The 57,671-nt window shown below is 61.2% G+C and carries 42 protein-coding genes (2 of these 42 running past the window's edge); 23 read left to right on the top strand and 19 right to left on the bottom strand.

Going from position 1 to position 57,671, the window contains the following annotated elements:
* Positions 1–518: the 3' portion of an alpha-amylase family glycosyl hydrolase gene (locus MMAR10_RS14120; RefSeq protein ID WP_011644669.1), read on the top strand. Its footprint begins 1,351 nt before the window's first position; only the last 518 of its 1,869 coding nucleotides appear in the window; the start codon falls outside the window, past its left edge; the stop codon is at positions 516–518.
* Between the two features lie 73 nt (positions 519–591).
* Here the strand turns inward: MMAR10_RS14120 and MMAR10_RS14115 are convergent, their stop codons facing one another.
* Entirely contained in the window at positions 592–2,085 is a 1,494-nt protein-coding gene (locus tag MMAR10_RS14115; RefSeq protein WP_150099883.1) for an MFS transporter, read from the bottom strand.
* 310 nt (positions 2,086–2,395) lie between these two features.
* Here MMAR10_RS14115 and MMAR10_RS14110 point away from each other — a divergent pair, with 310 nt between their 5' ends.
* Positions 2,396–3,409 carry a LacI family DNA-binding transcriptional regulator gene (locus MMAR10_RS14110; RefSeq protein ID WP_011644667.1) on the top strand — a complete coding sequence of 338 codons (1,014 nt, stop codon included), beginning with the start codon at positions 2,396–2,398 and terminating at the stop codon, positions 3,407–3,409.
* Between the two features lie 4 nt (positions 3,410–3,413).
* On the opposite strand, the gene MMAR10_RS14105 is transcribed toward MMAR10_RS14110, so the two are convergent.
* Positions 3,414–5,045, bottom strand: coding sequence for an alpha-glucosidase (locus MMAR10_RS14105; RefSeq protein ID WP_011644666.1), 1,632 nt, complete (start codon positions 5,043–5,045; stop codon positions 3,414–3,416).
* 294 nt (positions 5,046–5,339) lie between these two features.
* Between MMAR10_RS14105 and MMAR10_RS14100 the strand changes: the two genes are divergently transcribed.
* On the top strand, positions 5,340–8,105 hold the full coding sequence (locus tag MMAR10_RS14100; RefSeq protein WP_011644665.1) for a TonB-dependent receptor: 2,766 nt from the start codon (positions 5,340–5,342) through the stop codon (positions 8,103–8,105).
* 136 nt (positions 8,106–8,241) lie between these two features.
* The gene (locus tag MMAR10_RS14095; RefSeq protein WP_011644664.1) at positions 8,242–9,756 is read left to right on the top strand and encodes a tryptophan halogenase family protein; all 1,515 of its coding nucleotides are present in this window, start codon (positions 8,242–8,244) and stop codon (positions 9,754–9,756) included.
* Positions 9,757–9,768: 12 nt separating this feature from the next.
* Here the strand turns inward: MMAR10_RS14095 and MMAR10_RS14090 are convergent, their stop codons facing one another.
* Positions 9,769–11,286 carry a tryptophan halogenase family protein gene (locus tag MMAR10_RS14090; RefSeq protein WP_011644663.1) on the bottom strand — a complete coding sequence of 506 codons (1,518 nt, stop codon included), beginning with the start codon at positions 11,284–11,286 and terminating at the stop codon, positions 9,769–9,771.
* Positions 11,287–11,505: 219 nt separating this feature from the next.
* Between MMAR10_RS14090 and MMAR10_RS14085 the strand changes: the two genes are divergently transcribed.
* The 6 genes from MMAR10_RS14085 (at position 11,506) to MMAR10_RS14060 (ending at position 20,272) form a co-directional block, all read left to right on the top strand.
* Complete coding sequence (locus MMAR10_RS14085; RefSeq protein WP_011644662.1) at positions 11,506–12,897, top strand: alpha-amylase family glycosyl hydrolase; 1,392 nt, start codon at positions 11,506–11,508, stop codon at positions 12,895–12,897.
* A gap of 344 nt (positions 12,898–13,241) precedes the next feature.
* Positions 13,242–14,888, top strand: a complete 1,647-nt coding sequence (locus MMAR10_RS14080; RefSeq protein ID WP_011644661.1) for a sodium/sugar symporter — start codon at positions 13,242–13,244, stop codon at positions 14,886–14,888.
* A gap of 4 nt (positions 14,889–14,892) precedes the next feature.
* Positions 14,893–15,408: a gluconokinase gene (locus MMAR10_RS14075; RefSeq protein ID WP_011644660.1), complete on the top strand. Its 516-nt coding sequence runs from the start codon at positions 14,893–14,895 to the stop codon at positions 15,406–15,408.
* Positions 15,409–15,624: 216 nt separating this feature from the next.
* Positions 15,625–17,904, top strand: a complete 2,280-nt coding sequence (locus MMAR10_RS14070; RefSeq protein ID WP_011644659.1) for a glycoside hydrolase family 3 N-terminal domain-containing protein — start codon at positions 15,625–15,627, stop codon at positions 17,902–17,904.
* Entirely contained in the window at positions 17,904–18,923 is a 1,020-nt protein-coding gene (locus tag MMAR10_RS14065) for an SMP-30/gluconolactonase/LRE family protein (protein ID WP_011644658.1), read from the top strand. The genes MMAR10_RS14070 and MMAR10_RS14065 overlap by 1 nt, the downstream gene beginning before the upstream one ends.
* Positions 18,914–20,272, top strand: coding sequence for a GntP family permease (locus tag MMAR10_RS14060; protein WP_011644657.1), 1,359 nt, complete (start codon positions 18,914–18,916; stop codon positions 20,270–20,272). The genes MMAR10_RS14065 and MMAR10_RS14060 overlap by 10 nt, the downstream gene beginning before the upstream one ends.
* Positions 20,273–20,316: 44 nt before the next feature.
* Here MMAR10_RS14060 and MMAR10_RS14055 read toward each other — a convergent pair whose 3' ends face one another.
* From MMAR10_RS14055 to MMAR10_RS14030, 6 genes are all read right to left on the bottom strand, one after another.
* Positions 20,317–22,887, bottom strand: a complete 2,571-nt coding sequence (locus MMAR10_RS14055; RefSeq protein ID WP_011644656.1) for a glycoside hydrolase family 3 protein — start codon at positions 22,885–22,887, stop codon at positions 20,317–20,319.
* Between the two features lie 89 nt (positions 22,888–22,976).
* Positions 22,977–24,812, bottom strand: coding sequence for a glycoside hydrolase family 9 protein (locus MMAR10_RS14050; protein ID WP_011644655.1), 1,836 nt, complete (start codon positions 24,810–24,812; stop codon positions 22,977–22,979).
* 9 nt (positions 24,813–24,821) lie between these two features.
* On the bottom strand, positions 24,822–26,354 hold the full coding sequence (locus MMAR10_RS14045) for a tryptophan halogenase family protein (protein ID WP_011644654.1): 1,533 nt from the start codon (positions 26,352–26,354) through the stop codon (positions 24,822–24,824).
* Positions 26,344–27,873, bottom strand: a complete 1,530-nt coding sequence (locus tag MMAR10_RS14040) for a tryptophan halogenase family protein (RefSeq protein ID WP_011644653.1) — start codon at positions 27,871–27,873, stop codon at positions 26,344–26,346. Before MMAR10_RS14040 ends, MMAR10_RS14045 begins: the two co-directional genes overlap by 11 nt.
* A complete protein-coding gene (locus tag MMAR10_RS14035) occupies positions 27,870–29,150 on the bottom strand; it encodes a tryptophan halogenase (RefSeq protein WP_011644652.1) in 1,281 nt (426 codons plus the stop codon). The genes MMAR10_RS14040 and MMAR10_RS14035 overlap by 4 nt, the downstream gene beginning before the upstream one ends.
* On the bottom strand, positions 29,143–30,666 hold the full coding sequence (locus MMAR10_RS14030; RefSeq protein WP_011644651.1) for a tryptophan halogenase family protein: 1,524 nt from the start codon (positions 30,664–30,666) through the stop codon (positions 29,143–29,145). The genes MMAR10_RS14035 and MMAR10_RS14030 overlap by 8 nt, the downstream gene beginning before the upstream one ends.
* Positions 30,667–30,867: 201 nt before the next feature.
* On the opposite strand from MMAR10_RS14030, the gene MMAR10_RS14025 reads away from it, so the two are divergent.
* The 3 genes from MMAR10_RS14025 (at position 30,868) to MMAR10_RS14015 (ending at position 36,398) form a co-directional block, all read left to right on the top strand.
* Entirely contained in the window at positions 30,868–33,867 is a 3,000-nt protein-coding gene (locus tag MMAR10_RS14025) for a TonB-dependent receptor (protein ID WP_190273932.1), read from the top strand.
* 137 nt (positions 33,868–34,004) lie between these two features.
* Positions 34,005–35,336, top strand: coding sequence for an MFS transporter (locus MMAR10_RS14020; protein ID WP_011644649.1), 1,332 nt, complete (start codon positions 34,005–34,007; stop codon positions 35,334–35,336).
* An 18-nt stretch (positions 35,337–35,354) separates the two neighbouring features.
* Complete coding sequence (locus MMAR10_RS14015) at positions 35,355–36,398, top strand: LacI family DNA-binding transcriptional regulator (protein ID WP_011644648.1); 1,044 nt, start codon at positions 35,355–35,357, stop codon at positions 36,396–36,398.
* 74 nt (positions 36,399–36,472) lie between these two features.
* Here MMAR10_RS14015 and MMAR10_RS14010 read toward each other — a convergent pair whose 3' ends face one another.
* The 9 genes from MMAR10_RS14010 to MMAR10_RS13970 all read right to left on the bottom strand — a co-directional run bounded on the left by MMAR10_RS14010 (position 36,473) and on the right by MMAR10_RS13970 (position 42,470).
* A complete protein-coding gene (locus tag MMAR10_RS14010) occupies positions 36,473–37,231 on the bottom strand; it encodes a sulfite exporter TauE/SafE family protein (RefSeq protein ID WP_011644647.1) in 759 nt (252 codons plus the stop codon).
* Entirely contained in the window at positions 37,228–38,418 is a 1,191-nt protein-coding gene (glp, locus tag MMAR10_RS14005) for a gephyrin-like molybdotransferase Glp (protein WP_011644646.1), read from the bottom strand. The genes MMAR10_RS14010 and glp overlap by 4 nt, the downstream gene beginning before the upstream one ends.
* Complete coding sequence (gene moaC / locus MMAR10_RS14000) at positions 38,415–38,906, bottom strand: cyclic pyranopterin monophosphate synthase MoaC (RefSeq protein ID WP_011644645.1); 492 nt, start codon at positions 38,904–38,906, stop codon at positions 38,415–38,417. The genes glp and moaC overlap by 4 nt, the downstream gene beginning before the upstream one ends.
* A 1-nt stretch (position 38,907) precedes the next feature.
* On the bottom strand, positions 38,908–39,423 hold the full coding sequence (locus tag MMAR10_RS13995; protein ID WP_011644644.1) for a molybdenum cofactor synthesis domain-containing protein: 516 nt from the start codon (positions 39,421–39,423) through the stop codon (positions 38,908–38,910).
* On the bottom strand, positions 39,420–39,875 hold the full coding sequence (locus MMAR10_RS13990) for a molybdenum cofactor biosynthesis protein MoaE (protein ID WP_011644643.1): 456 nt from the start codon (positions 39,873–39,875) through the stop codon (positions 39,420–39,422). The genes MMAR10_RS13995 and MMAR10_RS13990 overlap by 4 nt, the downstream gene beginning before the upstream one ends.
* 2 nt (positions 39,876–39,877) lie before the next feature.
* Positions 39,878–40,135 carry a MoaD/ThiS family protein gene (locus MMAR10_RS13985; RefSeq protein ID WP_011644642.1) on the bottom strand — a complete coding sequence of 86 codons (258 nt, stop codon included), beginning with the start codon at positions 40,133–40,135 and terminating at the stop codon, positions 39,878–39,880.
* A 5-nt stretch (positions 40,136–40,140) separates the two neighbouring features.
* The gene (gene moaA / locus MMAR10_RS13980; RefSeq protein WP_011644641.1) at positions 40,141–41,160 is read right to left on the bottom strand and encodes a GTP 3',8-cyclase MoaA; all 1,020 of its coding nucleotides are present in this window, start codon (positions 41,158–41,160) and stop codon (positions 40,141–40,143) included.
* A gap of 73 nt (positions 41,161–41,233) precedes the next feature.
* Complete coding sequence (mobA, locus tag MMAR10_RS13975) at positions 41,234–41,788, bottom strand: molybdenum cofactor guanylyltransferase (protein WP_011644640.1); 555 nt, start codon at positions 41,786–41,788, stop codon at positions 41,234–41,236.
* A complete protein-coding gene (locus tag MMAR10_RS13970; protein ID WP_011644639.1) occupies positions 41,772–42,470 on the bottom strand; it encodes a helix-turn-helix domain-containing protein in 699 nt (232 codons plus the stop codon). Before MMAR10_RS13970 ends, mobA begins: the two co-directional genes overlap by 17 nt.
* A 252-nt stretch (positions 42,471–42,722) precedes the next feature.
* On the opposite strand from MMAR10_RS13970, the gene MMAR10_RS13965 reads away from it, so the two are divergent.
* The 10 genes from MMAR10_RS13965 (at position 42,723) to MMAR10_RS13920 (ending at position 56,053) form a co-directional block, all read left to right on the top strand.
* Complete coding sequence (locus MMAR10_RS13965) at positions 42,723–44,048, top strand: MFS transporter (RefSeq protein ID WP_011644638.1); 1,326 nt, start codon at positions 42,723–42,725, stop codon at positions 44,046–44,048.
* Between the two features lie 87 nt (positions 44,049–44,135).
* Positions 44,136–45,743, top strand: coding sequence for an antiporter (locus tag MMAR10_RS13960; protein WP_011644637.1), 1,608 nt, complete (start codon positions 44,136–44,138; stop codon positions 45,741–45,743).
* A 13-nt stretch (positions 45,744–45,756) separates the two neighbouring features.
* Positions 45,757–49,494, top strand: coding sequence for a nitrate reductase subunit alpha (locus tag MMAR10_RS13955; RefSeq protein ID WP_011644636.1), 3,738 nt, complete (start codon positions 45,757–45,759; stop codon positions 49,492–49,494).
* Positions 49,491–51,017: a nitrate reductase subunit beta gene (narH, locus tag MMAR10_RS13950; RefSeq protein WP_011644635.1), complete on the top strand. Its 1,527-nt coding sequence runs from the start codon at positions 49,491–49,493 to the stop codon at positions 51,015–51,017. The genes MMAR10_RS13955 and narH overlap by 4 nt, the downstream gene beginning before the upstream one ends.
* Positions 51,017–51,718 carry a nitrate reductase molybdenum cofactor assembly chaperone gene (narJ, locus tag MMAR10_RS13945; protein WP_011644634.1) on the top strand — a complete coding sequence of 234 codons (702 nt, stop codon included), beginning with the start codon at positions 51,017–51,019 and terminating at the stop codon, positions 51,716–51,718. Before narH ends, narJ begins: the two co-directional genes overlap by 1 nt.
* Positions 51,715–52,419 carry a respiratory nitrate reductase subunit gamma gene (narI, locus tag MMAR10_RS13940; RefSeq protein ID WP_011644633.1) on the top strand — a complete coding sequence of 235 codons (705 nt, stop codon included), beginning with the start codon at positions 51,715–51,717 and terminating at the stop codon, positions 52,417–52,419. The genes narJ and narI overlap by 4 nt, the downstream gene beginning before the upstream one ends.
* Entirely contained in the window at positions 52,416–53,249 is an 834-nt protein-coding gene (locus tag MMAR10_RS13935; RefSeq protein ID WP_011644632.1) for a peptidylprolyl isomerase, read from the top strand. The genes narI and MMAR10_RS13935 overlap by 4 nt, the downstream gene beginning before the upstream one ends.
* Before the next feature lie 12 nt (positions 53,250–53,261).
* Positions 53,262–54,479: a hypothetical protein gene (locus MMAR10_RS13930; protein ID WP_011644631.1), complete on the top strand. Its 1,218-nt coding sequence runs from the start codon at positions 53,262–53,264 to the stop codon at positions 54,477–54,479.
* Between the two features lie 27 nt (positions 54,480–54,506).
* Entirely contained in the window at positions 54,507–55,196 is a 690-nt protein-coding gene (locus MMAR10_RS13925; RefSeq protein ID WP_011644630.1) for a carbonic anhydrase, read from the top strand.
* Positions 55,197–55,402: 206 nt separating this feature from the next.
* The gene (locus MMAR10_RS13920; protein WP_011644629.1) at positions 55,403–56,053 is read left to right on the top strand and encodes a response regulator transcription factor; all 651 of its coding nucleotides are present in this window, start codon (positions 55,403–55,405) and stop codon (positions 56,051–56,053) included.
* Here the strand turns inward: MMAR10_RS13920 and MMAR10_RS13915 are convergent.
* On the bottom strand, positions 56,050–57,671 hold the 3' portion of the coding sequence (locus MMAR10_RS13915) for a hybrid sensor histidine kinase/response regulator (protein ID WP_011644628.1). The gene runs 166 nt beyond the window's last position; only the last 1,622 of its 1,788 coding nucleotides appear in the window; its start codon lies beyond the right edge, outside the window — the gene reads right to left on this strand; the stop codon is at positions 56,050–56,052. The genes MMAR10_RS13920 and MMAR10_RS13915 overlap by 4 nt on opposite strands.

The following is a 57,671-nucleotide window of genomic DNA, read 5'->3' as shown; positions in this document are numbered from 1 at the left end:
CGAACGCCTTGATGTTTTTCTCGCGCGGCACGCCGACCATCTATTATGGCGACGAGCAGGGCTTTGTATCCGATGGCGGCGACCAGCTGGCGCGCGAGGACATGTTCGCCAGCACGACCGACGAGTACAATGACAACAACCTTGTCGGCACCGATGCCTCGACGGCCGATCGCAATTTCGACCGCGAGCACCCGCTTTACCAGGCCATCGCTTCCATGGCGGAGCTGCGCCAGACCCATCGGACCTTGCGCCGCGGCGAGCAGATCGTCCGCCATGCCGATAATGAGGACAGCCTGCTGGTAATGAGCCGTGTCGATTACGAGACGGGTGAGGAATACGTGATTGCCTATAACGGCGAAACCGCGGCCCAAACCATCCGGGTCGAAGTCGATGGCCGTGCCGGTGTGTGGGAAAGCCTCGCCGGCGTCTGCCCGATGGCAGGCAATGCGTCCGGAACGCTGGCTCTGGATATTCCGGCGCTGGATTATGTGGTCTGCAGGACCGGCTTCGCCGACTGATCGATGAGTGCGTGAGTGAAAAAGGCCCCGGCGGAGTGTTCCGCCGGGGCCTTTTGCTGAACCGGTCGTGCGATCAGGCAGTTGGTCCTGCTTCCGTCGTGGACGACACCCGCCGTCCAGGCACGAAAATCACCGCGAGCGCTGCCAGGCCCAGTGAGGCACCGGCGACCAGGAAGGCATGGATCGGCTCGTTCCCCAGCAGAATGCGCAGGGCGATACCCATCAGGCTGCCGACCACGATCTGCGGGATCACGATGAAGAAATTGAAAATCCCCATATAGACCCCCATTTTTTCGGCCGGCAGGGCGTCGGACAGGATGGCATAGGGCATGGTCAGGATCGAAGCCCAGACAATGCCAACCCCGATCATCGAGATCCACAACAGGGTCGGGTCGGTGATGAAGTAGAAGGAGGCCAGTGACACGCCGCCGATCACGAGATTGATCGCGTGCGTCACACGGCGATTGAACCGTTTCGCCATCATCGGCAGGAGCAGGGCATAGACCGCCGCGATCCCGTTATAGGTCGCGAACAGGAGGCCGACCCAGTTAGCCCCTTCCGAATAGGCTTCTGAACTCGTGTCGACAGCGCCGAAATGGAAGCTCGTTACAGCCGGGGTGGAGTAGATCCACATCATGAACAGGGCCGCCCAGGAGAAGAACTGGACCCAGGCGAGACGCTTCATGACGGTCGGCATGGTGTTGAGATCTTCCAGCACATGACTGAAGAAGTTCTCGGTCTGACCAATAGCGCGCAGCACCGTATGCAGGATGAAGCCGGCCCCCAGTGCGGCCACACCCCCCGTGAGCACGTAGAGCTCCTGGGCGCCATTGAAGCGGTAAACCGCCGCGCTGGCGACCAGGCCAGCGATCAGATAGCCAATTCCGGAGCCCAGATAGCGACTGCTCGATTGGGGAGGGCGCTCGGGGTCGCGGGGCAGGCCCATGGAGGTGCGCTCTGCCTCATCATAGGCGGCCAGCTCTTCCGGCGGGTATTCCCGACTGGTCAGAACCGTCCACATCACCGAGGCAAACAGGGCGAAAGCACCAATGTAGAAGGAGTATTTCACATTGTCCGGGATTTGGCCGGCTGCCGCCACGGCGGAGACACCGAAGATGTCAGACAGGATCCAGGTGGCTGCCGATGCGACCGTGGCGCCGGCACCGATAAAGATCGTCTGCATGGCGAAGCCCTGGGTGCGCTGCCGGCTGGGCAACATGTCCCCGACAAAGGCCCGGAATGGCTCCATCGACACGTTGATGGAGGCGTCCAGGAGCCAGAGCATGACCGCGGCCAGCCACAGCATGGGCGAGTTCGGCATGACCAGAAGCGCCAGCGTGGTCAGGATGGCGCCGGCGAGGAAGTATGGCCGCCGGCGACCGAGCTTCGTCCAGGTCCGGTCCGAGAAATAGCCGATGACCGGCTGGACCAGCAGTCCGGTCAGCGGCGCCGCCAGCCAGAGCAGGGGCAAAGTCTCGATCGGCGCGCCCAAAGTCTGAAAAATCCGGCTGACATTCGTGTTTTGCAGCGCGAAGGCAATCTGGATGCCAAAGAACCCGAATGACATGTTCCAAATGTGCCAGAATCCCAGTGTCGGCTTATGCACGACAACCTCCCGTTTTCATAATTTTTCATATCCTGACCGGTCCGGTTACTCTTGTCGATAGCCTCATTCAATAACCTGAAATATAACAACTAAATTCGGTATCATTCGCCGCTGGCAAGGCGATATTCTCTGAGCCGTCTTGTCAGGTTAGCGCAAAAACTTTCAAATACGCGCTCTGATGGTCAGCCTGCTGTCAGTCAGGGTGAACTTGCCAGTTTTGCGCATCACGTGCATTTCTGATGTCAATGATTTTAGAGGTTTGGATCGAGACGTGAGCAAAAAACCGACACGCTTGGAGGATCTGGCGCAACGCGCCGGCGTTTCCGTTTCCACAGCCTCACGGGCGCTGAATGACAGCCCGTCTGTGAACATGCGCACCAAACAGGCGATCTGGAAGCTGGCTCGCGAGCTCGACTACCCGTTTCGACGCCATATGCCGGCCGGACCGATTGGTGCCAAGGCCACGATATCCATCGTTGTGCCCCGCCCCCAGGGACGAGACACCCGATTGTCCGATCCGTTCTTCTTCGAACTCCTGACCGGTGTCGGCGATGCGGCTCGGGAGCGCGAATGCGATGTCCACATCTCCCATGTCGCGCCTGCCAGCTATGACGATCTCCACATGGCAATGACAACTCACCGGGCTGACGGTGTCATTTTCGTGGGTCAATCCAATCTGCATGGCGCCTTCAATCGGCTGGCAGAAACCGAGAAGCGCTTCGTCGTCTGGGGTGCCGAGCTGCCGGAGCAGCGCTATTGCTCAGTTGGCAGCGACAATGTCACCGGCGGCCGTCGCGCCACCCAGCACCTGATCCGCCTGGGCCGCGAGAAAATCGTCTTCCTTGGCCAGTCAGACGCGCCGGAAGTGATGCAGCGTTTTCGCGGATATCGGGACGCGCTGCTGGCGGCCGGACTCCAGGCCGATGACGACCTGGTCATACCGTCTCATTTCGACATCGAGTCGGCAGAGGCTTCGGTGGAAGCGCTGATCAAGAACGGGGTTCCGTTTGACGGCATCATCGCGGCCAGTGACGTCGTTGCGTTTGGCGCCTTGCGCGCCCTTCAACTCGCTGGTGTATCGGTTCCCGGTGACGTGTCCGTAGTCGGGTATGACAATGTGTCCTTCAGCCGCTACTCCCGCCCGGCCCTGACCACGGTGGATCAGGATATGGTCGCGGCGGGCCGCCTGATGTTGTCAAAGCTGCTCGATTTCCGCGGGCCTCAAGCCCGTCGCTCGGAGCGCCTCGCGACAGACCTCATCATTCGCGAAAGCTGCGGCGGCTGATCGCTCAGGTGCGACTGGCGATCAGGCCGGCGAATGCGGGCAGAGCGCCCTCTGAGCGGTCGGAATTGATCTGCTCAATGATGCGCCAGCCGGCTGGCAACGACCAGTCGGCCTCTTCCGGCGTCAGATTGAAGACACACAGGATGGCATCGTCGCCACTTCCCCGTTCAAAGGCCAGGACGCCGCCTCTTGCGGCTGTGGACATGCGCATCGCACCGGTCCGCAGGACCGGGTATTGCGCCCGCAGGCGAACAAAGCGCCGGGCCAGGTTCAGCGTCGATTTGGTGTCAGTCTCCTGAGCGTCCACCGCAAGATCATAGTGGCGGCTGTCCACCGGCAGCCACGGCTCCGCACCCGAGAACCCGCCATGTCTGGCCGATTTCTGCCACGGCATCGGTGTGCGAGCGCCGTCACGGCCGAGCGTCTGCGGCCAATTGGCGATGGCTTCGGGGTCTTGCAGTCTGTCGAACGGGACGATGGCCTGGGGCAGTCCCAATTCTTCGCCTTGATAGATGAAGACATTGCCGCGCATGGCTACCAGTAGCAGGAGCGCCATATTGGCGAAGGCCTCGCGATCGGCTTCGGCCGCCCATCGCGACACTGCGCGCGGCGCATCATGGTTCGAGAAGGTCCAGGAGGGCCAACCCGTGACGCCATCCGATGGCCACAGGTCGATTGCGGAACGGACCAGTTCCGGGTCCAGCGCTTCGGCATACAGGTAGAGAAAGCCATAGGCAGAGTGCAGTCGACCCGGGCGTCGGGTGTAGAGTTCCATCTCCTCCTGGGCGCGCTCGCCACCGACCTCGGCAACCAGAAAGCGCCCGTCATAACTGTCCGCCAGCGCACGCATGCGCTCCAGGAAGGCGGGAATGTCGGGATGGGACTGATTGAAATAATGGTGCTGGAAATCGAAGGAGCGCGTGCGCTTGCTGCCGTCATTCTTGACCGGAGGATTATCGTGCAGCGCCGGGTCGTGCATCATGAAATTGACCGCATCGAGCCGGATCCCGTCGACGCCTCGGTCCAGCCAGAATGCCATCGTATCAAGCAGTTCGGCCTGCACGTCCGGATTATGGACATTGAGGTCCGGCTGTTCCGGCAGGAAATTGTGCATGTAGTACTGGCCGCGTCGGGCATCCCAGGTCCAGGACGGGCCACCAAACACGGATTGCCAGTTATTGGGTGGTGACCCATCCGGCTTTGCGTCGGCCCAGACATACCAGTCGGACTTTTCGGTCGAGCGGCTGGTCCGGCTTTTCTGGAACCAGGCATGATCCTCGGATGTGTGGGAATAGACCTGGTCGATGAGCACCTTGAGGCCCAAGGCATGGGCGCGGGCCAGCAGCGCGTCGAAATCCGCCAGTGTTCCGAAGATCGGGTCGACACCACGATAGTCCGCGACGTCGTAGCCGAAATCCTTCATCGGCGAGGTAAAGAAGGGCGATAGCCAGATGGCATCGACACCCAAGGATGCGACGTGGTCAAGCCGGGCGGTAATGCCGGGAAGGTCCCCAACGCCGTCATCGTTCGAGTCATAGAAGCTTCGCGGGTAGATCTGATAGATCACCGCTCCCTTCCACCAATCAGACGTCGGCTGTTCCTTCGGCCGCTGCTCGGATTGCGCGTCCAGCTCCACTCAGTCCTCCCCACGCCACACGGCGCTGACCTACCACGATGCTTGCAATCGCATCTTTTAGCAATTTTGCAAAAAATTGCATTTTGACCGCAACGTTGTCAATCAGAGTTTCGGCTCCCTTTCTGCACTATAACAACAAATATGCCGTGCACGCGCAGTGTAACATCAACGCATCACCTCGCCCTCGCGTGAACAAAAAGCAATATTGCTTGTTGCTCCCAGTCTCAATTTTCACTAATTTGCATTCGAATGGCGGCGACAGTTCTCGTGTCGACACGCCGGAGGGAGGACTAAATGATCAATCAACGCACCACGCGTCGTGACTGGCTGATGGCCAGTGCGGCATCCACATTGGCCCTGTCCATGACCTTGGCCGCACCGGCTTCGGCACAGGACGATGCTGACGACCAGGCGAGTGATGTCATCACCGTCACGGGCTTCCGCAGCGCCATCGAGAACTCGATCGCGGTCAAGCGGGAATCGACGTCCATCGTCGAGGCCATCTCCGCTGAAGATATCGGGCGCCTGCCCGACAACTCGATCGCCGAGTCATTGGCCCGTCTGCCGGGTCTTGCAGCCCAGCGCCTTCGCGGACGTGCCCAGGTTATTTCGGTTCGCGGTCTTGGCCCGGATTTCACAACCGCTCTTCTCAACGGTCGTGAGCAGGTCACCGCCGGCGACAATCGTGGCGTTGAATTCGACCAGTATCCGTCCGAGCTTCTCAGTTCTGTCGTTGTCTACAAGACGCCGGACGCGCAGCTGGTCGGCCAAGGCCTGGCTGGCACCGCCGACCTGCGCACGGTGCGCCCGCTCGACAGAGACGAGCAGACCATCGCCCTGTCGGCCCGCTATGAGTGGAATAACTACGGCGCCTTGAATGCTGGTTCCGAAGACAGCGGTCACCGCCTGACCGGTTTCTACATCGATCAGTTCGCCGATGACACGATCGGCCTGGCCATTGGCTTTGCCACCCAGTCCTCGCCGACGCAAAGCGAACGCTGGGATGCCTGGGGCTACCCCACCGTCGGCGCTGGCGACCTGCTTCTGGGCGGCGCCAAGCCTTATGTCGAGAGCCGCGAGCTCGAGCGTACCGCCTTCGTCGGCACGCTGGAATTCGAGCCGAATGCGAACTCCCACACCACGATCGACGCCTTCTATTCGCAGTTTGAAGATACCGGTATCCTCCGCGGCATCGAGCTGCCCCTGGCCTGGAGTGGCGCGTCCCTGCAGCCGGGCTACACCACCGAAGATGGCCTGGTTACCGCGGGTACGTTCTCCGGCGTGCAAGGCGTGGTTCGCAATGACACTCGCTTCCGTGAAGCCGATGTCATGTCTTTCGGCATCAATCACGAACAGACGCTCAATGAGCACTGGACCGGGTCGCTCGACCTTTCCTACTCAAGCGTCTCCCGCGACGACACGGATTATGAATCCTATGCCGGTACCGGCTCCGGCTACGGAACCGGCGCATCCGACACGATGGCCTTCGAACTTGGCGGCAGCGGCGGCTTTGTCTTCGGTTCCAGCCTGGATTATGCCGATCCGAGCCTGATGCTGCTGACCGATCCGCAGGGTTGGGGTCAGGTCGGTTTCATCAAGCGTCCGTCGACCGAGGATACGCTGACGGCTCTGCGCGTCGAAGCCGAGCGGGAAATTTCCCAAGGCTTCTTCTCGAGCGTCGAGGTGGGCCTGTACACGACGGACCGCGAGAAAACCAAGCGTTCGGTCGAGGACTTCATCGATCTCGCCAATGGCGGCGCCACCAATACAACGGCAATCCCGTCCAACCTGCTACTTGAGCCGACCAGCCTCGACTTTATCGGCATTGCCGGCATGGTCAGCTATGACCCGATCTCGCTCCTGAACAGCGGCGTCTACTCCTTGCGCCCGAACCTCAATGCCGACGTCCTGACCAAATCCTGGGACGTGGAAGAGCAGCAAGTGATCGGTTACCTCCAGGCCAATGTGGATTCCTTCCTTGGCGACACGCCGGTCCGCGGCAATTTCGGTCTCCAGATCGTGCACACCGAGCAATCCTCCACCGGCCCGCGCGCCGGCCAGGGCGCCCTGCTGAGCTATACGGAATCGGAGAGCTACTCGCACATCCTGCCGAGTGCCAACTTCTCCTTTGAAGTCGCCGAAAACACCTTTGTCCGCGTCGGTGCTGCGCGCACCATGGCCCGCCCGCGTATGGACGAGCTTCGGGCTTCCCAGGAAATCGGCATCAATAATCAGGTCTGCACGACCAATGATGGCACCGGTAATCCGGCCTTCAATGCAGCCAATTACGATATCGCAGGCGGCCAGTCCTGCCTGACGGTTTCGGGTGGCTCACCACGTCTGCGTCCGGTCACCGCCGACGCGATTGACCTGTCGGTCGAACATTATTTCGCGGACGGCGGCGGTTATATCTCGGCCGCCATCTTCAACAAGGATATCGACAATTACGTGTTCGGTTCCTCGGCCCGCCAGATCGACATGACGGATGCCGCCAACGCGATCTTTGACAGCGCCTTCATTGCTGCCAACCCGGACATCACGACCGGCATTCTCTACGAACCGGTCAATACCGATGGTGGCTATATCCGCGGTATCGAAGTGGCCACCAACATCCCGGGCGACGCGGTTGCTCCGTGGCTTGACGGCTTCGGCCTGCTGGCCAGCTACTCCTATACGGAGAGCGAGGTCCAGCCGGACCCGAACCAGGCACCGATCGCAATTCCGGGCCTGTCTGAGAATGTCGGCAACCTGACTGTCTATTACGAGCGCGGCGGATTTGAAGCCCGTGTCTCGAACCGCTGGCGTTCGGAATTCCTTGGTGAAGTCACTGGCTTCGGTGCCAACCGTGAATTCCGTAACATCGAAGCCGAGTCGGTCATTGATGCGCAGATCGGATATGAATTCGGCCCTGGTCAGTTTGAGGGTCTGTCCATCTTCGCGCAGGGTAATAACCTGACCGATGAAGCCTTCGTCAGCTATCTGAACGACGACCCGCGCCAAGTGAAGGACTATCAGCAATATGGCGCGACCTACCTCATCGGCTTCAGCTGGCGCCGATAGTCCGATTCCTTCCCGAAGGGATTGATCCTGCCCCTGCCTGCTTTCGCGGGCAGGGGCTTTTCTTTGTCAGCCAGCAGGTCAAACTGGCTGTCCCGCGACGCCCAGGTCCGGGATCAGTCGATCAAGGTGAGTTTGCATGAAGCCAAACCGCATCAAATCCGTCCTGATTGTTGGCGGAGGAACCGCCGGCTGGATGGCGGCCGCGGCCCTGTCACGCTTCCTCGGTCCGTCGCTGTCCATCACCCTGGTTGAATCAGACCAGATCGCCACGGTCGGCGTCGGCGAAGCGACCATCCCTCAGATCAAGCATCTGAATGCGGCGCTGGGCATTGAAGAACGCGATTTTGTGGCCCGCACAAACGGGTCCTTCAAACTTGGAATCGAATTCATCGACTGGCATCGCAAGGGGGCTGCCTACCTCCACAATTTCGGGTCCATCGGCCTCAACCTGCAGCAGGTCCCCTTCCACCACTACTGGCTGAGGGAGCGGAGCGAGGGGGCGACCACAAGTTTGTGGGACTATTGCCTCAACACCGCGGCAGCCCGGGACATGCGGTTCGCGCCGATGGAAAAAGTCGGAAGTTCGCCGCTGTCGGGTATTGGCTATGCCTATCATTTCGACGCGACTCTCTATGGGCGTTTCCTTCGCGAATACGCTGAACAGCGTGGGGTTTCGCGCATTGAAGGCTTGATCGAGACCTGCCGGCAGGATCCGCAAACCGGTGACGTTTCCAAAGTTTGCCTGCAGGATGGCCGCGAACTGGCCGCCGACCTGTTCATCGATTGCTCCGGATTCCGGGGCCTGCTGATCGAGCAGGCTCTGGAGACCGGCTATGAGGACTGGACCCATTGGCTACCCTGCGACCGAGCCATCCCGGTCCCAAGCTCGAACGAGGCGGCCCCTATCCGTCCCTACACGCAATCGATTGCCCATAAGGCGGGCTGGCAGTGGCGCATCCCGCTGCAGCACCGGACAGGCAATGGCCATGTCTTTTCCAGCGCCCATATGAGCGAAGCAGAGGCGACCGACACCCTGCTGGACAATCTGGAAGGGAAGCCGCTGGCCGAGCCGCGCATGATCCGCTTCGTGACCGGGCGCCGCAAACAATTCTGGAACCGCAATGTTGTCGCACTCGGTCTGGCGTCCGGCTTTCTTGAGCCCCTTGAATCGACATCCATCCACCTGGTCCAGTCCGGCATCAGCCGCCTGATCGCGATGTTCCCCGATGGCGACATCGCAGCAGCCGACCGGACCGAATACAATCGCCAGATGGTGCTCGAATATGAGCGCGTTCGCGACTTCATCATCTTGCACTACCATCTAAACGAGCGGACCGACTCCGACTTCTGGCAGGATTGTGCGGCCATGTCGGTGCCCGACAGTTTGACCGCCAAGATGGACCTGTTCCGCGCCAATGGTCGCCTCTACCATCGCGAAGAAGACCTGTTCACCGACTCAAGCTGGCTCCAGGTCATGCTGGGCCAGGGGTTGATGCCGCGTGGCTATCACCCCATAGCCGATGCCTTGCCATCTGATCAGCTGGCAGGCTTTCTCGGCGATATCCTAAAGATCGTCGGGCAGGCCGCGGCCACTCTGCCGCCGCATGCGGACTATCTGGCCAGGCATTGCCCGGCAGCGGCCGACGCCTAGCTCTGTCCCGGCCTAGACCGCAGCTGTGCAGAAGCGCTCGATATAGTCCCGGTGATCGGGAACCGGCGCCGTGGCCTCCGCCATCACCCTGCGCAATCCGGCGAGTCGTTGCGCACCGTCCACCGGACTGGCGGCCGCCAACGGGTCCAGGCCGGCCGGTTCGATCTCCTGACCGGCATAGACGGCCATCCAGGACGGATTGAGAAACAGTTCGGTCCCGGGCGATACGAGGCGACCATTGGCGCGATAGTGTTCCATGCGCCAGGCGAGGCTGTCGGGGATCGCCATGTTGGCTGTGTGGCGCCAGAGCGGCGCGTCATCCCGGGTCGTGGCATGATAGTGGAGGATCAGGAAGTCGCGGATGCGCTCGTATTCCTCTCCGGTCAGCCGATTGAATTCGGCAGCCTCCTTCTGTGTGTCTCCGGTGCCAGGAAACAAAGCCAACAAGCGATTGATGCCTGTCTGGATTAGATGGAGGCTGGTCGACTCAAGCGGTTCCATGAACCCGGCTGAAAGACCGAGCGCGACGACATTGCGGTTCCAGAATTTTCGCCGCCGGCCAGTGGTGAAGCGCAAGAGCCGCGGATCGGCCAGCGGCTCGCCGTCCAGATTGGCGAGCAGGGTGTCGGTTGCCGCTTCATCGCTGATGAACTGGCTGGCATAGACATGGCCATTGCCCGTCCGGTGCTGAAGCGGGATGCGCCACTGCCAGCCGGCCTCGCGGGCGGTCGACCGGGTATAGGGCGTGAAATCACCGACGCCCTCACAGGGCACTGCGACGGCGCGGTCGCAAGGCAGCCAATGGGTCCAGTCCTCATAGCCGGTCTCCAGGACCTGCTCGATCAAGAGGCCGAAAAACCCGGTGCAATCAATAAAGAAGTCGGCCTCCACGGCGCGCCCGCCTTCGAGCATCACCGCCTCCACGTCGCCCGTCTCGGTCCGGCGCGTATCGACCACACGGCCTTCCTGGCGCACCACGCCACGCGTTTCGGCATAACGCCGCAGGAACTGACCGTACAAGATGGTATCGAAATGATAGGCGTAGTCGAAGGTAGACTGCACCAGGCGAGGGTCCCTGGCGGGGGGTGAGAAGCGGTTTTGCCGGGCTATCTCCCAGGCCATTGAATAGGCGTCGAGCGGGGTGTCATCGCCCCGCTTACGCTCGCGCAACCAGTATTGATAGAGCGGGACGGAGTCGAAATCCCGGCCATGTGTGCCGAACGGATGGAAATAGCGCTGCCCCTTGCGGGACCAGTCGACAAACTCGATGCCCAGCTTGAAAGAACCATTGGTGGCTCGCACGAAGTCATTTTCGTCGATCCCGAGCATCTGGTTAAACAGCTTGATCGGCGGGATAGTCGCTTCCCCCACCCCGACCACACCGATCTGTTCTGACTCAACCAGGGTGAGCGAGGCCGCGCCCTTCGTGGCATTGATGATCGCGGCCGCCGTCATCCATCCTGCCGAGCCTCCGCCGATAATGGCAATGCGGGGCAATCCGGGCGCCGGGCCCTTCGGTGTTGTGCTCATGAATACGGCTCGTGGCTGGTTTGACGGGCGAATGCCACCTTGACCGATCTCGATGCCTCCTGTCGATGCCGCGGCGCGCGCAAAGCGTGAAAATTTCATGCCGCAACGCACAATTATGATTGTCCTATAAGTTAGAAATAATCACAATTTGTCCCGGCCCAGGCATTGCAAATTTATGCAAAGATGGTCAATAATTCCTGTCGATCATGGGAGTGTGACATGTCCGCCATTCGAACAGCACTGGCCGCTATGTTGGCCGTTATCGCACTGGCGCCGCCGGGCATTGCGCAATCTGTTCCGACGGAAACAAGCGGGGCGGACCTGGTCCGGATCGATCACCCTGAATGGAGCCATGACGCGGTGCTCTATCAGATCAATCTGCGCCAGTTTACCGACGAAGGCTCGATCGCGGCTGCACAGGCAGAACTTCCCCGCCTGGCCGAGCTTGGCGTCGACATTCTCTGGCTGATGCCCGTGCAGCCGATCGGTATCGAGGCCCGGAAGGGCGAACTGGGCAGCCCCTACTCCATCCGCGACTACCGGGCCGTCAATCCGGAACTCGGCACGATGGACGACATGCGCGCCTTCATCGCCGAGGCCCATGATCTCGGCTTTCATGTCATTCTCGACTGGGTTGCCAACCACTCGGCCTGGGACAGCCCGCTCGTCGATGCCCATCCCGACTGGTATTCACGTGACTGGCGCGGCGAAATCCAGCCGCCGCCCAGCACCAATTGGAGTGATGTCGCCGATTTTGACTACACCAATGTCGAACTGCGCGACTACATGGCCGAGAGCATGGCCTTCTGGGTCCGTGAGGTCGGCATTGACGGCTTCCGATGCGATGTGGCCGGATTTGTCCCGATCGATTTCTGGGAGCGCGTCCGCGCCGAGCTCGACGCCATCCGGCCGGTCTTCATGCTGGCCGAATGGGAACAGCGCGACCTGCACCGCGAGGCGTTCGATGCCACTTATTCCTGGACATGGAACAACATGATGCACGACGTCGCCATGGGTCACGCCGATGCCGGTGCCTTGCGCGGGCACTATTTCTACGATGAGGCCAACACCTGGCCTCGCGACGCTTATCGCATGCGCTACACGTCGAACCATGACCAGAATTCCTGGGAAGGAACCCAGTTTGAACGTTTCGGGGACGCCCTCGAGGCTGCCATCATCCTGTCCTTCACCGGCTCGGGCATCCCCCTGATCTATAACGGGCAGGAAGCGGGAAATGAGCATCGTCTCGCCTTCTTCGAGCGAGACCCGATTGTCTGGCGAGACCATCCATTGAACACGTTGTTCACCCAGTTGGTTGCCCTGCGGCATGGCAATAGCGCGCTCTGGGCGGGCGCGGCAGGGGCGCCGATGCAAGGCGTACCGAATTCCCGGGAAGAGGCCGTGTTCAGCTTTGTCCGGCGCAACGAGAACAGCGCTGTTCTCAGTATGATCAATTTCACCGACTCTGCGGTTGTCGTTACGCTTGGCGCGGGGCCGCATCAGGGTGCCTACCGGGACTGGCAGAGCGAGGAAATCCAGCACTTCGACGACTCAACCGAGATGGAGCTGGGGCCCTGGCAGGCACGGGTGTTTGTCGCCTCCTTCGACTGACATGGTTCGTCAGATTCAGTCGTTTGGAACGGGACCAGCTACCCTCGTTCCGATGCCTGGTTCGATCCGGCATTTCAAGCCGCCTTCCAAGGCGACCACTCAAGCGGCAGGAGGTTTTTCAGTGGAATCGAGCGGTGCGGTCGTCGAGTGATGTCCGTTGCCGGCTCAACATACGGGCCGACCATTCGTTTCACAGCGGCTCCGCTTCTGATCGAGATTGCCCTCATCGGGCCGTCGCATGCGGATTGACAGGCGCGTTATATTGGCAAACGTTATGACAACGTTATCAGTCGCACTGAAGTGCGCGCAGAGCTATCGCCGAACAACGGCGAAACGGGGGGAATATGAGCCTATCCAGCTTGGACCTGATTATCGTGGCAGCGTACGCTGTTTCGTTGATCGGCATTGCATTTCTGGTGAGCCGCGAGAAGGCGGGTCACAAAAAGGATTCCACAGACTATTTTTTGGCTGGCAAGGCCCTGCCTTGGTGGGCTGTTGGCGCCTCACTGATTGCCGCAAACATCTCAGCCGAACAGATCATTGGCATGTCGGGTCAGGGCTATGTGGTTGGCCTCGCCATTGCGGCCTATGAGTGGCAGGCCGCGATTGTCCTGCTGATTGTCGCGAAGTATTTCCTGCCGGTCTTCCTGGACCGCAATGTCTACACGATGCCGCAATTCCTCGACCAGCGTTTTGGCGGGGGCGTCAAGTCGATCATGGCGGTGTTCTGGATCGCACTCTATACGGCCGTCAATCTGACGAGCGTGCTTTGGCTGGGTGGATTGGCGCTCAATGCGGTAACAGGCATGGCGGTGCTGCCGGCCATGATCGCCCTTGCGGCGTTTGCAGTGGTCTACTCGCTCTATGGCGGCCTGAAAGCGGTGGCCATGACCGATATCGTCCAGGTCGTTGTGCTGATCGTCGGCGGCCTGTTGATCACCTGGATTTCGCTGGGACTGGTCAGCGACGGCGCAGGGGCCTGGATGGGCGCAACCCTGTTGATCAATGAGATCCCCGCTCATTTCGAAATGATCTTCAATTCCGATCATCCCAATTATTCCGACCTCCCCGGGATCTGGACACTGTTGGGCGGATTGTGGGTCCTGCATTTCTCCTATTGGGGTTTCAATCAATACATCATCCAGCGTGCGCTTGGTTCCAAGAGCCTCAGCGAGGCGCGCAAAGGCCTGGCATTCGCGGCCGGATTGAAATTGTTGATCCCGGTCATCGTCGTCGTGCCCGGCATCGCAGCGCTATACCTGGCTCAAAACGGACTGCTGGATCAGGCCGCTCTGGACGACCGGCCTGACAGTACCTACGGCGTCCTGATGACGCTTGTGCCGACCGGTGTTCGTGGCCTCGTCTTCGCGGCACTGATTGCGGCGATCGTATCGTCCCTGGCGTCCATGATGAATTCGATCTCAACGATCTTCACCATGGACATGTATCGGTCCATGCGGCCGGAGAAATCCGAACAGCACTATGTCGGCGTGGGCCGTCTGGCGGCGTTCACGGCCATGCTGATCGCACTGGTCCTGGCACAACCCTTCCTTGGCGGGATGGAAAGTGCGTTCCAGACTATCCAGGAATATACGGGCTTTGTGGCGCCGGGTGTTGTCGCCGTCTTCCTGCTCGGATTCTTCTGGAAGCGGACCAACACGATGGGCGCATTCGCCCTGTTGATCTCGTCGGTCCTGCTGTCCTTCCTGTTCTGGCTGCTGGCGCATCCCGCAGCACTGGGTGGCGTGGGCACCAACATGCTGGCCGTCCTCGGTCTGGCCGAGCTGGACCTGCCTTTCGTGGTGCGGATCTGGATCGTCTTCATGCTCTGTGTCGGGATCGGTGTGCTGGTGTCGCTGCTAACAGGACGTCCGGCTGAAAACCGGCCGGTCGACCTGAGTGGCATCCGCTTCGCTACCGAGCCTGTCTTCAACCTGGCCAGCTTGGTGATAATCGCGATCCTGGTGGCCATCTATATCCGCTTCTGGTGACGGAATGGGCAGGCTGATCGTCTGCATGGGGGTGTGCGGGTGTGGCAAGACCACACTCGCAAATGCTCTCGCGGCTCGGGCAGGGTGGCCGGTGCTGGAAGGCGACGAGTTCCACTCACCGGCCAACATCGCCAGGATGGCAGATGGAATCCCGTTGACGGACCCGGATCGGGAAGCATGGATACGGGCTATCCGCAAGGAAGCCGACAGACGGGCGGAGCCGGACATCCTGTTGGCATGTTCGGCCCTAAGCCCAACCGTCCAAGCCTGGCTGGGCGAGGACAATCCGCGAAAACTGATCTGGCTCTGGCTGGATATCGACCCGGCTGAAGCCGCGCGACGGGTGGCGGCAAGGCCTTCCCACTTCATGCCTGCCGGCCTGGTGAAATCGCAGTTCGATTCCCTGCAGCCACCGCGAGAGGCGATCCAGCTGCCAGCTGATCAGCCTGTACAGGAACTGGTGGCGCGAGCGCTCGCGCGGTTGCAGGACGGAGCGCCAAATCACACAGCTGCGCGATAGCCCGCATTTCCCGCCCGACGCTTGACTATTCGCCACACATCCGCAATTTTGGCGGAATTGACAACGTTGACAATAACGTCAGCGATCGGGGTGTAGTCGCCGCCTTCTGCTTCGGCAACCGCCTGTCAGATCGCCGGATACAATGGGGCGGCTTGGCAACCGGCAAGGCTTTTCAGCGTGATCCGATGCCTGGCGAAGTCTCGACGAGGGGGAAGAATGTTGAAACCTGTAACGGTGATGTGCATGGCCGTGGCTCTGGCGGCATGCGCACCGGCCGAGAGCCGTCTGCCCGACAATAATGCCTTCTCGCCACGCGTAACCGAGCTGCTCGCAAGCATGACACTTGACGAGAAGCTGGGGCAATTGCACCAGGCCGCCGGTGGGCGCAGTCGCAACCTCAACTCTCGACTAACCGATGATGAGTTGGACCGGGTTCGGCGCGGAGAGGTCGGCTCTTATCTGCACGTCGCGGGCGCAGAGCCCCTGGCTGCACTGCAACGGGTCGCCGTCGAGGAAAGCCGGCTTGGAATCCCGTTGCTATTTGCGATGGATGTCGTGCATGGCTATCGCACGATCTTTCCGGTTCCGATCGCCATGGCGTCCACATGGGACGAAGCGGACTGGGAGGCGGCAGCCCGCGTTTCCGCCGAGGAAGCAAGCGCTTCAGGCCTGCACTGGACATTCGCGCCGATGATCGACATCGCCCGCGATCCACGTTGGGGGCGCATTGTCGAAGGTGGTGGTGCTGATCCTTATCTGGGCGCGCGCATGGCGGAAGCCCAAATTGCGGGCTATCAGGGCGGTGACCTTTCCCAAGCCGACACGATCCTCGCGACCGCCAAGCATTTCGGTGCCTATGGCGTCCCGACCGGTGGCCGCGACTACGGGACCGCGGATCTGTCCGAGCGCAGCCTGTACGAAATCTACCTGCCACCGTTTTATGCCGCGAGCCGCGCCGGAAGCGGGTCGATGATGACGGCGTTCAACGACATTGCGGGCGTCCCATCAACCGCCAACGAAACCCTGATCGATGGCACGTTGCGAGGGCGCTGGGATTTCGATGGCCTGATCGTAAGCGATTGGAATGCAATCGCCGAGCTCATCAATCATGGTGTCGCCGAGACTCGCGCCGATGCGGGAGCCTTGGCGCTTCGGGCCGGGGTCGACATGGATATGACAAGTGCCGTGTTCGTGAATGATCTGAGGCAGGCGATAGAGGCCGAACCTGCGCTGCTGGCCGATCTCGACCTTGCCGTTGGTCGTGTTCTTACTGCCAAGGAGCGACTGGGCCTGTTCGACAATCCCATGGCCTATCACCAGACGGCCCGGGAGACGGCGGAATTGCTGTCCCCGGACCATCGGGCACTGGCTCGGGATGTGGCTGGGCGTTCAATGGTACTCCTAAAGAACGACGATAATGCGCTTCCCCTGACTGCGGGTGCGGGGCGGGTCGCGGTTATCGGTGCTTTGGCGACTGACGCCTGGACCCAGCTGGGCTCCTGGCGGGCTCAGGGTCGACCCGACGATGTCGTCACCTTGCTGGACGGGTTGCAGACCCGCGCGCCTGAGGGCGTTGAAATCCTCCACGCGGCGGGCGCCCATCCGGGCAATGATGATCTGACCGGGATCGCAGAGGCTGTCGCGCTCGCCGAGAGTGCTGACCGCGTCGTCCTGGTGGTAGGCGAAGACTATGACCTGTCTGGTGAAGCCCGCAGCCGCTCCGACCTCTTCATGCCTGCCAGTCAGCGGGCATTGGCCGACGCGATTTTCAATACCGGCAAGCCGGTAATCGTCGTCCTTGTGACGGGCAGGCCACTGGCCATTCCGAACCTGGCCGAACGCGCCGACGCCATCTTGAATACGTGGATGCTGGGCGTCGAGGCCGGTCCGGCCCTGGCCGATATTGTGTACGGGGATGTTTCGCCGTCAGGGCGTCTGCCGGTGAGCTTTCCGCGGGCGACCGGCGCGGTTCCCTACACATATTCAGAATTTCCCAGCGGACGGCCAGCTGACCCGGACCTCGGTCGGGATTCCAACCGTTATCACGACCAGCCCATCACGCCGCAATTCCCTTTTGGCCACGGTCTGAGCTATAGCGCGTTCAGCTATGGAGAGCTCTCCGCGACAAGTGACGAGTCCGGATATCATCTCAGCGTTGATGTCACGAATACCGGAGAGTATGAGGCCGACGAGGTCGTACAGCTTTACATGCGTGACCCGGTTTCCTTTGTGGCCCGTCCGCAACTGGAACTTCGCGGATACCGGCGTATTTCGCTCTCGCCTGGTGAGCGGCTAACTGTGCATTTCCATCTGACAGCGGCCCAAAGTGCCGTCTTTGAACGTCCGGGTGCCTGGCGCATCGAGGCCGGAGAGCTGCAGTTCCATGTCGGTGCCAGCTCGGCTGATCTTCGTGCAAGCGCCAGCGTGCATGTTGATGCGAGCGGGACAAGTGACGTGCCGGCATCGGCGATCGAGACCCGGACCGAGGTGGAGTGATGTGGAGCCGCCGCGACTTCCTTGTCACCTCAGGCGCCAGCCTCGGCCTGGCAGCCTGTGCCCGAACCAACCCCACACAGCCAGCTGCGGTGGAAATCCTGGATCCAGCTGCTGAAACGCTGATTGGCCAAGGCGCGCAGCTGGAGACCCTGGCCGAAGGGTTCACCTGGGCCGAGGGGCCGACCTGGGACCGGACGCGGGATTGTCTGTACTTCACCGATGTCCCGGAGAACCAGGCCTTCCGATGGTCTCCAGAGGCCGGCCTCGAGGTCTTCCTGGACCCGTCAGGCGCTGCCCCTGAAAACATTGCAGGTTTGCGCGAGCCCGGTGCCAATGGCCTGTGGTACGGCGCGGATGATCAGCTCTATGTCTGTAATCACGGAACGCGGTCAATCGAGCGTCTGAATCTCGACGACCTGTCGCGGGTGACCCTGATCGACCGGTTCGAAGCGCAGCGTTTCAACAGCCCGAATGACCTCGTTGTCGCACGCGATGGGCGGATCTATTTCACCGACCCGCCCTACGGGCTGGAGGGGCTGGACGCCTCACCGCTCAAGGAGTTGGCGTGGAATGGCGTCTATTGCCTTGAGCCGGATGGCCAATGTTATCGTCTGACCGACGCCATGAGTTTCCCGAACGGCGTCGCCCTGTCTCCGGACGAGACGTGGCTTTATGTTGCGCAGTCTGACCCCGATGCACCAATCCTGCGCCGCTTCGCGCTGCAAGATGGGCGCGTGTCAGGGAGTGGCGACGTCATCTTCGACGGAACGGCCTATCTGGCGGCTGGTGATCCGGGACTTCCCGACGGTATGGCTGTCACACTGAGCGGGCATGTGTTGATGACGGGGCCGGGCGGTGTCTTTCTCCTCGCACCTGATGGGCGGGCGCTGGCCCGCATCCGGACCGGTAGCGCAACGGCCAATTGTGCATTCGGCGGAGATGGTCATGACCTCTACATCACGGCCCAGGACCGCCTTTTGCGGATACGTCTAGCGGTGCGAGGCTTGCAATGGAGCTGATCGAGCTGGCGCAGAGCCTGCGCCCGCTGATCGCGACAGGCCTTGCCATTCCACTCTTGCTCCTTCTCGTCCTTCGCTGGCGGGTGCCGGCATTCGCTGCGCTGATAGCCGTCGCCCTCGCGGCGGCCCTGGCTGCGGGCATGCCGACCGAGGAGGCCTATTCCACCATAACCACCGGCATGGGCGGCACACTCGGATTCATTGCGGTTATCGTCGGTCTGGGAGCCCTGTTCGGCGCGCTTCTTGATGCGGGTGGCGGCCTTCCCAATCTGGCCGCAGCGGTCATAGGGCGCAGTGGTGTCCGGGGCAGTCAGACCGCCCTGGGTGTGGTCGGCCTGATCGTCGCAATTCCGGTGTTTTTCGATGTCGCACTGATCATTCTGGCACCAATGGCCGTCGCGTTGGCGCAACGCGCCGGTAAACCTGTCATGGCTTATGGTCTGCCGCTTCTGGCTGGCTTGGCGATCGCGCACGCATTCATCCCACCCACACCGGGTCCCGTGGCAGTGGCGGAGATCATCGGCGCCGATCTGGCATGGGTCATTCTGGCCGGATTGATAACCGGGATTCCGGCTTTGCTGTTGGCGGGTCCATTCCTCACCAATGCCCTTGAACGGGTGGGCCAGTTACCCGCCGGGATGGGCTTGGCGGGGAACGTTGAGGAAACCCGCGAGGCGGTCATGCCGGCGGGTCAGGTTCTGGCGCTGATCCTGTTACCGCTGATCCTGATTCTGCTGCGCGCGATCACAGGGTTGGGTGATGCCAACGGCTGGTGGGTTGATCTGATAAATCTGGTCGGTCACCCGTTTGGCGCGCTTCTGCTGGCCTGTGCGCTGACGGCATTCTTCGCCGTGCGGTCCGACACCAAGGCGCGTGAGCGGATCAATCTTGCCATTGCCCGGGCACTGGAACCTGCCGGCGCTGTCATCCTCGTCACCGGCGCGGGGGGCGCCTTCAAACAGGTCCTCGTCGATACCGGGGCGGGGGCGCAATTGGCGCATCTGGCCTTGGCCCTGGGGCTGACGCCCTTGTTGGCGGGCTATTGTCTGGCGTTGCTTGTAAGGGTTGCCCAAGGCAGCGCCACGGTCGCCATGATCACCGCCGCCGGCATGACCGCCCCCCTGATGGCGGGTCTCGAGATGTCGCCACTTGACCGGGCCTTTGTGGTGGTCGCAATTGCGGCAGGAGCCAGCGCCCTGTCCCACGTCAATGACAGCGGCTTCTGGCTGGTCAGCCGGATATTCCACCTCAGCGAAGCAGAAACCTTGCGCAGCTGGACTCTCTCGACCCTGGTGTTGAGCCTGACAGGGCTGGTGGTTAGTGCGGTGGCCGTCCTGGCCACCGGCTAACCGCCCCAAACTCTAGCACATTGCCGGGTGGGCTGCGGAGCTGACTATTCGTTGCCGCACGTGCGCGTGGCGTCGATGTCGGACCCCAGTGTGACATCACCAATCCCGATTTCGCCAGTCTCGTCGCGTGCCCGGATGAGGAAAGGCGTGTCGAGGCGGCTCATGTCGACCCCAGCATCGGCAAAACAGCTCAGGCTGATCCGGTATTCCGACCACGGACCCTGGCGGATATCCACTGGCACATAGTGAACGCAGTCCGGCCCGGTGTCGCAGGCCATCCCGATCTCGACCTGGGCGGGTTGGCTGTTGACGCCGCGAGCGCGGAAGGTCAGCTCCATGGAGCCGTTTGTTTCCCGAGAGAGATCAATGGCATCGGTGCCGCGAATACTGACGAGATTGCCGGCGCTGGACCAAATGATTCGCAGGCTGTCTTCCTGGGCGACCCGGTCCATGGCGCCAAGTGTGACGCGGTCAGACGATGCCATGCGGTCCTCGATGGCCTCCCAGTCTTGCCCATTTGCGATCTGCAGGGCCCAAGGGTCTGTTACCTGACCCCGGGCATAGTAACTGCCGCCTTCGGCAAGGTCGTCCGTGGACAGGCCCGACTCCTCGGACAGTGGCGTCCCCGGGTCAGCGTCCGCATAGCTCAGCCCGTAGCCATAGGTGAAGAGTGGGTCGTAATCCGCGTCACCGACATTGAGCGGCTCGCCGCTGGCGAGGCTCGGCCAGGAAAAGGAAAGTCGTCCGGTGAAGTCGTAGTCATCGTCGGTCCGGAAAATCAGATCGGCGACGCCGCCGCCTTCCGTGCCTGGCAGCCAGGCGGCGATGAAAGCATCGGAGTCATTGATTTCCGGATTGGTCCACAGGGGGCGACCTGACAGGAAGACGCTGACAACCGGGATGTCCCTGGCCTGATATTGCTCGAGCAGGCTGGTGTCATAATCCGGCGAGACAAAATCCAGATGGTCCCGGTCGCCCTGGAATTCGGCGTAGGGGTTTTCGCCATAGACGGCGATCACGACGTCGGCATCGATGTCGGATTGCCCGTCCGGGTCGTAGATGACCTGCCCGCCAGCGGTGTCGACAGCAGCCTGGATGCCCGCGAGAATGCTATCTCCGGCCGGAAATTCCTCATTCGGGAATTCGCCGCCCTGCCAGGACAGGGTCCATCCCCCGGCGGCCTTGCCGATATGATCGGCACCGGCACCAACGACGAGAATTGTCAGTGATGGATCGAGCGGCAGTGTCTGATCAACGTTTTTCAGGAGGACGAGCGACTCGCGAACCGCCTGCCGGGCGATGGCGCGATGTTCCGGCGCGGCCAGGACTGTGTCGCTGTTGGCCAGCGGGCGTTCACTGGGCGCGACCTGTTCAAACAGGCCGGCTTCGATCTTGACTCGCAGGATACGGCGAACAGCCTGGTCGAGGCGTTCCATGGAGATCTCGCCAGACCGAACCTGGGCCAGCGTATTGTGATAGAGCTCGCGCCAGCTGTCGGGCGCCATGAACATGTCGACGCCCGCATTGAAACTTTCGGGACAATCAGTCGACACACAGCCCGGGATCAGACCGTGGCCGTTCCAGTCGCCGACCACAAATCCAGTAAAGCCCATCCGGTCACGCAGAACGTCTTCCAGCAGGCTTTCATTGCCGTGCATGCGGGCGTCATTCCAGCTTGAGAATGAAGCCATGACAGTCAGCACACCAGCCGGAATCGCGGTGTAGTAACCGGCTGCGTGAATATCGCGCAGCTCGGCCTCACTGATCTGGGCGTCGCCTTGATCGCGACCATCCAGAGTACCGCCATCGGCCAGGAAATGCTTGGCACTGGAGATGACGCGGCCCTCGCCCATGAACTCATCTGTGCCCGGCCGTCCCTGCAAGCCCCAGACTATGCGCTCACCATAGGCGGCGACGATGGCCGGATCTTCCGAAAACCCCTCATAGGTGCGACCCCATCGGTCGTCCCGGGGCACGGCGAGCGTGGGCGCGAACGTCCAGTCATGGCCTGATACGGACAACTCGCGTGCGGTCACACGGTAGATGTCTTCGATCAGATCGGGATTATTCATCGCGCCGAGGCCGATATTGTGCGGAAAGACCACGGCGCCGCGCAAATTGGCGTGACCATGGACCGCATCAATTCCCCATATGATGGGAATCGCGATCTCGACGCCGTCAGGGTCGATCGAGGCGTTGAAGTATGCGTCGGCCGCATCGAGCCAGGTTTGGGCGTCGGCATAGGCGCGCGGTCCAGGTGCGGAGTTCCCACCGCTCAGCACCGACCCCAGTCGATAATTGCGAACATCCTCAGGTGTCACGGAGCCGCTATCGGCCTGGATCGTCTGGCCGACTTTCTGCTCGACGGTCATCATCGCCATGATGCTATCGATACGGGCTTCGACTTCGGGGTCGAGCGGCAAGGGGGCGATTTGGGGCCAAGCGTCCGGATCCGCCATAGCATCGGCGGGCGGAGTATAGACCGCGGGAGATGACGACGCAGCGGGGCGTTCGGTAGCGGCGGTATCGGTGCCGTCGCTACAACCTGCCAGCCCGATGCTGATCAAGGTCGCGATCATAGAAACGGATGCGAGCTTCTGCGTCTTCGTTGTCATTCTGGTCTCCCTCGACCGAAAGATGACCAATTATTGACTACGTTGTCAATTCTCGGCGCGCAAAACGTTTCAGTGATTAATCGCCAGTCTCATTCAGAGGCTTGCGCGGTGGTGCTCTCCAGTTGAGCCGCCAGCGCAAACAGGGGCGCATTCCAGTTGATGGCGACCTCGTTGAGAGCGAATGCATCGACATGATCGGCCCAGCAGCGTTGGGGCGCGCAGGTTCCGCGCATTTCCATCGCAACCGGATCTGCCATGTTCAGATGATTGGCGCCGCCCGACAGGGCCCCGGCCGGGGCTGGCGGGAATTCCGGATCGGCACCACGTGCCCAAAAGCGGTGATGCGGTGTCTGCATGCTGCGGACTCCGTGGCCGGACACATAACTCTGATCCAGGGCGTTGCGGCCCAATACATAGTCCAGGGCATGGACTGCGCCATTGCGGTATCGTTCGTCCCCGGTGAGGTCGTGGGCGCTGGCAAGGACCAGTCCCCGATTGAGGAGGTTGGCGTTCGACCCCCAGTTCATTTCACTCGCAGGCATCGGGAAGTGGTATCCTTCGCGATCCGCCTCTTCGAGATATCGATTGGCCTCCGCGACCAGGCGGTCAGCCGCGTCTGCCCGCTCAGGCGAGGGCTCGTCACTCAGTGCAAGGGACAGGTCCGCCAGCAGGCCTGTATTGGCCCAGAATATGGGCGAGGGCTGATAGGCGTCATTGGTCAGAGCCGCCGCAAGGTCATCTGCGTAGCCTGTGTCTCCGGTCGTCAGAAAGAGCTCTGCCGCGGCCCAGGCAAACTCATCCAGAAGATCGGTATCGCCATAGGCGCCACCGCCATCGAAATTGTTCCGGGCCAGAAGGTCCGGATTGCGTTGAGCGGCAGTATAGGCGCGACGCGCGGCCTCGAGCGTGCGCACGGCATAGTCAGGATCAAGTTCTTCCCACAGACGCGAAGCTTGGGCCGCGGCTGCGGCCAGGTTCAGGCTTGCAGCCGTAGATGGGGGTATGAGAAAGCGTTCTTCATCCGCGTCTTGTGGCAATAAGGGCAAAGGCAGCCAGGCCCGTTCATGGAGCTTGTGATGGACCAGGCCCGAGCCATCAATCTCCTGAAGGTCTGCCGTGTCGGCCCCGGGTAACCGCTGATCGACCCAAACGGTCTCGCCGTCGGGGATCTGCATCGTCAGCATCCAGTCCAGGTGCCAGCGCGCCTCCAGCAGGATTTCACTGATGGTCTCCTGCTCTTGGGGCAGTGCTACGCGTTCACCGGTCCAGCCCAATGTGGCCAGTTGACCGCGTGCCGCCAGGCGTTCGTAGGCATGTTGCAGGGTCCAGACTGAGATGCCTCCATTGACCACATACTGGCCGTAATCCCCAGCATCGGCCCAGCCACCGGTCGTTTCGAGCGTGTAGCTACAGCCCGGCCACTCGGTTCCCTCTTGGTCCGGGCCGAAAAAGCAGGTCGGATGGCTGTCAATGAACCCGGCCGCGCGCGCCCACATCGCCCCGCCGGTAAATTCCGGCTGCAATTCGGTCCCCAGCCGGTTGAGATAGAAATAGCGCAGCGCGTCTTCCGCCAATCGGCCATAGGGCTCGTCGGCGATCGTGAACGGTCGGCTCTCCTCGCCGCACACAGTGAGTTGGTAATCTTCCCCCTGGTCGGTCAAGGCATCAAAGCGGATCTGGTGAACAAAATCGCCCGAGCTGGCATCCAACCCGTGGACGATGGTCTCGCCGTTCAACCGGACGCTGCCGCTCGCGTCACGGATTTCCCAGCGGGCCGGTTCTGTCGCGGCATTGCGCAAGACCGCAAGTTTCACGGCACCCGACTCAAAGCCGGTCTGGTTGAACAGGATCGGTGTTTCACCAGCGGGAATGTCGCAACCTGCTGCGGCCAATGCCTGGGTCAGGCTGATAAGTGTGACGAGCATGGAAGTCTCCTAAGCCTGAAAAAGTTGGATATCGGCCGGCGCAGCGCACTGGTTGGCGATGAAGTCTGCATGCGAGGGCATTTGTCGGGCCGATGCTCGGACTGCGCCCAGAATCTGCTCCAGGCGCGCATCGACTTCTGCATCGCCAAGCCCGGTAACAAGCGGGTGATGCCCCTGCGGAACGACGCCCTGCCCATCCAGAACAGCCAGCCAGCTGGTCTCGTTGAAGAGCTCGTCCTTTTCGCGGCTGACGCGACCATTGGTCTGGTAGAGCGCAAGCTTGCGGGCCAGATGATCCGTTAGCGGGAGGTTTCGGCAATAGCGCCAGAACTCGCTGTCATCGCGCTCTGTCTGCCGATAGTGCAGAACCAGAAAGTCGCGCACATAGTCGTATTCCTGCAGGGTGAGTCGATTGTATTCGTCGATGTCCACCGGGTTGAAGGCGCGGTCGGGAAAGAGTGTCATCAAACGCGCAATGCCGCTCTGAATCAGATGGATGCTCGTCGACTCCAGTGGTTCCATGAAGCCGGCAGACAGTCCGATCGCGAGCACGTTCTTGTTCCAGAACTTCTTTCGATGTCCGGTCGTAAAACGCAGTTGCAGCGGGTCACGCAGCGCCGGGCCGTCGAGGTTGGACAGCAGGATGTTCGCCGCTTCGTCATCGCTGATATGGTCAGAGCAATAGACATGACCGTTACCGGTGCGGTGCTGGAGCGGAATACGCCACTGCCAACCAGCCTTCCGGGCCGTGGCGCGCGTGTAGGGCGAGGGCGGCCCCGTGTTTTCGGACGGAACCGCAAGGGCGCTGTTGCAGGGCAGCCAGGAGCTCCAGTCCTCATAACCAGTCTTGAGCGCCTGTTCGATCAGCAGGCCGCGAAAGCCCGAGCAGTCGATGAAGAAGTCGGCTTCTATCGTCTCGCCGTTCTCAAGCTGAACGCCCTGCACATGTCCTGTCTCTGGATCGAGACGCGTATTAGCAATGCGGCCTTCCGTTCTCGTGACGCCACGGCCTTCTGCGTAGCGCCGGAGATAGGCGGCATAGAGGCTGGCATCGAACTGGAATGCGTAGGCGATATGCCCGAGCGGAGAATTGCGGGCATCGGGTACCGGCCGCAGGAATTTGCCCTGGCGGGCGGCGATTATCTGCAGGCAAAATTCCGGCAGGTCCACTTCATAGCCGCGCTGCCGCGCGTGGAGCCAGAAGTGGTGGAACATAACCCCATCCATGTCGCTGCCGTAGGAGCCGAACGGGTGGATATAGCTATGCCCCTCACGCCGCCAATTGACGAATTCGATCCCCAGCTTGAACGTGCCCTGGGTCGCGCGAACAAACTCGTTCTCGTCGATCCCGAGCATCCGGTTGAAGAGCAGGATTTGTGGAATCGTGGCCTCGCCGACGCCGACCGTGCCGATCTGCTCGCTTTCCACAAGGCGTATGTCCAGCGCCTGATCACCGAATATCTTCGCCAGGGCCGCCGCCGTCATCCAGCCGGCCGTGCCGCCGCCGACAATCAGGACGGAGCGAATGGGATCAACGGGCATGGGCCTGGCCTCCTTGGCGGGCGGATTTTGCAAGATGGTCGATAAAGGCCTGATGTGGCGGCATTTTCGAAGCCGCCTGGGCATAGATCTCGCGCATGTTGGTGAGCGTGGCGACGAGATCCTGGTCCGGGATGGAGTCGGCCACCGGATCATAGCCGCGTGGCAATATTCCCTGGCCGATCATCACCGCGACCCAGGACGTGATGCTAAACAGGTCGCTCTTGTGGGCGAAGAAGCGCCCGTTTTCTGCGAAGAGTTCAACCGTTTCCGTGAGGCTGTCGGGCACGGCCATTGTCCGCACATAGTCCCAGAATGGCGTATCGTCGCGCGTGGTCGCGTTGTAGTGGAGGATCAGGAAATCCCTCACATAGTCATAGGCATTGCCGATAATCGAATTGTAGCGGGTGACCTCGCGTTGGTTGATCCCGCCCCGCGGGAACAGGGCCAGCAGCTTGCTGACGCCCTCCTGGATGAGATGGATGCTGGTCGATTCCAGAGGTTCAAGGAAGCCGGCGGACAAGCCGATCGCGACACAGTTCTTCTTCCACACCGAGCGGCGGCGTCCCGGGGTGAAACGCAGCCTGTTGGTCGGGCCGGTCGTCGGAGCGTCGAGATTGGCCAGGAGTGCACTCTCTGCCTCGTCATCGTTCAGGAAGGAGGACGAATAGACATACCCGTTACCGGTCCGGTGCTGCAGGGGAATACGCCATTGCCAGCCGGCCTCACGGGCCGTTGCGCGTGTGTACGGGGCGGCGGCCCCGATCTTTTCGCAGGGCACGGCAATTGCCCGGTCGCATGGCAGGTAGCGGCGCCAGTCATCATAGTCGACGCCCAGCGTTTCGCCGATCAACAAGGCTCGAAAGCCGGTGCAATCCACGAAGATGTCGCCCTCGATCCGGCTGCCATTCTCAAGCTCGAGCGCGGTCAGCGAGCCGGTCTCTGTTGATTGATCAACCGCCTTGATCCGGCCTTCCACACGCGTCACGCCACGCTGTTCCGCATAGTTGCGCAAGTAGCGGGCGTAGAGCCCGGCATCGAAATGGTAGGCGTGACGCATTTGGGCGACCGGCGATTGCGGATCGCTCACCGGCCGCATGAATTTCCCGGACATGGCCGCCTGGCAACACATGGAGTAGGCCGACAGCGGGTGATCACTCCCGCGCAACCGGTCGCGCAGCCAGTAATGATGGAAAGGGACGCCCTCCAGGTCGAAGCCGTATTCACCGAACGGGTGAAGATAGCGATTTCCGACCCGGTCCCAGTCGACAAATTCAATGCCCAGCTTGAACGTCCCCTTGGTGGCGGCAATGAAGTCCGCCTCGTCAATTCCGAGCATGCGGTTGAAGTCGATGATGCCCGGGATGGTCGCCTCGCCAACCCCAACCGTTCCGATCTGTTCGCTTTCCACCAGTTCGACTGTGACGCCGGAAGGCACAAGAAAGCGGGACAGGGCCGCCGCCGTCATCCAGCCAGCGGTACCGCCTCCGGCGATTACAACTTTCGAGATGGTGCCCGTCATGCGGATGGCTCCGTCTTGGCATCGGTGGCCGGCCCGACCGCTCGGTCGATCGCCCGTAGATAGCTCGGGAAACTGGGAAACTCGCGGACGGTCCGACCGACCGCATCGGTGAATTTTTGCAGCTCGGACTTGAGCTGCGGGTCGGTCAAACGCTCACTCAACCGGTCGTAATGGGCAGGGATCACACCGCGCCCAATAAAGGCCTCCACCCAGTCCTCCGGAGTGATCGTGCGGCTTTCCAGCGGCTCGATATAACCGCGTCGGCGGAACACAGCCTTCCGCGCCTGACAACGTTGGTCTTCCTGGTCGGCCGACAGCGCGCTCAGTGCTGTCCATTCATCGGCCTCCTGCGCCCAAAGGCGGTTGTATTCGAGGGCCTCCGCGGAATGGACACCGGACCGTGGCCAGAGTTCCAGCAAGGTTTCGAGCTCGAAGAGAAGCCGGTCCATGGACCGGTCTTCAAGGCCGGGCAGGTGGGCGGCCGCGAGCCCGACGACCAGGCCATCCTCGCCCCAGGGTGAGTTGCCACAATGACGTTTGGCCGGTCCCGCAGGCGTCGGCAGGTCCAACCAGCCGGAACGCAGCGGGATTTGCAGGCGCGATTCGCCGCCAGCCTCGACTCGCACGGCGTAGGGTTTGGGCGGGCCAGCGTGAACCGGGTCCAGCGTAGAATTCCGGTCCGGAGCCCCGGGCGCATGGATGACAAGATCAGCCTGTTCGCAATTGGCTGTCGGATCGAGGACGATAATGTTGGCCTGCAAATTGAGCCGCAGGTTTTCCGTCAACTCCCGAGTACTGACGTGCAAGCCGCTTTCATGCTGCATCGGCCCTATCGCGTTGCGTCTGTCGGGCGGGGCAAAGCGGTCTGACGCCATGGCGTGATAGCCGGGCGAAAAGGCGAAATAGGGATGGCGCAAACCGGCCTGGCGTGCGCGAAGCCAATGATGGTGAAAACTGGTCCCGGCCCAATCGACACCTTGCCCGCCATAGGGCAGGAGCGTGTCGACGCCGCTTGCAGAACGAAGGACCTGACCCAGGCTGGGCAGGGTCGCCGGCAGACGCAGAAGGCCCTGCAGGTTCAGACCGAACTGGTCCAGAGCGACCAGCGCCGATGGGCGCAAGATCGTATAGGCGCAGTCGTCATGGATCCTTGAGTCGAGCGGTTGGATATGGATTGAGACCGCCTCTCCCCCGAGTGCCTTGTACAGCACATGCGCGGTAAGCCAGGCTTCCAGACCGTTTCCCAGAATGCATATCGACCGGATTGGTTCAGCCATGACGCGTCTCCGCCTCGACGCCGGCCAGATTGGCCAGCCAGGTGTCATGGTCGGGCATACGGGACATCGCCTGATCGATCTGCGACTCGATTGTTGTCAGCGACTGACCGAGGGATTCTTCCGGGATCGTGTCCAATCGCCCATCCCAGCTCTGCGGGACGATTCGCTGACCGAGATAGACGGCGAGCCAGCTGGGCTCCAAAAATAGCCCTTGCTGATATCGACCGACACGCCCGGTTTGCCGAAACAGGGCCATTTTTTCCGTCAGCGAATCCGGTACCGGCATGGTGCGGACGTAGTTCCAGAACTCGGAATCAGTCCGTTCGGTCGCATGATAGTGGAGGATGAGGAAGTCGCGCACGCGCTCGAATTCCCGCGTCATGTGCGCGTTGTAGCTTTCTCGCTCAAGCGTGTAATCGTTATCTACCGGAAACAGTTCAATGAATTGCGTGATTGCGATCTGCGTTAGATGGATGCTCGTCGATTCAAGCGGTTCAAGGAAACCGCCAGCCAGCCCGATGCTGACGCAATTATGAGCCCAGAATTGTTTACGCCTGCCGGTTGTGAAACGCAGCGGTCGAGGATCAGCCAGGGGCGCGCCTTCCAGATTGTCGAGCAGCGTCTGACGGGCCGTCTCATCATCGATGAAATCGCTGGCATAGACATGCCCGTTCCCGGTGCGGTGCTGCAGCGGAATCCGCCATAGCCAGCCCGCCTGATGTGCGGTTGCACGCGTGTAGGGCGGGGTTGGTCCGGATTTTTCGCTAGGCAGGGCGATAGCCCGGTTGCACGGCAGCCAATGTGACCAGTCCTCATAACCCACATTCAACGCCTGCTCGATCAGAACGCCTCGGAATCCGGTGCAGTCAAAGAAGAAATCGCCTTCGATCTCTTGCCCGTCCTTCAGGTCGAGCCGCTCGATATCGCCGGTTTCAGGATCGCAATGAACCGTGTCGACAATGCCCTCAATTCGGGTCGCGCCGCGGGCTTCGGCATGCTGGCGCAGGAAGGGCGCATAACGGGTGGCGTCGAACTGGTAGGCATAGCCGAAGCGGGATGCAAAATCGGCCGGGTCTTCTGCGGGTCTGTCGAACCGGTTTGCCGCGCACATGCGGACGGGAAGCGAGTAGGCACCGATATCCCGGGCCTTGCCGGCGGCCCGCATCCGGGTCCAGGCTTGATGAAAGGGCAGGCCGGCAATCTCGGTCCCGAAATCGCCGAATGGGTGCACATAGCTGTCGCCCTTTCGGGCCCAGTTCACGAACTCGATGCCGAGCTTCAGCGTGGCGGACGTCGCCTTGATGAAATCGGCCTCGTTGATGCCAAGGGTTTCATTGAAATGGCGCAGATGGGGAAGCGTCGCCTCGCCCACACCGATGATGCCGATTGCTTCGGATTCGACCAGGGTGACCTGGACGCGCTGGCTGGGCAAAACCGACACCAGCGCGGCCGCAGCCATCCATCCTGCGGTGCCTCCGCCGACAACGACGATCCGCCTTGGGGCATCTTGACCCAATCTTCCCTCCCCGGAGTGCAGTTGATGCGCGGCATCTTTGCATTCTCCCTACAACTCCGCACCTCGACCATCATTGGTTCTTGTTGACAGAACAGGTTGTTTGATTGAAAGTGCCAAAAATTGACAACGCTGTCAACGGCGGAGACTTCAGCCAAACGAGGGGAGAAGATTATGTTTTACAAAGGGATGAGGGAGCGTCCGATGCGGGGGCTCCGAACTGGATTGTGGCGGGGGGCGAGCCTCGCAGCCATATCCATTGCGATGGTTTCGACGAGCGTTTACGCGCAGGATGTCGAGGACGAAGACGATAGCAATACCGAGGTGATCACGGTGCGGGGTATCCGCTCCAGCCTGCAAAGCGCCCAGGAGATCCGCCGCAATTCCGACGTTCTTGTGGACGCGATCACGGCCGAGGATATCGGCGCTTTGCCGGACCGTTCGGTCGCGGAAGCGTTGCAGCGCGTTCCGGGTGTGAACATCACGCGGTTTGAAGGTGAAAACGACCCAGACCATTTCTCGGTCGAAGGGTCCGGCGCGATCATTCGTGGCCTCAACTTCGCCCGCAGTGAGCTGAACGGTCGGGACGTGTTCTCTGCCGATAATGGTCAGCAAATCGGCTTCAACGATGTTTCGCCGGAAATGCTTGGATCGGTTGAAGTATTCAAGAACCAGTCGGCCGACATGATCGAAGGCGGGCTCGCCGGTACGGTGAACCTCAATACACGCCTCCCGTTCGACCAGGGTGGTCGCATGATGGCGTTCACCCTCGAGGCGAACTACTCGGATTTCGCCGAGGAAGTCACGCCCACGATGTCGGGCATCTACAGCAATCGCTGGGAGCTGGGGAATGGGTCTGAATTCGGCCTCATCTTTGGCGCCTCCTATTCCGAGCTGCAAAGCCGCGCTGATGGTACGCTCGTCGCTGAATGGCTCGATCGGGACCCTAGTGACGGCCAAAGCCTCTACGTGCCGTCTGGCGCTGGGATCCGGACGCAGTTGTTTGACCGGACACGAGACTCGATTTCCGCTGCCGCTCAGTGGCGCAGTGCAGACGGTGAATTGGAGGCGACGGCGCAATTCTTCCGGGCTTCCTATGAAAATGCCTGGTCGGAACGCGCGGTTGAGCCGTCCATCGACAGTGGGCCCGCAATCACGCCGGCTCCGGGTACAAGCTTCACCTATGACGACAATGGTCTGTTCGAGAGCGGCGTGATCTCGGAGAATGTCGGTTGGCGTTCGAATGATCCGACTCATCCGCTGAACGGCGTTCGCCAGCTCGCCCTTGCACGGGGCAAGACGGATGAAAGTCTGACCACCGACATCGGATTCAATCTCCGCTGGTCGCCGACTGACCGCTTCCGCGCCAGTTTTGACCTGCAGTTCGTTGAGTCCGAAGTGAACATCGCGGATGTTACGGTCCACGGCGCGTTTTTCTCGGACATTGATCTGGATGTGACCGGTGATGTGCCCAGCGTGATCTACCGCCGTCCTGCTGACGGCTCGGATCCGTATTTCTCTGACGCCAGCAACTACTACCTTCGCTCGGCTATGGACCATCTCTCGGACAATGAAGGCGAATCGGTCGCCTTCCGTGCTGACGCCGAATATGATTTCGAAGGCGACAGCTGGCTGAGGTCCGTGCGCTTTGGTGGCCGTGTTTCCAACCGGGAGCAGGTTGTACGCAGCTCGGTCTATAACTGGGGCAATATTTCGGCGACATGGAACTCGCCGTTCGCTCTGGACAATCCGGCCATCCCGCCGGGAACATTCGAGCTCTATAACTTCGATAATTACATGCGTGGCATGACAACCGGCCTTGAGGGCGGCATCCCGATGTATACTGGCGCTCTGGGCGAGGATTACGACCAGGCTGTCGCTGCCATCATGGCGATGCGTAACGCGGCTGGAAACGGTGGCTGGGTGCCGCTGGCCCAGCGTGGTGGTGTCGTGGCAGGGACGCCATTCCTGCCGTCCGAGATTACCGATGTGACGCAGGATACGACGGCATTCTATGGCCGTCTGGACTTCGACAATGAACATCGGTCCGACGGCATTCGCATTTCAGGCAATGTCGGCCTTCGTTATGTCGAAACCCAGACCAGTGCCGTTGGTGCGCTCTCATTCCCGGACCGTGCCCTGGTGTTCAACGGTATGACGCCGGCGGCCTATTGTGCCGGTATCGTCGGTACTACGCCCGGTATCTGCCTCGAGGGTGCGGCAACGCAGACGGCCTTCTATGACTGGGCGGATGGCAGCAACCAGTCCAACACCGACAGCCACACCTATGAGAATTGGCTTCCCAGCGCCAATGTGGTGTTCGGTATCACGGACGAATTCCAGATCCGCCTGGGTCTCTCCCAGGCCATCTTCCGTCCTGATTTCGGCCTGATGAAAAGCAATCTGGTCATTCAGCAAGGCGGCGATGACCCGGTGACCGGCGCGTGGCTGGGGCCGGACGCCTCAACCGGCAACGTTCAACTTGACCCGATCACGGCCGACCAGTTTGACCTCGCATTCGAATGGTATTTCGATGATGTTGGCTCGCTGACCTTCTCCTTGTTCCAGAAAAACCTGAGCGACTACATCGTTCCGGCCATCCTGCAACGGGATGTCACAAACAATGGCGAGACATTTGCCGTTGATGTCGACGGTGTCGGCAATGCGTCGGACAGTGGCGAGATCAAGGGCTTCGAAATTGCCTATCAGCAAACCTTCGATGACCTGCCCGGCATATGGTCAGGATTGGGCGTCCAGGCGAACTACACCTATATCGACGCTCAGGGTGTGCCGAACATCGGTCCCAAGAATGACGAGCCGAACGGGCGTGGCTCCGCGCCTAACTTCGACGTGTCACAGTTGCGCCTGCCGCTCATGTCCGAGCACACGGTCAACCTGGTCGGCTTCTACGAAACCGACAGCTGGAGCGCCCGTCTCGCCTATAATTGGCGTTCGGAATACACGCTGACTGTTCGTGACGTGATCTATCCGTTCACCCCTGTCGTTCATGAGAGTACGGGTCAGCTTGATGGCTCAATCTTCTACGACATCACGGACAGTCTGACTGTCGGTGTCCAGGCGGTGAACCTGCTGGATGAGGTTTCTGAAACCAGCGCGGTCATCAATTCGAACCTGGTGCAGGCACCGCGGGCCTATTTCCGCAATGACCGGCGCTTCGCATTCGTCTTGCGCGGCCGCTTCTAACTCGCTCCCTCCGCGAGTCGGTATGCAGGGGCGGCAGGTCAAATTGGACCTGCCGCCCCTTTGCATTCTGGCGGACAGGCTTTCCTCGGACAGGGAATCCGTGAAACGCTGGAGCCATCGAACATAGAGAGCGCGTATTGAAGACCTATCTTGGCTACGGCACTGGCGATTTCGGCCTCAACATCTACTGGAATGCGCTCTCGCTTATTCTGGTGTTCTGGTATGCCGAAGTAGTCGGGCTATCGCCTGACGCCGCCGGATTGATCTACTTCATCGGCATGGCCTGGGATGCCGTCTCCGATGTCGTGATAGCCAATCTGACCCAGCGAACCCGGACCCGATACGGGACCTACAGGCCCTACCTCGCGATCGGAGGCGTCATCCTGGGCGCGGCGTTCGTCCTGCTTTTCTGGGTGCCGCCGCTGGAGGGCTGGATACTGATGGTGGCGCTGGCAATGGCGCATATCCTGTTTCGGCTGGCCTACACCATTGTGGCGGTTCCCTACTCTGCGTTGGCTTCTCGACTGAGTTTCGACAGCCGCGAACGTACCGTCCTGTCCGGGACGCGCATGGCCTTCGCCTTCCTGGGTTTGCTCGCTGTGTCCGGCCTTTGGTTCCCGATCGTTCGCTTTTTCGGCGACGGCACGGATGAATCGCCAACCGGATTTCTGGTTGCGGCCCTGCTGGGCGGCATCATCGCAACGATCGCCCTCCAGGCTTGTTTCCTCTTCACCCGGGAACGCACGCTGGAGACACTCCATGAGCGGCCAGCAGATCTGAGTTTTCGGGGCTTCTGGCGGGCAGTGCGAGCCAATCGAGCCCTTCAGGTCTTGTTGCTGGCCATTTTCCTGCAATCCGGCGCTGGAGCCTCCTTCCTGATTCCGTTGGCCTTTTATATCGAAGCCCATGCGGCGGATTTTGCGCGCAAGGAAGCGGTCATGACCGCCTACGCTGTGGCTACGCTGGCTTCAATTCCCGTCTGGACAGCAGTGATCCGTCGGTTCGGCAAGCGCCTCGGCTGGATATCGGCGTGTTGGGTGGTGATTTCGGCTGGTCTTCTCCTGGCCTTGCTGGGGCCTGTGCTGATCGGAGGTCTGCCGCTACAAATCCTGCTCTATGGTGTCGGGTTCAGCGGGTTTGGCGTATTGGTTTGGGCCCTGGTGCCCGACACGGTGGAGTTCGGCCAGTGGAAGAGCGGGACGCGCAATGAGGGGGCGGTATTCGGCTCGGTGCTCCTGTCCCAGAAAACTGCTGGCGGTCTGGCCGGGCTCCTGGTTGGCACGGTGCTGACAGCGGTCGGCTATGATCCGGATCTGGCGCGGCAATCTCTTGAAACCGCTGACAGGCTTGAGCTTTACATGTTCGCGGGGCCGTCGATACTGCTCTTCCTTTCCTCTCTGGTTATCTTGCGTTTGCCGCTGAACCGGCACATTCACGCAAAGATCGTCGAAGAGATCCAGTCGCACTGACCAGCTTGGGGGCTATGCATGGCACGAATGGTTGATGTCGCCGAGAAGGCTGGCGTGTCCGTCAAGACCGTGTCGCGCGTGCTTAACAATGAGCCACATGTGAAGGACGCACTGCGCAAACGGGTGCAAGCTGCGGCTGCGGAAGTCGGCTATGTGCCCAGCACCTCGGCGCGTCAATTGCGCGGGGGGCGCTCCTACTCGGTACACATGGTCTCGCACTCGGACCGGTCCAGTTATGTGAATGCGATCCAGTTCGGTGCGGTGCGGGCCTGTCAGGCGCGTGGCTATCAATTGATGATTTCGCTTTTCGAACGCATGGACGACATGGACTGGAGTCAGTTGCACGCGCGTTTTGCCCGTCTGATGGAAGTCAGCAAGCCGGACGCCCTGTTGCTGGTTCCACCGCTGTCCAACAATCTGCGTCTGGCGGAAGTCCTATCTGAATTTGATGTGCGGGTGGCGCGTGTCGGCCCGCATGACCTCCCGGGTTCCTCGCTCACTGTCATGATCGACGAGCAGGCGGCTGCCCGCGATCTGACACGGTATCTGATCGATCGCGGCCATACTCGGATTGCCTTCCAGCGCGGCAAGGAAAACCAGAACGCCACACAGGAACGTTTTCGCGGCTATCGGGACGCTCTGGACGAGGCCGGCATTGTCTTCGACCCGGCATTGGTGCTTCCCGGCAATTTCGAGTTCTCCTCCGGTCTGACGGCTGGTGACGACCTGTTGGACAGGGACGACCCGCCGACAGCGGTTTTCGCGGCGAATGATGACATGGCGGCGGGGATTGTCATGGCAGCACATCGCCGGGGTGTCCCGGTTCCCGAGCGCTTGTCGGTTGTCGGATTCGATGACTCAGAGATTGCCGACCGAACCTGGCCTGCGCTGACGACTGTCCGTCAGCCCCTGGTTGAATACGGAACCATGGCAGTTGAGCGCCTGATCGATTCCCTGTCCGCCACGACTGACCCGGAAGGTGCTGCAGTTCTCCTCGACTATGAACTCATCGAACGAGATTCTGTGACGACGCCGGCAACGGGCCCGGCCAAAGATTTGTGATACTGCGCGCGGCCGTTGCAGTGTTTGCGATCGCTTGTGCCTGGATGCTGTTCGGTGCCAGGCCGGCAAGTGGTTCAGCCGACTGAGGCCCGCCACAAGAGCCGGACTGCAACTGCGCATACGAGGAGAGCGGTGGCCCTTGCCAGCCAGGTGTCGGACATTTTCCGGCGTCCGAGCCAGACGCCGACCTGGCCACCGACAAGGACGGCAGGCAGCAAGGGCCAGTAGCCAGCCAGATCCGCCAACTCGCCGCTCCCGGCAATCCGCTGCGCCTGACCGGCCAGGCCTGCGATGGAGTTGGCGAGGATGAAGGTCGCTGCAGACGCCGCGATCGCCTTTGCGCCGTCCCAGCGGAGCAGGTGAAGCAGGGGCGCGAGAAATATCCCGCCACCGATGCCGACCAATCCGGCCAATAATCCGATGCCGAGGCCCATCAACGGGGTCAGGGCGGGCCAGATTCTGGGCGCTTTAGCCGGCGGAGCGGGATTGCGGAAGGCGAGTGCGACCGACGAAGCCAGCAGTGCAGTAGCGAGCAGTCCGATGAAAGCGCGCTCCGGGATTTCGATGATCCCGCCGATCCAGGCCGCTGGCACAGAACAGGCGATGAGGGGCCACAATCGCTTCCAGGGTATCAGTCCGGCCCGTGCGTACTGCGCAACCGAGCCCGTCACGACGGTGATGTTGCAGGCGAGGGAGATTGCCGGCAGCAGGCGGTAGTCCGTGTCAGCCAGAACGAGCAGGGCCGTGTAGGTGGATCCGCCACCGAACCCGACCATGGCGTAGATGAAGGCGGTCAGCAGGAATCCGCCGGCGAGGCCGGCCAGCGCGGTCATGGATGATCGAGCAGGACGATCTCGGTCGATGCGCCCTTCGGGGCCGCCTTCGCGTCCGCTGGTCGCCGTATCAGGCAATTCGCCGCAACCAGCGCGGAGGCTGCCGAGGAATCCTGATTGGTGAGCGGTGAGGTCAGCCCTGTCGCCGGATCAAAGCGCGCCCGCACGAAGGTTTCCCGGGGCCCGTTCGCGGGCAATGCGCTGCCGAGTTCGGCCGTAACGAACACAGTCTCGTGCCGTGTTCCGCTCAGCCGGGCCAGGGCCGGCTTCAAACACAGCAATGCCATAACCATGGCGGAGACCGGATTGCCCGGCAGGCCGAGCACCCAATGACCGCCGAGTGAGCCAAACCAGGTCGGCTTGCCGGGCTTGGTTGCGATCTTTTCGAAATATGTCTGACCACCCATCTCCTTGAAGACGGTGCGCAGGTGGTCATGGTCTCCGACCGAGGCGCCGCCGATCGTCACCAGGATATCGGCCTCGCTCGCGTCAGCGATCTTGTTCCGGACATCCTCCGGTGTGTCGCGCGCTATGCCGATATAGCGCGGAACGCCGCCCCAGTTTTGCACCATGGCCGCCACGGCCGGGGCCAGGGAATTGATGATCTGGTCCGGTCGGGTCGCTTCGCCCGGTTCAACCAACTCGTCGCCGGTGGACAGGATTGCGACCAGCGGTCGCCGGACCAGGCAAAGTTCGGTCAGCCCGGCACTTGCAAGGAGCGAAAGCGCGGCCGGCGTCAGCGGATCGCCCTGCGTTAGCAAAGTGTCGCCCGCACGAAAGTCTGTCCCGGCCGGCCGAATATTATTGCCCGGACTGGAGCGGTCCCGGAGCTGGATGCGATCATCCTGCAAGGACACGTTTTCCTGGATGACAACCTGATCGGCACCAGACGGGATCGGTGCGCCGGTAGATATCCTCATCGCTTCGCCCGCGCCCAGTGGCCGGGAGCTGGCGTGCCCGGCGGCGGACTCGCCGACTGTCGTCAGGCAGGTGTCCCCGCCACCCAGATCGCTGGCACGGACCGCATACCCATCCATGGCCGAGGCGGCAAAGGGCGGTTGGGTGCGCAAGGCAGTGACTGGTTCTGCGAGGATGCGCCCGGCGGCGGCAGATAATGGCACCCGCTCGGCGCCAAGTGTCTGGATGTGGTCGTTGAGCGTGCGCAGTGCCGTATCGAGGGAAATCATTCTGACGGCTCCTCGCGGTGATAGTCACCGGACTTGCCGCCCTGTTTCTCAAGCAGTCGAACGGCGTCGATGACCATCGACTTGTCGAGGGCCTTGGCCATGTCATAGAGCGTCAGCGCTGCAACGGACGCGGCCGTCAATGCTTCCATCTCGACGCCGGTCTTGCCGTCACAGGTGACTTCTGCACGGATTTCGAATGCCCGGTCGGAGTCGGTCGCTTCGATGCTGACCTTGACCGATGTCAGCGGCAGCGGGTGGCATAGCGGAATGAGATCGGACGTACGCTTGGCGGCCATGATGCCAGCCAGCTCGGCGGCGTAGAGGGCATTGCCCTTCGGGCCCTGCCCATTGCGGACAGCCTCGAAGGCGGTTTGCGTCATTGACAGGCGTGCGCCGGCAATTGCGCGGCGCTGACTGGCAGCCTTGTCACCGACGGCGACCATGCGGACACGGCCGACTTCATCCTGATGGGTCAGGCGGTCTGTCATCCTAGCGCTCTTTCAGTCGGGGAAGGAGGTCAATCAGGTTACAGGGCCTGTGGGCTTCGTCGAACTCGTCGCGAAGGATATGGTTCCAGGCATCCTTGCAGCCGCCGGAGGAACCCGGAATGGCGAAAACATAGGTGCCGTTCGAGATTCCGGCGACGGCCCGGGACTGAATGGTGGAAACCCCGACCGACCTGAAACTGATCTGGTGGTAGACGGCAGCAAAGCCGTCCATTTCCTTGTCGAACAGGGGGCGCAACGCTTCCGGCGTCACATCGCGACCTGTCAGCCCGGTGCCGCCCGTCGCGATGATGGCATGGATGTCCGGATTGACGATCCAGTCGCGTGCACGCTCGCGGATGGATGTGACGTCATCGGCGATGATGGCATGATCAATCACGGCATGATTGGCTGCAGCGATTTGCTCCCGCAACCAGGGACCGGTCTTGTCAGTCCGGTTGTCGCGGGTGTCTGACACGGTCATGACTGCGAAGCCGATCGTCACTGGTTTGTGCGTCATGGGGTGGTTTCCATCCATTGTTCGGACGCCGTTTGGTCGGCTGAGGTCGGCTCGATCCAGACCGCGTTTTCGCCGCGCCACTCCCGTTTCCAGAACGGCGCCTCTGTTTTCAGCACATCGATTGTAAAGCTGACCGCGTCAAGCGCGGCGCGGCGGTGGGCCGCGGTGGCGGCGATGTAAACGATGGGTTCGCCGACGGGCATGCGGCCATACCGGTGTGCAATCAGCAAAGCCTGAAGGCTGAACTGGGTCATGGCCGTCGCGCCGATCCGCTCGAGCGCGCGCTCTGTCAAGACCGGGTGGTGGATCAGCTCGAGTGCGGTCAGGTCGGAACTGGCGCGAACATGACCGGCAAATGTCGCAACGGCACCACAGGCCGGGTCATGACCGACAAGCCGGTTCAGCGATTGCAGGTCCAGCGTATCGCCGCCGAGCCGGATGATCGGTTGCATGCTCATCCACCGGAAAAAGGAGACATGAAAGCAATCCGATCGCCATCGGCAAGGGAAAGCGGCGCGTTGCGTGCGATCATCTTGTCATTGATGGCCAGCCGGATATGCGGAGCCCGAAGAGCATCACCGCCTGGCTTGGACTCGGCCACCAGCGCGATCAGGTCGTCTACTGTGACAGGCGCAGCCGTCGTGCGCATTGTGTCGGTACGGGCGCCAAGCCGGTCCTGAAGCGGGCCGAAAAACTCGAGTTCAAACTGCATCACGATCAGCCTCCGGTCGTGGCCATGTCGCGGGGCACAGCCGCTGCAGCCCCTCGGGAAACATCGAAATCATGGCCGCGTTCTTTCTGCCGCATGGCGGTGTCGAGCAGGGCGTCGAGCGCTTCCGGTCCGCCATTGCGCAGCGCATCGCGCAGGTCCACGGCGCCATTTCTGCCCAGGCACATGTAGAGCTTGCCCGTGCAAGTCAGCCGGACACGGTTGCAGGTGTCACAGAAATTTCCGGTCAGGGGCGAGATGAATCCGAGGCGCCCGCCGGTCTCGGCCAGCCGGACATAGCGGGCCGGACCTCCTGTGGAGTCGGGCAGGTCGGTCAGGGTCCAGCGGTTTTCAAACTCTGCCCGCAACTGGGCCAGCGACAGGAATTGGTCGGCCCGGTCAACGCCGATCTCGCCGATTGGCATCACTTCGATCAACGTGACCTCATGACCTTCGCCATGAGCCCACTCGATCAGGCCCGGCAAATGCCCGTCATTGACGCCTTTCATGGCGACGGCATTGAGTTTGACCTGCAGGCCTGCAGCCCTGGCGGCGCGAATGCCAGCCAGTGTCTGCTCCAGTTGACCGCCCCGCGTGAGGGTAGAGAAGGTGTCCGGATCGAGCGTGTCGAGGGAGATGTTGAGCCGCCGGATTCCGGCGCTTGCCAATGCAGCGGCATAGCGCGGCAATTGGGTCCCATTGGTTGTCAGGCAGACTTCTTCCAGCCCGGATTTGCCGATCCGGGCACCCAAATTCTCGATCAGGCTCAGTATATCCTTGCGGACCAATGGTTCGCCGCCGGTCAGACGGACCTTGGTGACGCCCCGTGCAATGAAGGTGTCGCAAACCGCCGTCAGTTCCTCGAGCGACAGCAAGTCCTTCTTCGGCAGGAAGGTCGGCTTGGCTTTCATGCAGTATACACACCGCAGGTCGCAGCGATCGGTCACGGACAGGCGAAGATAGGTAATCTGTCTGCCGAACGTGTCGACAAGTGGCGCTCGCTGAAGGGTTAAGTCCGGCCGGTCCATGCGGGCCTCCTGATCGCTCGAACTTGACATTTATCATGCCTTGTCGATGCGGCAAGTGACGTCTCGTCGCATGTCAGACCGGGTTGCGAAAAGACGCAAGGTCATCCGGCGCGTTGATGTTGCAAAAGTGATCGGACCGGTCCGGCCCGATTGCCAGCCATTCTGTCCCGAGAGCGGCGAGCAGACGGCGAACCGATGCTGCTTCTGTGCGGTCAGGCAATGCTCCCTGGGCGGTAATGAATACCGGCAGGGGATGGTCTTCCCAGGCGCGACATCGGGCGGACGTCGGTTGCAGGAGCGGGGTCAGGGTTTCGACGCACAGGCCCGGCATGTCGACCGGGATAATGAGGACGCCGTCCTGACCGGATTCCCGGGCGACTTCCAGGGTATCGAAGATGGCATGTCCGGGTCCTTCGCCGGGGCGACTGTCGGGTATCGCGTCCGCGACCCCCGGTCGCCCGCTGACGCGGATAGACCCGCATCCGGTCGACGCCAGAAGTGCGCGACCCCGGTCCAGCAATGTTTCACCATCCAACTCGATCATTGCCTTGTCACGGCCCATCCGGCGTGACTGTCCGCCGGCCAAGACAACGCCTGTAATGTTGAATGTGTCAGCTGTGCGGGTCATCGATCAGCGGATTTGGTTTGCAGAAACGGGCCAGTGCCTCGCGATCGTCAATCTCGACACGGGAACCGTCCATTATAATGCCATGAGCCTGCAGCGAACCGAAGGCGCGGGACAGGTTCTCTGGCGTCATGCCGAGGATGGATGCGAGGCTTTTCTTGCCATAGGGCAGCGTCACGACCCTGGCCTGACCAGCCTTGTCATGCAGGCGAAGTAAATAATTGCCGACGCGTTCGACAGCGGTTCTCAGTTTGAGGTTCTTCATGGATTTCACGACTGAGCGATAGCAGGTGGCCAGCTCGGCCACGATGGCTCGGGCGAATTCCGGGTCGTTTTCGAAAACGGCCCGGACATTCTGCGACGGGATCAGAAGCAGAGTGCTCGCGGTTGCGGTCCTCGCCGACATCAGGAAAGGGGCGTCCTTGATGGTCGCCGCAAGGATGAAGGTCGAAACTGGCGAAACGATCGCCATCGATGTCTCCCGGCCATGACTGGCCGAGAAAAGCTCAACCCGGCCTTCCATAACCAGATAGAGAAAATCTGCCGGCTCGCCTTCCCGGATCAGATCAACATGCTGCGGAATTCGCTGGGCATAAGCAGCGCGCATGAGCTGTTCGAAATGGTGCTCTTCCATCTTCGAAAACAGCGGTAGCTGGCGAATGGTCTGGCGATCCTCATCGCGCATGTCGTCTCCGATCAGGGGCCTGATTGACGGGGTGAGGTCGACCTACACGTATCCTTGACCTACATCAAGGGTGGAGTTGATTTAAAGTAACGCGTCGCCTTACTTAAGTCATATGCTGAATTGACCGGCACTGTAGTTTGGGTTGCGTGTGCGGTTGATTGACGCGCGACAAGTGTCGCGGTTTTAACGACAAATGCAGTTTGCTATCAATCCATGACGCCTTCGGATCGAAGGGGGACATGGGAGAGTGACATGCACGTGCTTGACGGGGTGACCAAAGGCCAACAAAGGCAAGCGCTGGGAATGAGCACCCTGGCGTTCACGACTTGCTTCGCGGTCTGGACAATCTTTTCGATCATCGGGATCCGGATCAAACAGGAGCTCGGCCTGTCAGAGACCCAGTTTGGTCTGCTCGTGGCAACCCCCGTCCTGACCGGTTCGATCAGTCGCATCTTTCTCGGCATCCTGACCGAACAGGTCGGCGGCCGGATCATGTTTCCGATCCAGATGGTGACGACCGCTGTTGCTGCATTCCTGTTGTCGATGGCTGACAGCTATCCGCTTTTCCTCCTCGCGGCCCTGGGGGTCGGTCTGGCTGGCGGTTCCTTCATCATCGGCATCGCCTATGTCTCGCGATGGTATGACGCGAAGTCCCAAGGGACCGCGTTGGGTATTTTCGGTGTCGGCAATATGGGGGCCGCGGTCACCAATTTCGGCGCCCCCTTCCTGGTCGTGGCATTCGGCTGGCAGCAAACGGCGCAGATCTACGCGGTTGTCCTGCTGGTCATGGCGCTGATCTTCTGGGTTTTCACCAAGGATGACCCGGTCTTGGTCGCGCAACGGAAAGCGGGCGCCCGACCGGCATCCGCGCTGATGCAACTCGAGCCGCTCAAGAACCCGCAGGTTTGGCGTTTCGCGACCTATTACTTCTTTGTTTTCGGAGCCTTCGTGGCCCTCGCCTCCTGGCTGCCGCGCTATTATGTCGGCGCCTACGGGCTCGATCTGCAAACCGCCGGCATGCTCGCCGCAGCCTATTCCCTTCCGGCGTCGATTTTCCGCGCGTTGGGCGGTTGGATGTCGGACAAGTGGGGTGCGCGCTTCGTGATGTACCTCACCTTCATCATCTCGCTCATCTGCCTGTTCATCCTGAGCTACCCCGACACCCGCTACATCGTCAGCGGGATCAACGGGCCGATCGAGTTCAGCTTCGGCATCGGCGTGCCCTTGTTCGCGACTCTCAGCATCGGCCTCGGCTTCGTGATGTCGCTCGGTAAGGCGGCTGTCTACAAGCACATCCCGGTCTACTACCCGCATCATGTCGGCGCGGTCGGCGGCCTGGTTGGCATGATTGGCGGGCTTGGTGGTTTCATTCTGCCGATCAGTTTCGGGGTCATGAATGATCTGACCGGCGTCTGGACCAGTTGCTTCATGCTGATGTTCATAATCGTGCTGGTCTCGACGGTCTGGATGCATCTGGCCATCCGCCGCATGGAACGGCGCAAATTCCCCGAGCTCGCAACCGATACTCATCTCAGCGACGTCCCGGACCTCCCCCACCCGGCGCCGGCGGCGCGCTGATTTCGCCGCGGCGGTGATGGCCGAACCTCCCCCGGTCCCGACCATCACCGCCGCAGTCGAACCAACAACAACAAGGAAGTGCCGACGATGGCAAAGGACCTCAAAGACTGGAATCCGGAAGACCCGGAGCAATGGGAAAACGGCGGTCAGGGCATTGCCAACCGCAATCTCTGGATTTCCATTCCCGCCTTGTTGTGCGGGTTCGCGGTGTGGCTCTACTGGGGCATCATCACCGTCCAGATGATCAATCTGAATTTCGGTTTTACCCAGGCCGAGCTGTTCACGCTCACGGCGATCGCCGGGCTGTCCGGTGCGACGTTGCGAATTCCGTCGACCTTCTTCATTCGACTGGCCGGGGGCCGCAACACGGTCTTCCTGACCACGGCGCTCCTTCTCATTCCGGCAGCGGGCACCGCGGTAATCCTTCAAAATCCTGATGCGCCGCTCTGGCAATTCCAGTTGATGGCGCTGCTGTCAGGTTTTGGCGGCGGTAATTTTGCCAGCTCGATGTCCAATATCAGCTTCTTCTTTCCCAAGAAGGTGCAGGGCTACTCCCTGGGAATGAATGCCGGTCTGGGCAATTTCGGCGTCACCACCATGCAGATCCTGATCCCGCTGGTGATGACAGTCGGTGTCTTCGGCGGCTCCTCGATGATCCTTGAAAACACCTCCGGCACGCTGATCGGACGTATTCCGGCGGGCACGGAAACCTTCCTGCACAATGCCGGTTTCATCTGGGTTGTCATCCTGATCCCGATCGTCATCGCGGCGTGGCTGGGCATGAACAACATCCGGGACGAGCACGTCTCGCCGGACATCGGTTCCCCAATCGCTGCCTTTGCAAAAATCATCGGCATGTTGGCAATCGGCCTCGTGACCGCTGCTGCAGGTCTCTGGTTGATGCTGCCGGAGACGGCAAACGGGTCGGGCTGGGGTGTATCGAAATGGCTGGTCTTGCCGCTGGTGATTGCGGCAACGGTGTTTGCGCTGAAAGCCATTCCGGGTGCAATCCGCAAGAGCCTTGACCGCCAGTACAAGATTTTCCGCAATACCCATACCTGGGTGATGACGGTCATCTACACGATGACTTTCGGATCCTTCATCGGATTTGCGGCCGCCTTTGGTCTTGCCATCAAGGTGATCTTCGGCTTCCAGCATATCGAGGTGGACGGCGTTATGACCCATGACGTCGCGAACCCGAACGGGCCGAGCGCGTTGATGTTCGCCTGGACCGGGCCATTCATTGGCGCCCTGATCCGCCCGATTGGCGGCAAGCTGGCCGACCGTTTCGGCGGGGCGCTGGTCACACAGGTGATCTCGGTCATCATGGTGATCTGTGCGCTCGGCGTCGCCTGGTTCATGAAGCAGGCTTATGGCTCGGCTACGCCGGAAGTCTTCTTCACCCCCTTCCTGATCCTGTTCCTGGTGCTGTTTGCGGCGACCGGGATCGGCAATGGCTCGACCTTCCGCACCATCGCAGTGGTCTTCGACCGCGAGCAGGCGGGCCCGGTGTTGGGCTGGACCTCGGCCGTTGCGGCCTATGGCGCCTTCATCATCCCACAGGTCTTCGGCGAACAGATCCGGGCGACCACGCCGGAATACGCGCTGATCGGCTTCGCCGTCTTCTACGCCGTCTGCATCGCCATCAATTGGTGGTTCTACCTGCGCCCCGGCGCTGATGTGAAAAACCCGTAAAGGAAACAGAGATATGAGCCATCTTCTCGACCGCCTCACATTCTTTGCACGCAAGTCTGAAGCGTTTTCTGACGGGCATGGCATCACCACGACCGAAGACCGCAAGTGGGAGGACGCCTATCGCAAGCGCTGGCAGCACGACAAGGTCGTGCGCTCGACCCACGGCGTGAACTGCACCGGGTCGTGCAGCTGGAAAATCTACGTCAAGGGCGGGTTGGTGACCTGGGAAACCCAACAGACTGACTACCCGCGCACCCGTCCAGATCTGCCCAATCACGAACCCCGCGGCTGCTCTCGCGGCGCCAGCTATTCCTGGTACATGTATTCGGGCAATCGCCTGAAATACCCGTTGATCCGCAGCCGCCTCCTGAAAGCCTGGCGCAAGGCGCGCGAGACCCTGTCGCCCATGGCGGCCTGGCGGTCGATCCAGGCTGATCCGGCGGCGCGCAAATCCTATGTGTCAAAGCGCGGTGCCGGCGGGATGGTCCGTGGCGACTGGGACGAGGTCAACGAGATCATCGCCGCCGCCAACGCCTATACCGCCAAGGAGTACGGGCCCGACCGGGTGTTTGGCTTTTCGCCGATCCCGGCGATGTCGATGGTGTCCTATGCAGCGGGCTCGCGTTACCTGTCATTGCTCGGCGGCGTCTGCATGTCGTTCTATGACTGGTATTGCGACCTGCCGCCGGCCAGTCCGCAGACCTGGGGTGAGCAGACCGATGTCCCGGAATCGGCTGACTGGTACAATGCCGGATTCCTGCTGATCTGGGGGTCGAACGTTCCGCAAACCCGGACGCCGGACGCGCACTTCTATACCGAGGCGCGATATCGCGGCACCAAGAGCGCGGTGATCTGCCCGGACTATTCGGAAGCCTCCAAGTTCGGCGATATCTGGCTCAATCCCAAACAGGGAACCGACGCCGCGCTCGCGCTGGCGATGGGCCATGTGATCCTTCGCGAATACCATCTTGACCGCCAGGCGGCCTATTTCGAGACCTACGCCCGCGAAAATACCGACATGCCCAACCTGGTCCGGTTGGAAAAGAAGGATGGCCGCTATGTTCCGGGACGGCTGCTCCGGGCCTCGGACTTCGCCGACAATCTCGGTGAGGACAACAATCCGGATTGGAAAACGATTGCCTATGATCGCAAGTCGGCAAGCTATGTGGCGCCGCTTGGATCGATCGGTTTTCGATGGGGCGAGAAGGGCAAGTGGAATCTCGAACAACGCGCCGGCAAGGGCGATGAGGTCGAGCTGGAGCTGTCCTTCATCCTCGACGACCGCCATGACGAGGCGGTCGAGGTCGGTTTTCCCTATTTCGGCAACAAGCATCATGATCATTTCGCCGGAACCGATCACCCGGATGTCCTGACCCGCAAGCTGCCGGCACGCCGGGTGGCCCTGAAGGACGGTGAGGCACTGGTCGTCACCGTGTTTGACCTGATGTGCGCCAATTACGGCCTTGACCGCGGTCTCGGCGGCGATGACGTGGCACGCGATTACGACGACATGGCGCCTTACACACCGGCCTGGGCAGAAGCGATTACAGGTGTGGATCGCAAGAAGATCATCGCCACGGCTCGCGCCTTTGCCACCAATGCCGAGAAGACGAATGGCAAGTCGATGGTCATTCTCGGTGCCGGTCTGAACCATTGGTACCACATGGACATGAACTATCGGGGGATCATCAACCTCCTGGTCATGTGCGGCTGTATCGGCCAGTCCGGCGGCGGCTGGGCCCACTATGTGGGGCAGGAAAAGCTGCGCCCGCAAACCGGCTGGCAGCCACTGGCCTTCGCGCTCGACTGGAACCGCCCGCCGCGCCACCAGAATTCCACCTCCGCCTGGTACGCACATACCGGTCAATGGCGCTATGAGACGCTTTCGGTCGATGAAATCCTGTCGCCGACGGCGCCTGAGGGCGACTGGTCCGGGTCAATGATTGACTGGAATGTCCGGGCCGAGCGGATGGGCTGGCTGCCCTCCGCGCCGCAATTGCAGACCAACCCGCTAGACTTGTCACGGGCGGCTGCCGAAGCCGGCGTCGACGCCAAGGACTATGTGCTCAATGGTCTCAAGTCCGGAGACGTGAAGCTGTCCTGCGGTGATCCGGACAATCCGGCCAACTGGCCGCGCAACCTCTTCGTCTGGCGCTCCAACCTGCTCGGCTCATCGGGCAAGGGGCACGAGTATTTCCTCAAACACCTTGTTGGCGCGAGCCATGGTGTTCTCGGCCATGAGGCCGGGCCGGACATGCGCCCGTCCGAGGTCGAGTGGGCGGAGCATTGCCCGGAAGGCAAGCTGGACCTGTTGGTCACGATCGACTTCCGCATGTCCACGACCTGCGTCTACTCCGACATCGTGCTGCCAACCGCGACCTGGTACGAGAAGAACGATCTCAATACGTCTGACATGCACCCCTTCATCCACCCGCTGACGGCGGCGACGGATCCAGCCTGGGAAGCGCGCAGTGACTGGGACATCTTCAAGGGTCTTGCGAAAAAACTGTCGGAGATCGCACCGGAGGAGCTGGGCGTGGAGACGGATATCGTCCTGACCCCGATCCTGCATGACACGCCCGGCGAAATCGCCCAGCCTTTCGACGTCAAGGACTGGACCAAGGGTGAAATCGAGGCCATCCCCGGCAAGACGATGCCGCAAATCACGGTCGTCGAACGGGATTATGCAAGCCTCTACAAGAAGTTCACCTCCCTCGGCCCGTTGCTCGACACGCTCGGCAATGGTGGCAAGGGTATTGGCTGGAATACCGAGGACGAGGTCGAGCATCTGGCAGCGCTGAATGGCGTTGTGCGCGAGGCCGGCATCTCCAAGGGGCGGCCGAAAATCGAGACGGCCATTGATGCCGCCGAGGTCATCCTCATGCTCGCGCCGGAAACCAATGGCGAGGTTGCGGTCAAGGCCTGGGATGCCTTGTCCAAAAATACCGGGCGGGATCACACCCATCTGGCAGCGCCAAAGGAAGACGAGAAGATCCGCTTCCGGGATGTGGTCGCGCAGCCGCGCAAGATCATCTCCTCGCCAACCTGGTCAGGCATAGAGAGCGAGGATGTCTGCTACAATGCCGGGTACACCAATGTGCACGAGCGCATCCCCTGGCGCACGTTGACGGGTCGTCAGCAGCTCTACCAGGATCATAAATGGATGCTCGCCTTCGGTGAGGGCCTGTGTGTCTACCGGCCACCGATCGACACGGCGACCGTGGCGCCGGTGATCAACTCCAAGCCCAATGGCAACCAGCAGATCGTGCTGAACTTCATCACACCGCACCAGAAGTGGGGGATCCACTCCACCTACACCGACAATCTGTTGATGCTGACCCTGTCACGCGGGGGACCAATTGTCTGGCTATCGGAGGACGACGCCAGATCAGCAGGCATCGTCGATAACGACTGGGTCGAGGCCTATAATTCGAACGGAGCCCTGGTGGCCCGGGCGGTGGTCTCGCAGCGGATCAAGTCGGGCACCCTGTTCATGTATCACGCCCAGGAAAAGATCGTGAATGTTCCGGGTTCGGAGCTGACCGGACAGCGTGGTGGCATCCACAACTCGGTCACCCGGACAACCCTCAAGCCGACCCACATGATCGGCGGCTACGCCCAGCAATCCTATGGATTCAACTATTACGGCACGGTTGGTTCCAACCGCGACGAGTTCGTCATTGTCCGCAAGATGGACAAGGTCGACTGGCTCGAAGGCCCGGCCGGTGATGAAATGGAGGCAGCGGAATGAAAATCCGTGCGCAAATTGGCAAGGTCCTCAATCTGGACAAATGTATCGGCTGCCACACCTGTTCCGTGACCTGCAAGAATGTCTGGACCAGCCGCGAGGGCGTTGAATACGCCTGGTTCAACAATGTCGAGACCAAGCCGGGTGTCGGCTATCCCAAGGACTGGGAAAACCAGGGCCGCTGGAATGGTGGCTGGAAACGGTCCGGCAACGGGTCGCTTCATCCGAAAATGGGATCGAAATGGCGGGTCCTGGCGAAGATTTTCGCCAATCCGGACCTGCCGCAGATCGATGATTACTACGAGCCGTTCACCTTTGATTACGGTCACCTGCAATCGGCCAAGGAGTCGAAAGCCTTTCCGACCGCCCGACCGCGCTCGCTGTTGACCGGCGAGCGGATGGAAAAGATCGAATGGGGTCCCAACTGGGAGGAAATCCTCGGCGGAGAATTCTCCAAGCGGTCCGAGGACTACAATTTCGAGGGCATCCAGAAGGAGATTTACGGCGAGTTCGAAAACACTTTCATGATGTATCTGCCGCGTCTGTGTGAGCACTGCCTCAACCCGACCTGCGCGGCGGCTTGCCCCTCTGGTGCGATCTACAAGCGCGAGGAAGACGGCATTGTCCTGATCGACCAGGAAAAATGTCGTGGTTGGCGCATGTGCGTGTCCGGCTGCCCGTACAAGAAGATCTATTACAACTGGTCGAGCGGCAAATCCGAGAAGTGCACCTTCTGTTATCCGCGTATCGAGGCGGGTCAGCCGACCGTATGTTCGGAGACCTGTGTCGGCCGGATCCGTTATCTCGGCGTCATGCTCTACGATGCCGACCGCATCGAGGCAGCGGCCTCGATGGAAGACGAGAAGGATCTGTACCAGGCCCAGCTCGACATCTTCCTCGATCCGCATGATCCGGAAGTTCAAGCCCAGGCGCGCCGGGACGGCGTGCCGGAAGCCTGGCTGGAAGCGGCCAAGCAGTCGCCGGTTTACAAGATGGCGATCGACTGGAAGGTCGCTTTCCCCCTTCACCCTGAATACCGCACCTTGCCGATGGTCTGGTATGTGCCGCCCCTGTCGCCGATCAAGAACGCGGCCGAGTCCGGCGCGCTCGAGACCGATGGCGAGATGCCGGACGTCCGGTCCCTGCGCATCCCGCTTCGCTATCTGGCCAATCTGCTGACGGCCGGGGATGAGGAGCCAGTCGCGCTGGGTCTCGAACGCATGCTCGCCATGCGGGCCTACATGCGGTCGAAAACGGTTGAGGGCGTGATCGACGCGTCGATCGCCGAACGGGTCGGCCTCACCGAGGATCTGATCGAAGACATGTACCAGATTATGGCGATCGCCAATTACGAGGATCGTTTCGTCATTCCGACCTCGCATCGCGAAGAGGCGGAAGAAGCCTTCGATATCCGGGGCGAGTGCGGGTTCAGCTTCGGCAATGGCTGTTCGGACGGGCAGAGCAAGGCCTCGCTGTTTGGCAGCCCGCGACGCCGCGCCCAGGTCACCCCGATGGAGAAAAGCTGATGACCCTGTCTTTCAAGGTATATGCAGCCCTGCTCAGCTATCCGACCGAGGACATCCGGGCCGCCGCGCCGGCCTTTGCCGGTGCCCTCGACGAGGAAGCTCTCCTCGCGCCGGGTGACCGGACGGGGGTTGCGCAGTTGATCGAGGAACTCGCTTCGCAGGATCTCTATGAACTGCAGGCCCGTTATGTGGACCTGTTCGACCGGTCCAGGGCCCTGTCGCTGCACCTGTTCGAGCACGTTCATGGCGAAAGCCGGGATCGCGGTCAGGCGATGGTCGACCTCAAGGCGCTCTACGAGAGCCACGGTCTGGAAATCACAGCCAGTGAGCTGCCCGACTTCCTGCCGCTTTTCCTCGAATACCTGTCCCTGCGCCCGCTCGAAGAGGCGAAGGCCCTGCTGGGGGAAACGGCCCATGTACTCGACGCCCTCGCCGAACGTCTGGGCAAGCGCAAAAGCGTCTACCAGGCCGTGCTGCTCGATCTGGCGCGGATAGCCGTCCGGCCGGCCGAGCTGGAAAAATCTGCCGTCGAGACACCGGCTGAAGACCCGCAAACCCTCGAGGCCATCGATCAGGCCTGGGAGGAAGAGCAGGTCCGCTTCGGGCCAGACCCGTCGGCTGGGTGTCCGGTCGCCGAAAACATGCTCACCAAGATGGCGGTTCCACCTGCCGCCGCATCCGATGAAGGACGCCGGCCATGAGTGATATTCTCAACTCTGCCCTGTTTGGCATCTATCCCTATATCGCCTTGGCGGTTCTCGTGGTCGGCTCGATCATCCGCTACGATCGTGAGCCTTATTCCTGGCGCGCCGGGTCCAGCCAGCTCTTGCGCCGGCGTCAGCTGGTCCTCGGCTCAATCCTTTTCCATGTCGGAGTCCTGGTGATCTTCTTCGGTCACCTGGTCGGCCTGTTGACCCCGATCGGCGTTTTCGATGCGCTGGGGATCAGCCATGGTGCCAAGCAGCTTCTCGCTGTTATCGCCGGCGGGGTCGCCGGGGTCATGGCGCTGATCGGTGCAAGCCTGTTGCTCCACCGGCGCCTGTTCGATGCGCGAATCCGGTCCACGACCAGCTTTTCAGACATGGCCATATTGCTGATGCTCTATGCGCAACTCCTGTTGGGTGTCGGATCCATAGCGGTCTCGATGCAGCACCTCGATGGTCACGAAATGACCAAGTTCATGAGTTGGGCGCAGGGCGTCTTCACCTTCCAGCCCGGCGTCGCGGCTCATGTCGCGGACGTGCACTGGATTTTCAAGGCGCACCTGGTGCTTGGCCTGACGATATTCCTGGTCTTCCCGTTCACGCGACTGGTCCACATGTTCAGCGCCCCGGTCCGCTACATTTTCCGCCAGGGTTACCAGGTCGTCCGCCGCAAGCCGAAGAAGGGAGAGGCAGGATGACCACAAGCACCCTGATTTCAAAGCCGGCCGAAGCCGTCATTCCGGTCATCGTCAATGGTGTCGAGATCACTGCCGAGGCCATCGCGGCGGAAGCCCAACATCATCCAGCCAAGCGTCCCGAGGTCGCATGGCAGGCCGCGGCCCGCGCCCTGGCGATCCGCGAAGCCTTGCTGCAACGCGCCCGCGCACTCGACCTGGTGGCCGAGCCGCTGACCGATGCCGAAGGGCGGCCTGAGGCGCCGGATGACTCATTGATCCGGGTCATGCTCGATGTCGAGGTCAAGACGCCGGAACCGGACGAGGCTTCCTGTCGTCGCTATTACGACAACAACCGGGAAAAGTTGCGTGCGCCGGATCTCTACGAGCCGGCCCACATCCTTTTGCAGGCCGATCGCCGGGACGCGCCGGCGTTTGAGCGAGCACTGGCCGAGGCCCGCACCCTGCTGGAAACCCTGAGCGAAAAGCCGGATCTGTTTGCCCGCATGGCGCGGGACCGGTCGGATTGCGTCTCGGCGACCGAGGGAGGGCGCCTGGGTCAGGTCATGCGGGGCCAGACGACACCGGCCTTTGAGGCTGTGCTGGCGCAAATGCAAGCCGGTGCCATTCATCCCGAACCGGTCGAAACGCCGTACGGCGTCCACATTATCCGGCTTGATCACGCGGTGCGTGGAAACATCCCGGAGTTCGCACAAGCCCGGCCGTTGGTTGAGGAATTCCTGCGGGACGCCAGCTGGCGCCGGGCTGTCTCGCAATTCGTGTCGTTGGTCATCGGAGATGCCGAAGTCTCCGGGGTCGATCTCAAAGGGGCGCAGTCCCCACTCGTTCAATAGGGAAACCAAGTCGTGATTCTGACCGAAACCAAGTCGTCCAAGACCATGCTTATGATTGGCTGTGCCTTCGGGCTCGCCGCCATTACCGGCGCCGCGTTGGCGCAGTCCGAGCCGGATATCCTGTTGAATGCCCGTCTGCGGTATGAACAGGTCGATCAAGAGGGGTTTGCCGATCGCGCCAATGCGCTGACCTTGCGAACGCGCCTGGGCATCGATAGCGGTGAGATCGAGGGTTTTCGCTTCCTTGTCGAGGCCGAAAACGTGCTTCACCTCGTCGATGACTTCAATTCCTCGACCAATGGTCGCACCGGTTTCCCGGTTGTCGCCGACCCGGAAGAGACCGAGCTCAACCGTCTACAGGTCAGTTTCACCGGCTTGTCCGACATGGTCGCCGTCCTCGGCCGCCAACGCGTCGTCCTTGGAGACGCCCGACATGTCGGCAATGTCGGATTCCGGCAGAACGAGCAAACGTTTGACGCTTTCAGACTGACCTGGACCGGCCAGGAGGGCGGCACGTTCAACTACCTCTATCTGGATCGCGTCCACCGCATATTCGGCGATGACCACCCGGCCGGCGAATGGGACCTTGATGCGCATCTGTTCGATGGCGATTACGCGACCCGCCTCGGAACCTTCGGCGGCTTTGTTTATCTCGTTGACAATCAGGATGTTGCGGCACTCTCAACGGCCACTTTCGGGGCCCGTTGGAGCGGACAGCATGTGACAGCCGACAACACGAACCTCGCCTGGTTGGCCGAGTATGCGCGCCAAAGCGACCGCGGCGATAACCCGGCCAGTTTTGACCTGGACCTGTTCAGGGCTCAGGTGAGCCTGGCAGCGAACGGGTGGTCCGGGGCGATTGGTTTCGAGAGCCTTGAAGGCGATGGCGTGCGTGGTTTCTCGACGCCGTTGGCGACACTGCATGCCTATCAGGGTTGGGCGGACGTGTTCCTGACAACGCCGGCGAACGGTATACGCGACGCCTATGTCCGGTTCGGATGGGCTACTGCGCAATCTCCCATCGGCGAAAGCCTGTCCGCGGCGGTGATCTTTCACGATTTTGAGGCGGGCAATGGTGGCGGCGATCTCGGCTCCGAAATCGATGCCGTCGTGACGACGCGTCTCAGCGCCCACTACGCACTCGAACTCAAGGCGGCTTTCTACAACGGTCCCGCCGGCGGACCTGCAGACCGTGACAAGGTGTGGTTGGCCTTCACCGTGAACTACTAGGGGGCCATTGGCTGAACGGAGATCGCCATGATCGATGATCTGCTGCGCAACAATGCCGATTGGGCGATGCGCAAGACACAGGACGATCCTGACTTTTTCCGTCGCCTGTCCGCGCAGCAGCACCCGGAATACCTCTGGGTCGGGTGCTCCGACAGCCGGGTGCCGGCCAATGATATTGTCGGACTCGATCCGGGCGAGCTGTTCGTTCACCGCAACATCGCCAACCTCGCGCCGGCGCAGGACACAAATTTCCTGTCGGTGCTGCAGTTCGCTGTCGAAACGCTGAAGGTTCGCCATGTCATTGTGTGTGGGCATTATGGATGTGGCGGTGTGGCCGCAGCCGTTTCGGGGGATCGTCACGGCCTGATCGACCATTGGCTGCAGCCCATCCGGGATACCTCGGACGAACTGGCCGGACACTTGTTGCGAATTCGGGACCCAAAAAAGCGTCTGGACGCGCTGTGTGAGGGCAATGTTGCCATGCAGGTTCGGTCGATCGCCTGCAACCCGATCATCGCTGATGCCTGGCGTCGTGGGCAGGGCGTGGCGATCCACGGCTGGATCTATGCAATAGAGAACGGTCTGGTCCGCGACCTGGGCGTCACCGTTCGTGGCTTGCAGGATGTGTCGCACCATTTCCCCAACAGCCTTTCGGTCTGGCTGGGTACCGACGCGTCGCCTGAACTCCAGGCATGTTGCCAGACGCTGCCGGGATAGCAATCGTTCCAGGGATGTTGTCCAGGCGATTGTGCTTCGCTGCTTGCAGGCGCCATTCCCGAGCAAAATCCAGCCCAGGCGGTGCCGCCGGTTTGCGGAGTTGAGCGCTGCGGGTTAGACCAGTTCCGGTCCGGGGTCATCCGTCCGTCTACGGCGCGCGGGTCTGGCTAGGGCGAGGGGAATTTGATGTCGGAACGGCTCGGGAAATGAGTGCCACACGACGGATTGCTTTGGTCGACGATCATCGCATGTTTTCGGATGGTTTCAGTGCATTGCTGATGCAATTGCGCGACGGCCATATCGTGGACGTTTTCGATGATCCGGTCGACTTTCTCAAATCTTTCCAGTCCGATTCCAGCTATGATCTGATCATACTCGACCTCGTCATGCGGACCATGAACGGGCTCGCTCTATTGGCGGCCATACGGGAACGCAAATCGCGCTGTCCGGTCCTGATGCTGTCCGGGATCGGTGCCGATCCACCGCTCGCCGAAATGAAAAAACTCGGCGCGCGTGGATTCGTGCACAAGTCGGCCGACACGGAGACGCTTCTGGCGGCGGTCGATGGCATTCTCGCAGGCCAGACCCGATTTTTCGGGGCACCTGACCCTGACGCAGACGGTGATGAGGATGATGACTGGCCTCCGCGTGGGGATCGTCCCTTGCCACGCCTTGGTCAACGCCAGCTCGAAATCGTCCATCTGATGGCCGGGGGAGCTACCAACAAGGAAGTCGCAGCGACCCTCAATATCAGCGAGAACACCGTCAAATCGCACATGCGGGCGATCTTCGAAGCATTGGATGTTCACACCCGGACCGCTTGCGTGCGAAAGGCCCAGGCCCTGGGGATGATCTAACCGTCCGCGTCGAGTGAAGGCGTCGGCGATACATGCTCCATCAGGACGGCGTGCAATTGGGCAGGATCGGCTGGCTTGGCCAGGACCGTGATGTCTTCAATGCTTTCCAGTCGCTCGAACTGATAGATGTCGCCTGTGAGCAGGACGGCGGGAATGTCGCAGACGACCTCTGAGCGAAGCGCCAGGATGGTGTCCAGCCCGTCTTCACCGTCAGCCAGCCGCTTGTCGATGATCAGGAGCGCCGGCTCGGCATCGGCCCAGGACAGGAGCTCAAGCGCTTCCACGCCGGACGCTGCCGCGATCACACGGCAGCCCCAATCGGTCAGAAGCATGGTCAGACCTTCGCGCAAGGCCGCTTCATCCTCGACCAGGACGACCAGCGGCGAGCCGGCGATGCTCGTGATGGACGGCGTGTCAGGGCAGGCTTCCGTTTGAACCTGACGGAAGGGCAGCACGATGCCGGCCCGGGTTCCCACGCCCGGTTCGCTGTCGAAGCGAAGTTCCACCTCAAGCTTGCGGGCGAGCTGGCTGACGATGGTCAACCCCAGGCCCAGTCCCTGAGGCGCGTCATTTCCGGGCGACCCCAGCTGGACATATTCTTCAAAAACGCGGGCCTGGTCGGCAGCCTCGATGCCCGGTCCGGTATCGACGACCTCGACGAAAACCGAAACATCTTCGCGGTGCCAGTGCAGGTCGACCCGACCGCCAGGCGGCGTGTAGCGGGTGGCGTTGGCGAGCAGGTTGCGGAGGATACGCGTGACCAGAAGCGGGTCACTTTCGACCCAAACCGGAGCGTCGCTGATGTCGAGCGTGATGTCGCCATCCGCTGCCATGGCGGCGAATTCCGCCCTGAGGCCGTCCAGTTCCGCTGCGAGGTCAAACACACGTTTGCGGGCAATCACCGCGCCACTGTCCAGTCGGGCCGTCTCGACGAGCGCTTGCAACAGCTGTTGCTGGCTGCGCCAGCACCCCTCGATCTTGTCCAGCATCTCGACCTGGTCGGGCTGGTTCAGGGTGCGGCGCATGGCGGTGATGAAGAAACTTTGTGCCTGCAGGGGTTGGGACATGTCATGGCTGGTTGCGGCGAGGAAACGGGACTTGCTGGCGCTTGCCTGCTCGATGACGCGGTTCTGTTCCTGCAGCTTGCGGGTCAACTCCGCCGTCCGGGCTGCCGCCAGTGTCGCGATCGTTTGCAATTCGGCGCGGGCGCTGACCATCAATCCGAACGCGTAGTAGATCAACAATCCGATGCCAATGATCCGCAAAGGCCCTTCGACGGTCAAAAGCCAGTAGGCGGAAAAGGGAAAGAGTGTGCTGGTGGCCAGGCTGACATAAGTCGGGCGGTATTCAGCGCTGGGCATCATGCCGCCGACCGTGATCGAGAACACCATATTGATGGCGATGAACAGGTTGAACAGGTTGTCTGCGTCCAGATAGGCGATGGCGAGGCCACCCCAGACCAGGCCGGTCACTCCCGAAATCGCTGTGTGGACCGTCAGGTACCGCTTGTAGTTCTGCTGGTCGACGCCGTCCGGTGCCAAGAGCTTCGCGGCGAGATAAACGACCCCGACCATCATGCTGGTACAGGCCAGCCAAAGGCCGGCAAAACGCAGGTCCC

It is taken from the genome of Maricaulis maris MCS10 (genome assembly GCF_000014745.1).
Taxonomy (GTDB): Bacteria; Pseudomonadota; Alphaproteobacteria; order Caulobacterales; family Maricaulaceae; genus Maricaulis; species Maricaulis maris_A.
Note: the sequence above shows the minus strand (reverse complement) of the source record. Positions and strands in the feature narration are given on the sequence as shown.

Coding starts and splice junctions, on each gene's coding strand:
- MMAR10_RS14115 (WP_150099883.1), bottom strand. CDS start 2,085: ATGTCATTCGGGTTCTTTGGCATCCAGATTGCCTTCGCGCTGCAAAAC.
- MMAR10_RS14100 (WP_011644665.1), top strand. CDS start 5,340: ATGATCAATCAACGCACCACGCGTCGTGACTGGCTGATGGCCAGTGCG.
- MMAR10_RS14095 (WP_011644664.1), top strand. CDS start 8,242: ATGAAGCCAAACCGCATCAAATCCGTCCTGATTGTTGGCGGAGGAACC.
- MMAR10_RS14090 (WP_011644663.1), bottom strand. CDS start 11,286: ATGAGCACAACACCGAAGGGCCCGGCGCCCGGATTGCCCCGCATTGCC.
- MMAR10_RS14085 (WP_011644662.1), top strand. CDS start 11,506: ATGTCCGCCATTCGAACAGCACTGGCCGCTATGTTGGCCGTTATCGCA.
- MMAR10_RS14080 (WP_011644661.1), top strand. CDS start 13,242: ATGAGCCTATCCAGCTTGGACCTGATTATCGTGGCAGCGTACGCTGTT.
- MMAR10_RS14075 (WP_011644660.1), top strand. CDS start 14,893: ATGGGCAGGCTGATCGTCTGCATGGGGGTGTGCGGGTGTGGCAAGACC.
- MMAR10_RS14070 (WP_011644659.1), top strand. CDS start 15,625: ATGTTGAAACCTGTAACGGTGATGTGCATGGCCGTGGCTCTGGCGGCA.
- MMAR10_RS14065 (WP_011644658.1), top strand. CDS start 17,904: ATGTGGAGCCGCCGCGACTTCCTTGTCACCTCAGGCGCCAGCCTCGGC.
- MMAR10_RS14060 (WP_011644657.1), top strand. CDS start 18,914: ATGGAGCTGATCGAGCTGGCGCAGAGCCTGCGCCCGCTGATCGCGACA.
- MMAR10_RS14055 (WP_011644656.1), bottom strand. CDS start 22,887: ATGACAACGAAGACGCAGAAGCTCGCATCCGTTTCTATGATCGCGACC.
- MMAR10_RS14050 (WP_011644655.1), bottom strand. CDS start 24,812: ATGCTCGTCACACTTATCAGCCTGACCCAGGCATTGGCCGCAGCAGGT.
- MMAR10_RS14045 (WP_011644654.1), bottom strand. CDS start 26,354: ATGCCCGTTGATCCCATTCGCTCCGTCCTGATTGTCGGCGGCGGCACG.
- MMAR10_RS14040 (WP_011644653.1), bottom strand. CDS start 27,873: ATGACGGGCACCATCTCGAAAGTTGTAATCGCCGGAGGCGGTACCGCT.
- MMAR10_RS14035 (WP_011644652.1), bottom strand. CDS start 29,150: ATGGCTGAACCAATCCGGTCGATATGCATTCTGGGAAACGGTCTGGAA.
- MMAR10_RS14025 (WP_190273932.1), top strand. CDS start 30,868: ATGCGGGGGCTCCGAACTGGATTGTGGCGGGGGGCGAGCCTCGCAGCC.
- MMAR10_RS14015 (WP_011644648.1), top strand. CDS start 35,355: ATGGCACGAATGGTTGATGTCGCCGAGAAGGCTGGCGTGTCCGTCAAG.
- MMAR10_RS14010 (WP_011644647.1), bottom strand. CDS start 37,231: ATGACCGCGCTGGCCGGCCTCGCCGGCGGATTCCTGCTGACCGCCTTC.
- glp (WP_011644646.1), bottom strand. CDS start 38,418: ATGATTTCCCTCGATACGGCACTGCGCACGCTCAACGACCACATCCAG.
- moaC (WP_011644645.1), bottom strand. CDS start 38,906: ATGACAGACCGCCTGACCCATCAGGATGAAGTCGGCCGTGTCCGCATG.
- MMAR10_RS13995 (WP_011644644.1), bottom strand. CDS start 39,423: ATGACGCACAAACCAGTGACGATCGGCTTCGCAGTCATGACCGTGTCA.
- MMAR10_RS13990 (WP_011644643.1), bottom strand. CDS start 39,875: ATGCAACCGATCATCCGGCTCGGCGGCGATACGCTGGACCTGCAATCG.
- MMAR10_RS13985 (WP_011644642.1), bottom strand. CDS start 40,135: ATGCAGTTTGAACTCGAGTTTTTCGGCCCGCTTCAGGACCGGCTTGGC.
- moaA (WP_011644641.1), bottom strand. CDS start 41,160: ATGGACCGGCCGGACTTAACCCTTCAGCGAGCGCCACTTGTCGACACG.
- mobA (WP_011644640.1), bottom strand. CDS start 41,788: ATGACCCGCACAGCTGACACATTCAACATTACAGGCGTTGTCTTGGCC.
- MMAR10_RS13970 (WP_011644639.1), bottom strand. CDS start 42,470: ATGCGCGATGAGGATCGCCAGACCATTCGCCAGCTACCGCTGTTTTCG.
- MMAR10_RS13965 (WP_011644638.1), top strand. CDS start 42,723: ATGCACGTGCTTGACGGGGTGACCAAAGGCCAACAAAGGCAAGCGCTG.
- MMAR10_RS13960 (WP_011644637.1), top strand. CDS start 44,136: ATGGCAAAGGACCTCAAAGACTGGAATCCGGAAGACCCGGAGCAATGG.
- MMAR10_RS13955 (WP_011644636.1), top strand. CDS start 45,757: ATGAGCCATCTTCTCGACCGCCTCACATTCTTTGCACGCAAGTCTGAA.
- narH (WP_011644635.1), top strand. CDS start 49,491: ATGAAAATCCGTGCGCAAATTGGCAAGGTCCTCAATCTGGACAAATGT.
- narJ (WP_011644634.1), top strand. CDS start 51,017: ATGACCCTGTCTTTCAAGGTATATGCAGCCCTGCTCAGCTATCCGACC.
- narI (WP_011644633.1), top strand. CDS start 51,715: ATGAGTGATATTCTCAACTCTGCCCTGTTTGGCATCTATCCCTATATC.
- MMAR10_RS13935 (WP_011644632.1), top strand. CDS start 52,416: ATGACCACAAGCACCCTGATTTCAAAGCCGGCCGAAGCCGTCATTCCG.
- MMAR10_RS13925 (WP_011644630.1), top strand. CDS start 54,507: ATGATCGATGATCTGCTGCGCAACAATGCCGATTGGGCGATGCGCAAG.
- MMAR10_RS13920 (WP_011644629.1), top strand. CDS start 55,403: ATGAGTGCCACACGACGGATTGCTTTGGTCGACGATCATCGCATGTTT.